Annotated in this window: 51 protein-coding genes (2 of these 51 cut by a window edge); 45 read left to right on the top strand and 6 right to left on the bottom strand. The window is 36.9% G+C overall.

Going from position 1 to position 57,671, the window contains the following annotated elements; all coding sequences use genetic code 11:
• The 7 genes from ABH968_RS01960 to ABH968_RS01990 all read left to right on the top strand — a co-directional run.
• Window positions 1–759, top strand: the 3' portion of a protein-coding gene (locus ABH968_RS01960) for a DEAD/DEAH box helicase (protein WP_370042052.1). It extends 687 nt beyond the left edge of the window; 759 of the gene's 1,446 nt are visible here — the last part of the coding sequence; the start codon falls outside the window, past its left edge; its stop codon occupies window positions 757–759.
• 434 nt (window positions 760–1,193) lie between these two features.
• Window positions 1,194–1,598: a hypothetical protein gene (locus tag ABH968_RS01965; protein WP_370042054.1), complete on the top strand. Its 405-nt coding sequence runs from the start codon at window positions 1,194–1,196 to the stop codon at window positions 1,596–1,598.
• A 720-nt stretch (window positions 1,599–2,318) separates the two neighbouring features.
• Complete coding sequence (locus ABH968_RS01970; RefSeq protein ID WP_370042056.1) at window positions 2,319–3,077, top strand: formate/nitrite transporter family protein; 759 nt, start codon at window positions 2,319–2,321, stop codon at window positions 3,075–3,077.
• Window positions 3,078–3,372: 295 nt separating this feature from the next.
• Window positions 3,373–3,675 carry a hypothetical protein gene (locus tag ABH968_RS01975; RefSeq protein ID WP_370042058.1) on the top strand — a complete coding sequence of 101 codons (303 nt, stop codon included), beginning with the start codon at window positions 3,373–3,375 and terminating at the stop codon, window positions 3,673–3,675.
• A 218-nt stretch (window positions 3,676–3,893) separates the two neighbouring features.
• Window positions 3,894–4,319: a GatB/YqeY domain-containing protein gene (locus tag ABH968_RS01980; protein WP_370042060.1), complete on the top strand. Its 426-nt coding sequence runs from the start codon at window positions 3,894–3,896 to the stop codon at window positions 4,317–4,319.
• A gap of 155 nt (window positions 4,320–4,474) precedes the next feature.
• Window positions 4,475–5,053: a TetR/AcrR family transcriptional regulator gene (locus tag ABH968_RS01985; RefSeq protein ID WP_370042062.1), complete on the top strand. Its 579-nt coding sequence runs from the start codon at window positions 4,475–4,477 to the stop codon at window positions 5,051–5,053.
• 74 nt (window positions 5,054–5,127) lie between these two features.
• Window positions 5,128–6,063, top strand: a complete 936-nt coding sequence (locus ABH968_RS01990) for an SDR family NAD(P)-dependent oxidoreductase (protein ID WP_370042064.1) — start codon at window positions 5,128–5,130, stop codon at window positions 6,061–6,063.
• Window positions 6,064–6,452: 389 nt separating this feature from the next.
• Here the strand turns inward: ABH968_RS01990 and ABH968_RS01995 are convergent, their stop codons facing one another.
• Window positions 6,453–8,150, bottom strand: a complete 1,698-nt coding sequence (locus tag ABH968_RS01995) for a methyl-accepting chemotaxis protein (protein ID WP_370042066.1) — start codon at window positions 8,148–8,150, stop codon at window positions 6,453–6,455.
• Window positions 8,128–9,777: a pyridoxal phosphate-dependent decarboxylase family protein gene (locus ABH968_RS02000; RefSeq protein ID WP_370042068.1), complete on the bottom strand. Its 1,650-nt coding sequence runs from the start codon at window positions 9,775–9,777 to the stop codon at window positions 8,128–8,130. The genes ABH968_RS01995 and ABH968_RS02000 overlap by 23 nt, the downstream gene beginning before the upstream one ends.
• Window positions 9,778–10,280: 503 nt before the next feature.
• Here ABH968_RS02000 and ABH968_RS02005 point away from each other — a divergent pair.
• The 20 genes from ABH968_RS02005 to ABH968_RS02100 all read left to right on the top strand — a co-directional run bounded on the left by ABH968_RS02005 (window position 10,281) and on the right by ABH968_RS02100 (window position 32,822).
• Complete coding sequence (locus tag ABH968_RS02005; RefSeq protein WP_370042070.1) at window positions 10,281–11,471, top strand: DHH family phosphoesterase; 1,191 nt, start codon at window positions 10,281–10,283, stop codon at window positions 11,469–11,471.
• Window positions 11,472–12,114: 643 nt separating this feature from the next.
• Window positions 12,115–12,960, top strand: a complete 846-nt coding sequence (locus tag ABH968_RS02010; RefSeq protein WP_370042072.1) for a DUF5643 domain-containing protein — start codon at window positions 12,115–12,117, stop codon at window positions 12,958–12,960.
• A gap of 103 nt (window positions 12,961–13,063) precedes the next feature.
• Entirely contained in the window at window positions 13,064–14,224 is a 1,161-nt protein-coding gene (chrA, locus tag ABH968_RS02015; protein ID WP_370042074.1) for a chromate efflux transporter, read from the top strand.
• A 260-nt stretch (window positions 14,225–14,484) separates the two neighbouring features.
• Entirely contained in the window at window positions 14,485–15,630 is a 1,146-nt protein-coding gene (gene hemW, locus ABH968_RS02020; RefSeq protein WP_370042076.1) for a radical SAM family heme chaperone HemW, read from the top strand.
• 89 nt (window positions 15,631–15,719) lie between these two features.
• Window positions 15,720–16,748, top strand: a complete 1,029-nt coding sequence (hrcA, locus tag ABH968_RS02025) for a heat-inducible transcriptional repressor HrcA (RefSeq protein ID WP_370042077.1) — start codon at window positions 15,720–15,722, stop codon at window positions 16,746–16,748.
• Between the two features lie 17 nt (window positions 16,749–16,765).
• Window positions 16,766–17,329: a nucleotide exchange factor GrpE gene (grpE, locus tag ABH968_RS02030; protein WP_370042079.1), complete on the top strand. Its 564-nt coding sequence runs from the start codon at window positions 16,766–16,768 to the stop codon at window positions 17,327–17,329.
• Window positions 17,330–17,404: 75 nt separating this feature from the next.
• Window positions 17,405–19,234, top strand: a complete 1,830-nt coding sequence (gene dnaK / locus ABH968_RS02035) for a molecular chaperone DnaK (protein WP_370042081.1) — start codon at window positions 17,405–17,407, stop codon at window positions 19,232–19,234.
• 235 nt (window positions 19,235–19,469) lie between these two features.
• Window positions 19,470–20,588: a molecular chaperone DnaJ gene (gene dnaJ / locus ABH968_RS02040; protein ID WP_370042082.1), complete on the top strand. Its 1,119-nt coding sequence runs from the start codon at window positions 19,470–19,472 to the stop codon at window positions 20,586–20,588.
• 21 nt (window positions 20,589–20,609) lie between these two features.
• On the top strand, window positions 20,610–21,551 hold the full coding sequence (gene prmA / locus ABH968_RS02045; RefSeq protein ID WP_370042084.1) for a 50S ribosomal protein L11 methyltransferase: 942 nt from the start codon (window positions 20,610–20,612) through the stop codon (window positions 21,549–21,551).
• 83 nt (window positions 21,552–21,634) lie between these two features.
• Window positions 21,635–22,372, top strand: a complete 738-nt coding sequence (locus ABH968_RS02050; protein WP_370042086.1) for a 16S rRNA (uracil(1498)-N(3))-methyltransferase — start codon at window positions 21,635–21,637, stop codon at window positions 22,370–22,372.
• A 539-nt stretch (window positions 22,373–22,911) separates the two neighbouring features.
• Window positions 22,912–23,124, top strand: coding sequence for a hypothetical protein (locus ABH968_RS02055; RefSeq protein WP_370042088.1), 213 nt, complete (start codon window positions 22,912–22,914; stop codon window positions 23,122–23,124).
• Between the two features lie 311 nt (window positions 23,125–23,435).
• A complete protein-coding gene (locus ABH968_RS02060; RefSeq protein WP_370042090.1) occupies window positions 23,436–24,251 on the top strand; it encodes a CsxC family protein in 816 nt (271 codons plus the stop codon).
• Window positions 24,252–24,784: 533 nt separating this feature from the next.
• Window positions 24,785–26,398, top strand: coding sequence for a BC_2427 family protein (locus tag ABH968_RS02065; protein ID WP_370042092.1), 1,614 nt, complete (start codon window positions 24,785–24,787; stop codon window positions 26,396–26,398).
• Between the two features lie 136 nt (window positions 26,399–26,534).
• A complete protein-coding gene (locus tag ABH968_RS02070; RefSeq protein ID WP_370042094.1) occupies window positions 26,535–27,320 on the top strand; it encodes a CsxC family protein in 786 nt (261 codons plus the stop codon).
• Between the two features lie 474 nt (window positions 27,321–27,794).
• On the top strand, window positions 27,795–29,147 hold the full coding sequence (mtaB, locus tag ABH968_RS02075; RefSeq protein ID WP_370042096.1) for a tRNA (N(6)-L-threonylcarbamoyladenosine(37)-C(2))-methylthiotransferase MtaB: 1,353 nt from the start codon (window positions 27,795–27,797) through the stop codon (window positions 29,145–29,147).
• 342 nt (window positions 29,148–29,489) lie between these two features.
• The gene (gene deoC, locus ABH968_RS02080) at window positions 29,490–30,161 is read left to right on the top strand and encodes a deoxyribose-phosphate aldolase (RefSeq protein WP_370042098.1); all 672 of its coding nucleotides are present in this window, start codon (window positions 29,490–29,492) and stop codon (window positions 30,159–30,161) included.
• A gap of 726 nt (window positions 30,162–30,887) precedes the next feature.
• The gene (locus ABH968_RS02085; protein ID WP_370042099.1) at window positions 30,888–31,373 is read left to right on the top strand and encodes a DedA family protein; all 486 of its coding nucleotides are present in this window, start codon (window positions 30,888–30,890) and stop codon (window positions 31,371–31,373) included.
• A 275-nt stretch (window positions 31,374–31,648) separates the two neighbouring features.
• On the top strand, window positions 31,649–31,876 hold the full coding sequence (locus tag ABH968_RS02090) for a spore coat associated protein CotJA (protein WP_370042101.1): 228 nt from the start codon (window positions 31,649–31,651) through the stop codon (window positions 31,874–31,876).
• The gene (locus ABH968_RS02095; RefSeq protein WP_134018446.1) at window positions 31,869–32,132 is read left to right on the top strand and encodes a spore coat protein CotJB; all 264 of its coding nucleotides are present in this window, start codon (window positions 31,869–31,871) and stop codon (window positions 32,130–32,132) included. Before ABH968_RS02090 ends, ABH968_RS02095 begins: the two co-directional genes overlap by 8 nt.
• A gap of 120 nt (window positions 32,133–32,252) precedes the next feature.
• Window positions 32,253–32,822 (top strand): manganese catalase family protein, encoded by a 570-nt coding sequence (locus ABH968_RS02100; RefSeq protein ID WP_370042103.1) that lies wholly within the window; start codon window positions 32,253–32,255, stop codon window positions 32,820–32,822.
• Between the two features lie 524 nt (window positions 32,823–33,346).
• On the opposite strand, the gene ABH968_RS02105 is transcribed toward ABH968_RS02100, so the two are convergent.
• Window positions 33,347–34,003, bottom strand: a complete 657-nt coding sequence (locus ABH968_RS02105) for a potassium channel family protein (RefSeq protein WP_370042105.1) — start codon at window positions 34,001–34,003, stop codon at window positions 33,347–33,349.
• Window positions 34,004–34,459: 456 nt separating this feature from the next.
• Window positions 34,460–35,797 carry a TrkH family potassium uptake protein gene (locus ABH968_RS02110; protein WP_370042107.1) on the bottom strand — a complete coding sequence of 446 codons (1,338 nt, stop codon included), beginning with the start codon at window positions 35,795–35,797 and terminating at the stop codon, window positions 34,460–34,462.
• A gap of 221 nt (window positions 35,798–36,018) precedes the next feature.
• On the opposite strand from ABH968_RS02110, the gene rpsU reads away from it, so the two are divergent.
• The 13 genes from rpsU (at window position 36,019) to recO (ending at window position 47,650) form a co-directional block, all read left to right on the top strand.
• The gene (gene rpsU / locus ABH968_RS02115) at window positions 36,019–36,192 is read left to right on the top strand and encodes a 30S ribosomal protein S21 (protein ID WP_004227078.1); all 174 of its coding nucleotides are present in this window, start codon (window positions 36,019–36,021) and stop codon (window positions 36,190–36,192) included.
• 333 nt (window positions 36,193–36,525) lie between these two features.
• Window positions 36,526–37,854 (top strand): NfeD family protein, encoded by a 1,329-nt coding sequence (locus ABH968_RS02120; RefSeq protein WP_370042109.1) that lies wholly within the window; start codon window positions 36,526–36,528, stop codon window positions 37,852–37,854.
• Window positions 37,855–37,857: 3 nt separating this feature from the next.
• Window positions 37,858–38,862: a flotillin-like protein FloA gene (gene floA / locus ABH968_RS02125; RefSeq protein WP_370042111.1), complete on the top strand. Its 1,005-nt coding sequence runs from the start codon at window positions 37,858–37,860 to the stop codon at window positions 38,860–38,862.
• 26 nt (window positions 38,863–38,888) lie between these two features.
• Window positions 38,889–39,377, top strand: a complete 489-nt coding sequence (locus ABH968_RS02130) for a hypothetical protein (protein ID WP_370042113.1) — start codon at window positions 38,889–38,891, stop codon at window positions 39,375–39,377.
• A gap of 55 nt (window positions 39,378–39,432) precedes the next feature.
• Complete coding sequence (locus ABH968_RS02135; RefSeq protein ID WP_370042115.1) at window positions 39,433–39,693, top strand: hypothetical protein; 261 nt, start codon at window positions 39,433–39,435, stop codon at window positions 39,691–39,693.
• On the top strand, window positions 39,683–40,801 hold the full coding sequence (locus ABH968_RS02140; protein WP_370042117.1) for a sporulation protein YqfD: 1,119 nt from the start codon (window positions 39,683–39,685) through the stop codon (window positions 40,799–40,801). Before ABH968_RS02135 ends, ABH968_RS02140 begins: the two co-directional genes overlap by 11 nt.
• 2 nt (window positions 40,802–40,803) lie before the next feature.
• Entirely contained in the window at window positions 40,804–41,760 is a 957-nt protein-coding gene (locus ABH968_RS02145) for a PhoH family protein (protein WP_053484657.1), read from the top strand.
• Between the two features lie 303 nt (window positions 41,761–42,063).
• A complete protein-coding gene (locus ABH968_RS02150; RefSeq protein WP_370042119.1) occupies window positions 42,064–44,184 on the top strand; it encodes an HD family phosphohydrolase in 2,121 nt (706 codons plus the stop codon).
• 8 nt (window positions 44,185–44,192) lie between these two features.
• Window positions 44,193–44,666, top strand: coding sequence for an rRNA maturation RNase YbeY (ybeY, locus tag ABH968_RS02155; RefSeq protein WP_370042121.1), 474 nt, complete (start codon window positions 44,193–44,195; stop codon window positions 44,664–44,666).
• Window positions 44,667–45,017 (top strand): diacylglycerol kinase family protein, encoded by a 351-nt coding sequence (locus tag ABH968_RS02160; RefSeq protein WP_370042123.1) that lies wholly within the window; start codon window positions 44,667–44,669, stop codon window positions 45,015–45,017. It abuts the gene before it with no gap.
• Between the two features lie 102 nt (window positions 45,018–45,119).
• A complete protein-coding gene (locus ABH968_RS02165) occupies window positions 45,120–45,533 on the top strand; it encodes a cytidine deaminase (protein ID WP_142509859.1) in 414 nt (137 codons plus the stop codon).
• Complete coding sequence (gene era / locus ABH968_RS02170) at window positions 45,520–46,437, top strand: GTPase Era (RefSeq protein ID WP_370042126.1); 918 nt, start codon at window positions 45,520–45,522, stop codon at window positions 46,435–46,437. Before ABH968_RS02165 ends, era begins: the two co-directional genes overlap by 14 nt.
• A 418-nt stretch (window positions 46,438–46,855) precedes the next feature.
• On the top strand, window positions 46,856–47,650 hold the full coding sequence (gene recO, locus ABH968_RS02175; RefSeq protein ID WP_370042128.1) for a DNA repair protein RecO: 795 nt from the start codon (window positions 46,856–46,858) through the stop codon (window positions 47,648–47,650).
• Window positions 47,651–47,677: 27 nt separating this feature from the next.
• On the opposite strand, the gene ABH968_RS02180 is transcribed toward recO, so the two are convergent.
• Complete coding sequence (locus tag ABH968_RS02180) at window positions 47,678–49,096, bottom strand: S-layer homology domain-containing protein (protein WP_370042129.1); 1,419 nt, start codon at window positions 49,094–49,096, stop codon at window positions 47,678–47,680.
• A gap of 1,344 nt (window positions 49,097–50,440) precedes the next feature.
• Here ABH968_RS02180 and ABH968_RS02185 point away from each other — a divergent pair.
• The gene (locus tag ABH968_RS02185) at window positions 50,441–52,186 is read left to right on the top strand and encodes an HD-GYP domain-containing protein (RefSeq protein WP_370042130.1); all 1,746 of its coding nucleotides are present in this window, start codon (window positions 50,441–50,443) and stop codon (window positions 52,184–52,186) included.
• Window positions 52,187–52,236: 50 nt separating this feature from the next.
• On the opposite strand, the gene ABH968_RS02190 is transcribed toward ABH968_RS02185, so the two are convergent.
• Window positions 52,237–53,622 carry a glycine--tRNA ligase gene (locus ABH968_RS02190; protein WP_370042131.1) on the bottom strand — a complete coding sequence of 462 codons (1,386 nt, stop codon included), beginning with the start codon at window positions 53,620–53,622 and terminating at the stop codon, window positions 52,237–52,239.
• A 461-nt stretch (window positions 53,623–54,083) separates the two neighbouring features.
• Here ABH968_RS02190 and ccpN point away from each other — a divergent pair, with 461 nt between their 5' ends.
• From ccpN to rpoD, 4 genes are all read left to right on the top strand, one after another.
• Window positions 54,084–54,716, top strand: a complete 633-nt coding sequence (ccpN, locus tag ABH968_RS02195; protein WP_370042133.1) for a transcriptional regulator CcpN — start codon at window positions 54,084–54,086, stop codon at window positions 54,714–54,716.
• A gap of 19 nt (window positions 54,717–54,735) precedes the next feature.
• Window positions 54,736–55,548, top strand: a complete 813-nt coding sequence (locus ABH968_RS02200; RefSeq protein WP_370042135.1) for a pyruvate, water dikinase regulatory protein — start codon at window positions 54,736–54,738, stop codon at window positions 55,546–55,548.
• 207 nt (window positions 55,549–55,755) lie between these two features.
• Window positions 55,756–57,588 (top strand): DNA primase, encoded by a 1,833-nt coding sequence (gene dnaG, locus ABH968_RS02205; RefSeq protein WP_370042137.1) that lies wholly within the window; start codon window positions 55,756–55,758, stop codon window positions 57,586–57,588.
• Between the two features lie 32 nt (window positions 57,589–57,620).
• Window positions 57,621–57,671: the 5' portion of an RNA polymerase sigma factor RpoD gene (rpoD, locus tag ABH968_RS02210; RefSeq protein ID WP_370042139.1), read on the top strand. The gene runs 1,077 nt beyond the window's last position; 51 of the gene's 1,128 nt are visible here — the first part of the coding sequence; the start codon lies at window positions 57,621–57,623; its stop codon lies beyond the right edge, outside the window.

Consider the following 57,671-nt stretch of genomic DNA (forward strand, 5'->3'; position numbering starts at 1 on the left):
CTATCCCTGCTGCGCAAAGTTACGATTGTTGAAAATCCAGATAGCTGTATCATTTTTTGCCGCACAAAGGATAGAGTCGATACGTTATGTGAGCAGTTAATCAATTTCGGATATAGCTGCGATAAAATTCATGGCGGTATGATACAGGATGTACGACTTGAAGTGATGAATGATTTTAAAAGAGGCGATTTTAGATATTTAGTTGCCACAGACGTAGCGGCTCGAGGGATTGATATTGATAATATCACACATGTCATTAACTATGATTTGCCATTAGAAAAAGAAAGTTACGTCCATCGTACGGGAAGAACTGGACGAGCAGGTTTAAAAGGGAAAGCAATTACGCTTGTAACGCCGTTTGAAGATCGTTTTTTAAGTGAAATTGAAGACTATATTGGTTTTAAAATTCCAAATAAAGTAGTGCCAACTGAAGAAGATGCTTTAAAAAAGAAAGCAGCTTTTGAAGCGAAAATGGATATTGAACCAACCTTGAAAAAGGCGAAAAGTGAAAAGCTGAACGAGCAAATCATGAAGCTATATTTTAATGGTGGTAAAAAAAAGAAGCTAAGAGCTGTAGATTTCGTCGGGACGATTGCCAAAATTGATGGTGTAACAGTCGATGATATAGGCATTATTACCATTACAGATGCTTTTACTTATGTAGAAATATTAAATGATAAAGGCCCGATTGTTTTAAAAAACATGAAGAAAACAACAATCAAAGGTAAGTTATTGAAAGTATATGAAGCCAATAAGTAGTAAGCGGTAAGCTTTGATAGAGTTGAGGGTCAAGTGGAAAAGGTGCTTGCCTTTATATTGAAGTTAGTATAAAAAAACAGCCAGTTCGCGGTATTTCACCGGGGACTGGCTGTTTATTTTGTTGAATATTAATTGGACGCAGAATCTCGAAGTATATACTTTTTACAATAAGTACTTAAATCCAATTTAACCTAATTGATGTAAAGTTTTATGTTTTTTAAAAAAATCATCTTGAAAATGGCTCTACACCAAAATCTGTTCTTGAATCAGTATATATTGATAACAAAACATGGTACGGAGGGCGGTGACTTCAGCGGGAAAAGCGTGAGAGCTGAGACCAACTGATGATGAAATCAGGGCAACACGCATATTCTTACGATTTTTGATTATTCGATAAAGAAACAACCGACAGTAAAATTCAACTTTCGTTAGACATGATGAACCAACTGCCACTATTAAAACAGCCGACGTATTTATTGTGCGATAGCTGGTATACATCACGTACGATCATTGAAGCCGCACTCTCAAAAGGCACGCATGTCATCGGCGCACTCAAAACGAACCGTATTTTGTATCCACAAGGCATCTGTATTCAAGCCAAACAATTCGCAACGCATATCAAAAAAGACGACACCGATCTCGTGACGATTGGTGGGAAAGTGTATCGCTATGAAGGTGCCTTAAATGATATTGAATACGGTGTCGTACTTCTATGTTGGCATCAAGCGGCATCGATAGAGCCAAAGAATATGCGCTGTTTTTTGATTAGAACAGTTAAAGGTTTTCTTTCAATCTATTTTGTTATTCATTTTGTAATCAGAATAAAAGGAGATAAGTGACAGCACAAGTAGGATTAGCGGAAGAAAGAAGAAGCCTGCATCATATTTCACTGAATGTTCCATTTTTAAACCAAATAAATAAATGAATAAAGTAAAAGAAAAACATAAAGCAATCGTTCCAGCTATGGTTTTCATTTAAATCTTCCTTTCTAATTTTTCTCGCAGTAGCGGCTCCAACCTCCTATCTTTTCAGTCATATTTCCTAACTTTCTTCAAAAAAGTTCCCCGATAACCCGATCTTTTAAAAGCTTATTCTAAGGCAATTATACGTCAGAGGATGACCTATTCACATTGAATTGTTTAACTTCTTTCAGAAGAAGTCACCCACCTCTATAGGTGGTGAGATGAATGTGGTTTTATGTCACTTTTCAGTGGGTGTCCAAACACTTGCTGAAATAGAGGAACTCAGACTAAGAACGCCACGTCCTGTGGCAATGACTGAGTGACCAACATCGTGTTGGCCTAAAGCCTCCGGCGGATGTCACGGAATCGGAAATAATACCAATGAACTAAACCTAAAGTAATCTTTAAAGTGCATGAAAATATGTATATTTGGAGGAATTTACTTTAAATTTGCTAAATAATGATATTTTGGAATAATATTTGTTAAAATGTAACTCTTGTATATAAGTTGGTTAGAGTGAAAATTGGATGATTACTTGAGATCAGCGTTAAAAATAAGTTATTAATTTAGCTTGATGTTGTTTAGGAGATGAAAGTATGAAAGAGGCAATTTCTTCAGTTTGTATAACAGCTGAAACAAAAATTAAAATGATGAAGCAAAAGCCTGCTAATTATTTATTGTTAGCTATTTTTGGCGGACTTTTTATCGGATTTGGTATTTTGCTCATCGTTACTATTGGCGGCTTATTCAGTCCAGCTGGGGTACCGAGTATGAAGGTCGTACAAGGATTAGCATTCGGTGTGGCACTTAGCATGGTCATGATGGCTGGAGCAAATTTATTTACTGGTGATAATCTAGTTTTAACGGTTAGTACACTATCAAAAAAATCATCACCATTAGAGATGTTAGGCATTTGGACGTTTAGTTACATAGGAAATTTCTTTGGTTCGCTTTTAGCAGCCACATTATTTTTTTACTCGGGGCTAGCAGTGGTAGACACAGCAGCTTACATTGAAAAACTGGCTACAGCTAAGATGAATGCTAGTTTCGTTGAACTTTTATGTCGAGGTATTTTATGTAATTTGCTAGTATGCTTGGGAGTATGGTGTACCTATAAATTAAAAACAGAGACGGCAAAATTAGCGATGATTTTTTGCTGTATTTTCCCTTTTGTCACAATTGGATTTGAGCATAGTATAGCAAATATGACATTGTTTTCCCTTGCTCTCTTAATACCTCATGGTGAACTCGTATCGTTTGCTGGAGCCATTTCAAATTTATTACCTGTTACACTAGGTAATATTATTGGGGGAGCGGTTATTGGTTTTGTCTATTGGGTAAATGGCAGAGAATAATAATTCACTAGATATTGTAATCAGTATCATTTCCTTGGTTGGAGGTAATGGCAATTTAAAAAGTGATTGTAAGGTCTCTTTACATATACAAACGATTTAAAGCCTTGCGATTAAATTAACGGATGAATACTTGACAAACCTCATCTATTAATATTTTGACTTTGGAATAAATGATAGATAGAATGACAGGTAGAGTTGCTTATGTAACTCTACCTTTTTTATTTATGTCAATGTAATTAATGCTGTGAAATTAATAGATAATGGAATGAATATAAAAGAGGGGAGGAAGTCAAAAATGGAACCAGAGGTAAACCAACATACGATTCTTCAAGCAATTTTAGAGCTTTCGAAGCAAATGCAAGACATGAAATCAGATCTTCAGCAACAAGTTGAAGCGGTCGAAAAGAGATTAGAAGCGAAAATCGAAGCGGTCGAAAAAAGATTGGATGAAAAAATTGAAGCAGTGGAAACAAGATTAGAAAAAGTTGAACAAAATTTAAGTAGAAAAATTGATCTTGTAGATGCAAAATTTGAAATATTATCACTGGATTTATTAACGACAAAAGCTGAAGTATCTATGCTTAAACAAGTAAGATAGTAGCAATTATATCTTGGCATAATTGCCGCTGTCGCTTCGCTTTCGCGCAGATAAACAATGCTTCAGGGGTTGGCTCTGTGTTAGCACAAAGAGTAGCTTAAACCAACATTCATCTCACCATATAGTAGAAGTAGGAGATTCCTAAATTGGCTTACCGTATCCCTTAAGGTTACGGTATTTTTTTGTGTTATAATAAATGTCACGAAGGAGTGAAAACATTGTTAAAAACAGAGGTATTTGAACAATTAAAACAGGCAATGAGAGAAAAGGATGTATTAGCCAAAGGTGTATTAACGCTTTTGAAATCTGCCCTAGATTTAGCTGAAAAAGAAAAGGGAGCAGCTTTATCGTCTGAAGAGGAAATGGCTATTATAAATCGTGAAGTGAAGCAAACAAATCAGGCTTTAGAGGGTGCTCAAAATGCAGGGCGAGCTGACTTAATTGAAAAAGAGGAAGCGAAATTAGCACTATTAAAATCATTTTTACCGAAGCAATTAACTGAAGAAGAAATTGCAGAAAAACTTGTGGTAGCTGGCGTTGTAAAAGGGATGAACATGGGGGAAGCTATGAAAATAGCAAAACCTTTGTTAACTGGTCAGGCTGAAGGCGCTGTTATTTCAAAAGTTGTGAAGGGTCTAATTTAATGTCGTTAGAAACAAACCTCCTACTCAAGTCTCAAGTAGTAGGAGGTTGCTTTTTGAGCTCCCACATTATTTTGTTCCATGATAGTATCACTATTGCCAGAAAATGAAAACGCCTATATACTAGTTGTTAACCACTGGTCAATAAGGAGGGCAATATGTCGCCACGTAAGCCGTCAACAAAAGATTTGACGAAAGAAATGATTATAAATGAAGCTCGTAAGCAATTTATCATGAAGGATTTTCACCAAGTATCAATGCGTAGTATTGCTAAAGAGCTTGGTTGTAGTCATGGGGCTATTTACTATCATTTTAAAAATAAAGCAGAAATATTTTATGCAATTTTAGGTGATTATTTTTCTGAGTTAAATAATACTTTAGATGAAAAAGTGAACGGTCCTGAAGATCATAACACTAAACTGCTAAATGTTTTTGTAGGTTATATGGCGTTTGGTTTAAATAATCAAAGCCAGTATGAATTAATGTTTATGATGAGGGATAGTGAAATTGACGGGCTTTCACAAGAGGCAGCGAATTTTAGTTATGAAAAATTTGCACAATCTGTACAGTCTTTATCAAAGACAGAGCTGTTAAATTCAGATATATATTCTACATTCATTGCTCTTCATGGATTTGTTGCACATTATCGTCATTATGTAAAAAATTATGAGGAAGCGAAAGATGCAGTGGATGTACATGCAAAATTTCTTATCAAGGCTTTAACATATAGAGAATAGCTCTAGTAAAAAATCTAGAGCTCTCTTTTAAAAGTTATTTGACCAGTGGTTAATTAATGAAGGGGGAATTAAGTTTGGAAACAGCATTAGTTATTGGGGCATCTGGTGGTATGGGTTATGCTCTAGTAAATGAACTAGTAAGTCGAAATATACAGGTGAAGGCATTTGCTAGAAATAAAGAAAAGTTAGTTGCACTTTTTCAGCATCACAAAAATGTCGAAATTATGTCGGGTGATGTATTTAATGAACAGGAAATAATGAGAGCTTCAAAAGGTGTGGATATTATTTTTCATGCTATTAGTTTTCCGTATCAGGATTGGGAAAAGCTGCATATGCAATGCTTAGATATGGTGATTAACATAGCCGAAAGGCGTGGAGCGAAAATTGCACTTGTAGATAATATTTATGCATATGGAAGACAATCAACAAACCCTGTAATAGAGCAAGCTAGAAAGGAACCACATACAAAAAAAGGGAAAATTCGTTTAACGATGGAAAATAAATTAAAAAACAGTAATGTACCCTCGCTAATTGTACATTTCCCTGATTTGTACGGACCGAATGCTGAGAATACAATATTCTATGAAACGTTAAAAAATGTAGCACAAGGTAAAAAAGCTAATTTTGTAGGAAATATGCAGGTGAGAAGGGAATTCCTTTATACAGTTGATGGTGCAAAGGCTATGGTTGAGCTTGCTTTACGAGACGACACATATAATCAGAATTGGAACGTGCCAGCCGTACATCCAATTGCAGGGGAAGAACTAGTAAAAATTTTACGTGAAATTACAGGCTACAAAAAAGGCATTCGTACAGTTTCTAAAGGGATGATCCGACTTATCGGAATATTTACGCCTTCTATGAAAGAAGTGGTTGAAATGTTGTATTTAACAGAAGAACCGGTCATTTTAAGTGGGGAAAAATACGAAAAGGGAATAGGCGCTTTACCACGTACTTCATATAGAGTAGGGCTAGAAGAAACAATTACATGGATGAACAAGAGAGCATAAAAATTGGAGAATCTTTAACTTATTTCAGCAGACATCCGCTGAAATAGAGGAACTCAGTCTAAGAACGCCACGTCCTGTGGCAACGACTGAGTGACCAACATCACGTTGGCCTAAAGCCTCCGGCGGATGTCACGGGAATTGGAAAGGAGTTCTTAGAGGATGTTAGCCTAAAATCATCGCATCCATGCGATAACGGCTAACTGACCTGCATCGGTGCCGCTGCCGCTACGCTTTCGCGCAAAAAACATCTGCAGGCCTAAGCACAAAGCCGATTCCGGACGCAATTATGCCGAGGCATAATTGATTAGTCAATAAAAAAATCCGCATAAACTTCTGTTGGTAGAAACTTACCTACAAAAAGTATAGCGGATTTTTGTTATTAGTTTTTCTTATAGCTGAAATTTTTGTATGATATTACGAAGTTGCTGTGCCATCTCAGCTAAATTATTTGAAGACGCAGTAATTTCCTCAATACTAGCTGATTGTTCTTCAGAAGCAGCAGCCACATTTTGAATGTTTCCAGATGATTGAACGGCTATTACACCAACTGTCTCTACAGAAATGGCAATGCTGCTAACCCCATCGTTAATATTTGAAATGATATTATTGACATAATCCATTTCTTGAGTTAGTGAAGTAACATGCGAATATATTTCTTTAAAAGCTTCACCTGATTCATTAAAGGTAGTAGAGCTTTCTGCAAGATTACTACTACTAATTTCCATAGATTTTACAGCTTGCACAGACTCTTCTTTAATTGTTTCAATACGTGTTCGAATACTATTCGTCGCTGCTAAAGATTGGTCTGCAAGTTTACGCACTTCTTCAGCTACAACTGCAAAGCCTTTACCATGCTCACCAGCACGTGCTGCTTCAATAGATGCATTTAAAGCGAGTAAATTTGTTTGATCCGTAATCTCATTAATTAAGGTTACAATGTCGCCGATCTCATTTGAGTATGTGCTTAAACGTTTCACAACTTCCGAAGTCTCTTGAATAGCATTAGATGTTATGGCCATCTTTTCTGTAGCACTTTGAATCGTTGTATTGCCTTTTTCTGAAATAGAAGATGCACTAGATGCTTTAGCAGTGACATCATTAACGCTCGATACAACTTCTGACATTTTTGTGGAGATTGTCGTAATATGATTTTCTACTTCTTCAATAGAGGAAGTTTGTTTTTCTGATCCTGAAGCTACTTCTTGCATTGAAGATGTAATTTGTTGAATAGATGCACTTGTTTGCTCAGAGCCTGCCGATAACTCTTCAGACATAGCAGCTACTTGCTCAGCATTCTCAGCAATTTGCTGAATAAGAGAGCGTAAATCTGCTGTCATATTTTCAATGCCTGAAGAGAGCTGTGCAATTTCATTAGAACCCTTTATTTGAAGTGGTTCAACAGCTAATTCTCCTTGTGCCACCTTACCAACATAGCTAGTCATATTTTTAATTGGTTTTATAATGCCTTTGCTAATGATATAAGCCACAATAATACCGAAAATCAAAAACATCACGGTCATGATAATACAAATCCAAAGAGTCTCTGTTTGAAGTTTAGAAATGAAGGAAGCGTCCATATCTAAACCAAAAAGAATATCAGTATCTTTAAATGGTATAAAAATCGATTTATGAATACCGTATTCATCTTTATAAATATCACTAGATTGAATGGTTCCAGTATTTAGCGCTTCATTCATGTCCTGACTAAAAACATAGTCCTCTTGATAATCGTCTTTATTACTTAATGCCACAATATGTTCTTTGCCATTTGCACGTGAAAGAACGTAAGCATTTTCAATGTTATACTCTTTAAGTGTATCATTTAATTCATTTAATATTTCATCATATTTATCCTTATCGCCATCATCTGCAGCTTTGACGTCATTTTTGTCTATATCACCAAAAATTGTATGAGATATAACCTCTAATGATGACTCAAATTGTGTAATAACATTATTATCGATAATCCGATAAGATGTAACAAATAATACGATACTAAATATTACTGAAATAATAGCAATTGGAATAGTAAAACTCGCAATATATTTATAGAGTAAAGAGCTCTTAAATTTTTTGACTATACTCAACTTTAGCAGCCTCCAATACTTTTACCTTTTGTTGTAAGAAATGAACCATATCACTAATATGTTCTGTCTCTGTATAAGGAGAAATTGAGAAGAATTTTGCAGCTGCGACTGGAATTTGTTGTGTTGTATCGCTAGTGCTGACAGTGCAAACACGTGTCGTATCACCGAAAAATACTTCATCTCGACCTTCTCCTATAATTTCAAATAAAGAAGCGTTAAGGCCATTAATATATTCAATCTGATCTTGTGTATAGCTACCTGACTGTTCAGATTTCCAATTAAAGCCTTCAGGATACAAACGAAAGGCTGTAACTGGTCCAATATTAGACTCATTGACTACTTGTAACATTGGAGTCTTCTCAGCTAACTGCGCACGGAACGCTAAATTTACACGCACATAATTTGCTAATATTTGTTGATAGCCTTCTTTACCAAACGCCTGTAAGGCAGCATAAATAGCAATTGAACTACCCATACGAGAGCACTCTAATGTATAGCCTGTATGATAAGAACCATAGCCTCGATTGCCAACATAAGGTGTGTCGAAGTCCTCAATGTCTAATAACTGTAGGTGTTTTCCTTCTTTTATTAAGAATAAGCTTGTTAAATACGGTGTTTGACCAAGCTTTTGGAAGTCGAAGCAAAGGCTATCTGCAATAGGTAGATATTGCATACGTTCTTTAATTTGTTCTAGTGCTTGTAAAACATCATTCTCTAACTGAAGTGGATTTGCCTTAAAATCATAATCGTTGAAAAATGCGTAAAAACCACCTAACGCTGAATCAGCGTGAATATGTATAGGTTTTAAGGAATGTTTTTGTTCAAGGTCAGTTGTAACTTTTTTGATTGCTTGTACATCATCAATGGCAAATTGATCTGTTGCGCCTGTTGTAGCAACTACATACACTGGAATACCACCATTTTCGATAACTTCCGTCATACGCACGCGTAAGTCTTCGATATCCATTGAATGGTCTTTTCCAGCTTTAATACGAATTAAATGCTTGCTACCGATGCCGACTGCTTCAATTGATTTTAATAAGCTGTAATGAGCATTTTCTGAAGCGAAGCAATATAAATTATTTGGTACGCCATCTTCCTTTGCGTTAGGGAATTGTTTAGCGACCGCAAGACGTAGCCCACTGAAAACAGCTCCTTGTCCACCCCAAGTTGTGTAACCAAAGCTTTGTGTATAGTCGTAGCCAACTAACTTCGACATCATTGCTACTACCTTTACCTCACATTCTGCAGCAGCTGGTCCGTATACATCCCATAAATTGTTACCATTAAGAAGAGCATTCGTAAATTGACCTAATATACCGGGAATGCTAGCCATTGGTAAAACATTTGTGACAAAGTTGCGTGTATGGTAAGGATGACCTTGCATCAATTGTGTTAAATCATTCACAACCTGATCAAGTCCGACACCTGAAGTTGGTACTTGATTTTCTTGCATTAACTCTTTATAGAAATTGTCAGAGCGCTCTTTCATTGGTCCAAGAGTTGTTGTTTTTGGATTTTTTAACTCATCTAATGATGAAACAATTTTCTCTAATAGGGATAAAAAATTCTCCCTTTGTTCGATATTTCCATCTTCACTTTGGAATAATTGCTGGATTTTTTTCATATTCATCTTCCTTTGTAGTTCGTTTTTCCTCTATTTTTTTATTTCATAAAAATAGGTCGTTTTACTAAAATAATAATAACATATTATAACAGAAAATGAATTTATATTTTACCAGAAAATTAATTTTGACATTTCTAAATAGTCCAACTCATTTCAGGGCAAAATAATTAGAAAAAATATTGTAGTAGATTATTTTTGTAAATGTTGATTTTAAAGGGTTTTCGAGACTCTTTTTTTATGAATTAATGCAAAGTTAGTGACGGGGAAGTGCTATGAGGAGGCGAAACTTTTTATGGAAATACTATGCAAATAATAATTTCGATTTAATTAAAAAGTGTGAATCTTTTAATACTTTGTGACTATTAATGGGGAGATATATAAATATTGATCTACGTTTAGTCAAAAAAGAATCTGCAAAGGAATTTTCTTTTTCAGCATAAACACTCCTAACAAATACCGATAATTTTTTCAATGATAAACCATACTAATTGGGAGGTGAAAAAATGTATAAATTGTTATCGCATAATGATTTAGATGGAATTGGTTGCGGAATTTTAGCCAAACTTGCCTTTCAAGATCAAGTGAAGGTAAGGTACAATTCGATTTCATCGCTGGATCGCGAAATTGAGTATTTTTTAGACACTAACGAACAAGGTACATTTTTATTTATTACAGACTTATCGCCAAACGAGGAAAATGAAAAGAGATTAAATGATTATTATACCGCAACTGGCAATGTTCAACTTCTTGATCATCATAAAACAGCTTATCATTTGAATGATTATGAATGGGGTAAAGTGTTAATAGAGGATGAAGATGGATATTTAACGTCGGCGACGTCCTTATTTTATCAGTACCTTGTTTCACATGGATTTTTAGAACAAACAACTTCCGTCACAGAATTTGTAGAATTAGTGAGACAGTATGATACATGGGAATGGGAAAAGAATGATAATCAACAAGCACGTCGGCTAAATACTCTCTTTTTTTTAGTATCAATCGATGAATTTGAAGAAAAAATGCTTGAACGTTTAAAGACAAGCGAACACTTTGATTTTGATGAATTTGAAAAGAAAATTTTGGCTATGGAAGAAGAGAAAATAGAACGTTACATTCGCCGAAAAAAAAGGGAGCTAGTACAAACGTCGATAGGAGAATACTTTACAGGTATAGTGTATGCAGAATCTTATCATTCAGAGCTTGGTAATGAATTGGGGAAAGAAAATGTACACCTAGATTTTATAGCTATATTAAATATGGGTGGTAAAAGAATTTCCTTTCGTACGATTCACGATCACATAGATGTTTCGGCTATTGCAGCAGAATTCGGAGGGGGAGGGCATCAAAAAGCAGCTGGTTGCTCTTTAACAGATGAAGCTTATGAGCAGTATGTGACCCAAACATTTCATATAGCTCCAATACCAGAGGACGCAAAACGAAATCGCTATAATTTAAGGTTTTCTTCTTTTGGGACAATGTATAAAAACCTTAAGGAAGAATTTTTCCTCCTATATTCAATAAGTGATTTTGATTGGATAATCGAAAAGAATAAACTTCCGTTAGATCAAATTTTTACAAGTTTTTATGAAGCGGAATGGTTTTTAAAAAGAAATTATCAATCATGGTTAGTGAAAGATGAGTTGTTTGTAGATTATTTAATGGAAGAGGCCAAAAAGGCTCGTCATCAAGAGTAAGGGGTATAGCTCTTCGGCAAAAAGAGGGGTTGATTTCCGTTCCGACTGGGTGCTTTGTTGTTGCTGTCGCTACGCTTTCGCACAGAGCAAAGCTTCCTGGGGGCGTCCGATGAGCCGCTTCGCTTCGCTGCAGGGTCTCGGGCCAACAGATGTTTTTTGCGCGAAAGCGTAGTGCTAACGTAGCGGCAGCAGCAGGATGTTGGTCACGAAGGCATTATCACAGGATGTGATGCTCTTAGCCTTCGTTCCTCTATCGCTGATCCCCAAGGAGTCACCCAGTCTCCACTCCAATCAACCACTTCACATAGCATATATCTTCAGGCATGAGAAATCACTAATTTAATGCGCTGCAACAATCACAAATATTATCTTGATCATTTTGTTCTTCAAGTTTTGCAACAACATTAAAGGAATATAAATTATTCCTTTAGATACATATTGAAATCAGCCAAACCAAGACATCGTTAGAGGTTATATAATGCTCAACTGAAAACTACAATAAATAAAAAGCATTTATCTTCATTCAGCAAAATGTTTTTGTAGCGGAAGCGAAGCGACAGTTACAGAAGACTTCCACCTCTGAAGGTGGTGAGATGCAAGGCGAAATTGATGCAGATAAACTTTCTTAAAATGAGGTGTACATATGTCCAATGATATGCTTCTTGTTGAGAGTCAGCCTAAAGAAAATCGAGGGAGGAAAATATGGTTTATTGTAGTATTGCTTTTATTGGTAGTTACTTGTGTAATTGTTTATTATTTTTTGTTTAAGAAGGATCTGAATTTTGAAACCTACAAAACAGTTGTCGATAAAACTACTGAAAATAGTCTCGGACGTTTAACGTTAAATGAAATAATAATTGACGATAACCAAATATTATTGAATGCTACTTTTAAGCCAGTAAAGGGAATAAATTTCGACCATCAAATTTTTTTCTTTCCACAGGTTTTTGTGAATGGAAATGAGTTCACAGTTAGAAATGGAGGACAGACAATCCAACAATCCGATAAAACCTATACAATCTATAGTAGTGTGAAATTAAGTGAACTACCAGAGGATAAAATATTAAATTTAGATATTCGTTATAACGACTGGAACGGGGAAAAAAAGATTGACGAGCCGTGGGAATTTCAAGTGGAAGCTTCACAAAAGCAATTACAAGATGATAGAAAGGTTTTCCCTGTTGAGAAAAAAATACAGCTGTTAGATGATCAGGAAATAACAATAGAAAAGGTTGTTTCTACTCCAATATCAACAACGATTTACTTTTATTCAGAGAAAAGTTTATTAAATGAAGCGATACATTTTAAAATTCAATCAGCATCAGGGGAAAATTGGCACTTTAACTCCGCTTATCCTTTAAATGAAGATTATACGAAATGGGGTGTCCGTCTCGATGCATTATATTTAACGGGAAAGAGTTATGAGCTAATTCCGGTTGCTGCTAATGGAAGTGAACTTGGTTCTGCTATTAAAATTGGAGATAAATAAAGAAACCTGATTTTTATAGTAAAAATTTTACAATATCTTAAACCAAAAGGATGGTTCCACCATGTAATATGAATATATATGGAATGGAAAGTAGTTGAAGATATTGCGAAGGTTATGGGAGATTTTTTTAGTTTCACTTAAATTAGGTTGTACATCTTTTGGGGGTCCAACGGCACATTTAGGGTATTTTCAAAATGAATATGTTCAAAAGCGAAAATGGGTATCTGATAATGACTACAGTCAGCTTGTTGCACTCAGTCAATTTTTACCCGGGCCAGCATCGAGCCAGGTAGGGATGGGTATTGGCTTATTAAGAGGCGGTTTGTTGGGGAGTATTGTGTCATTTCTTGGTTTTACATTACCGTCAGTTTTGCTGCTTATGGCATTTGCGTATTTTTCTGCACATACAGGGATGAGTATGGGTTGGATTCATGGCTTAAAATTGGTGGCTGTTGCGATTGTTGCGCAAGCTATTTTTGATATGTCAAAAAAATTAATCCCTAGTATTCGCCATTTTATAATCGCGTTGTTGGCACTTGTAGTAGTGCTTTTATGGGCCCATCCATTTGCTCAAGTAACTATTATTATCGTTGCTTCATTTATAGGCTATTATTTTTTTAAGAAGACTAATCAAAAAGATGACCCAAAAGAAACAGTTGTACCTATTTCAAAAACGACAGGTGTATGTTTTTTAGCGCTGTTTGTTATACTTCTCGTTGGATTACCCATTGTTAGTCCACTTATTCAATATGAATGGTTTACGATCATTGAAAAATTTTATCTATCAGGTGCATTAGTGTTTGGTGGAGGTCATGTCGTATTGCCTTTACTAGAGGCACAGTTTGTCCAAAGTGGATTAATGAGTTCTTCAGATTTTTTAGCGGGATATGGAATGACGCAGGCAGTCCCTGGCCCATTATTTACATTTGCTTCCTACATAGGTATGGTCATTGCTGGAGTACCTGGGGCCATTATAGCTACGATCGCCATTTTTTTACCGGCATTTTTGCTAATAGTAGGGGCAATGCCTTTTTGGTTAGCTCTTAACCGTTACGCAGGATTAAGAGGGGCGATGGCTGGTGCCAATGCAGCGGTTGTTGGAATATTAGCTGCAGCTTTTATTCATCCGATTGTTACACAGACAATACAAAATGGTCTAGACATAGTAATTGCGGCCGTTTTTTTATGGTGCTTGATACGTTGGAAAGTTCAACCTTATTTGCTCGTACTAATTGGCATTTGCGTAGGAATTGTATGTTATTAAGGACACATAAAAAAATCAAAACCATTATTGCTGTGGTTTTGATTTTTTTGTGCAATAAATTAGCTATGTAGATAAAGTGAGTACTGCTTTTTGCAACAATCCTCTTTATAAAAAAACATGTCCAACAGGTTCCCTCTATTAATATATATACCATTCAGTCTTGATATAGTTCTTTTTACTAGCTCGATTCATGGCGTTCCATGCCGCGATTGTTTATAATGAGGAAATGGAAAAAGACTAACGAGAAAGAAGGGATAGCTATGGCACGGGGTGTTTACATTCATATTCCTTTTTGTCATCAAATTTGTAACTATTGCGATTTCAATAAATTTTATTTTAAAAATCAACCAGTAGATGAATATATAGAAATGCTTGGCAAGGAGATGGAGCTTGCAACAAAAAAGTATCCTGAGAGTTTTAAACAAATCGAAACGATATTTCTAGGCGGCGGTACACCAACAGCCTTATCGCCTCAACAAATAGAGAGACTTCTTAAGCTTATTCGCACGTATATTCCAATGGACAGTGTGACAGAATTTACATCAGAGGCCAATCCGGACGAGCTATCAGAAGCAAAATTGCAAGCATTATTTGATGGTGGTGTAAATCGATTAAGTATGGGTGTACAATCCTTTGATCAAGAGTTGTTAAAGAAAATTGGCCGTACACATAGCAACAATCACGTCTATGAAACAATTGCCTTGGCGAAAAATGTAGGTTTCAGAAATATTAGTCTGGATTTAATGTACGGTTTGCCGGGTCAGACGATGGCACAATGGAAGGATACCTTAGAAAAAGCGTTCGCGCTTAATTTACCTCATTATTCTGCTTATTCACTAATAGTGGAGCCAAAAACGATTTTTTATAATCAATATACAAAAGGTAAGCTCCATCTACCAACTGAAGATCTTGAAGCGGATATGTACGATGTGTTAATGAACCAGATGGAGGCACATGCACATCAACAATACGAAATAAGCAACTTTGCACAATCAGGTTTCAGTTCTAGACATAATAAAATATATTGGGAAAACGATGAATATGCAGGCTTTGGTGCTGGTGCTCATGGGTATTTAGCTGGTGTGCGTTATTCAAATCATGGACCATTGAAAAAGTATATGGATACAGTAAATGCAGGGGAACTACCAATTGTATATGAACATGTTGTAACAGAGAATGAGAAACGAGAAGAGCAAATGTTTTTAGGTTTGCGTAAAATAGAAGGAATTACACACACTATATATGAAGAAAAATTTAATGAATCGATGCATAGGCATTACTCACATGTCGTTGAAAAGTTAGTTTCAGAAGGTCTATTGGAACAGGATACTATAGGAATTCGTCTTACGCGAAAAGGTCGTTTTGTAGGGAATGAAGTATTTCAACAATTTTTACTAGAAGATTGAGCGATATCGTTGACATAAAATGTAGGATTTGATAACTTAATAATAGTATTAGCACTCCTCTTAGTTGAGTGCTAACAGAGGTGATGATCATGCTAACAAATCGGCAATTACAAATATTGCAAGCTATTGTAGACGACTTTATTATGTTTGCACAGCCGGTAGGTTCTCGCCAAATCTCAAAAAAGCAAGAGATTACATTTAGTCCAGCCACAATTCGAAATGAAATGGCGGATTTAGAGGAATTAGGTTTCTTAGAAAAAACGCACACTTCCTCTGGTCGAGTGCCTTCGGAAAAGGGTTATAGATTTTATGTAGACCATTTGTTGAACCCACAAGGCATTAATTCAAGGGATATTCAGCAAATCCAATCAATTTTCAATGATCGTTTAGTAGAAGTAGAGCATATTATCCGAAAGTCAGCCAATATTTTATCAGAGCTGACATCGTATACATCGATTCTTTTAGGACCAGACGTTCAAAGACATCGTGTTAAACGATTTTCAATTGTGCCACTTTCTAGCGATACAGCAGTAGCGATTATCGTAACGAATAACGGACATGTTGAAAATCGCATGTTTAGTTTACCTCCTAATTTTACCGCTTCTGATTTAGAGAAAATGGTTAATATCTTGAATGAACGTCTAGTTGGTGTGTCATTAGAGGATATTCATAAAAAACTCGAAGCTGAAGTGCTCACAGTATTACAGCAGCATGTTCGATCAGCGGATGATTATATTCACGCTCTCGTTACAGCGACGATGCATAATTCGGAAAGTAAAATTTTCTATGGTGGTAAAACAAATATGTTCAACCAACCGGAATTCCACGATTTAAATAAAGTCCGTATGATTTTGGACTTAATGGAAACGACTAGCCAAGTGCAGTCGCTCTTCCAACCCAATGAATCGGGCATTCATATTCGTATTGGCTCGGAAAATAAACAACTAGAAATGGAAAACTGTAGTGTCATTACGACCACTTATTCTATTGGTGAAGATCAGCAAGGAGCAATAGCAATTATTGGTCCAACACGTATGGATTATAAGCGTGTTGTTGCTTTACTAGACGTAATGCGCATGGATTTAACACAAGCCTTTACGAAGAATCGTAGTGATTGATAATGAGGAGGATTCAAGTGACGGAAACAACTGAAAACAAAGACCTTGTACAGGATGTACAAGCTGAAAATGCAGTAGAAGCAGAAGTTAAAGAAGGACAAGAAGCAGAATTAACAATCGAAGAACAGTATGAAGCAAAGTTAGCTGAGTTACAAGCAAAGCTAGACGACGAGGAAAATCGTCATTTACGCTTACGTGCTGACTTCGATAATATCCGCCGCCGCAATCAACTTGATCGTGAGGCTGCTGAAAAGTATCGCGCTCAGAGCTTACTGTCAGATTTACTGCCAGTAATCGATAATTTTGAGCGTGCCTTACAAGTTGAAGCGACTTCAGAAGAAACTGCTTCCATCGTAAAAGGTATTGAAATGGTGTACCGTTCTCTGATAGAAGCTACTGAGAAGGAAGGCTTACAGATTATTAAAGCTGAAGGTGAGCAATTTGATCCGAATGTTCACCAAGCTGTTATGCAGGAGCAAGATAGTGAAAAAGAGACGGGTGTTGTCTTACGCGAGCTTCAAAAAGGCTATATGTTAAAGGATCGCGTATTACGCCCAACAATGGTATCTGTGAACGAATAGACTTAGTACTATTTAGTTAATTACATTTATTTAGAAAACGCATCATTTGCGTTTAAATATTAGGAGGAAATTTTTATGAGCAAAATTATCGGTATTGACTTAGGAACAACAAACTCTTGTGTTTCTATACTTGAAGGCGGAGAACCAAAAGTAATTCCAAATCCAGAAGGAAACCGTACAACACCATCTGTTGTTGCGTTTAAAAATGGCGAACGTCAAGTTGGTGAAGTAGCTAAACGTCAATCAGTAACAAACCCTAACACAATTATTTCTATTAAATCTAAAATGGGTACATCTGAAAAAGTTAAAGTGGAAGATAAAGAATATACGCCACAAGAAGTTTCTGCAATGATTCTTCAATACTTAAAAGGCTATGCTGAAGACTACTTAGGTGAAAAAGTAACAAAAGCAGTTATTACTGTACCTGCTTACTTCAACGACGCTCAACGTCAAGCTACTAAAGATGCTGGTAAAATCGCAGGTTTAGAAGTAGAGCGTATTATCAACGAACCAACGGCTGCTGCACTTGCTTATGGTTTAGACAAACAAGATACAGATCAAAAAGTATTAGTATTTGACCTTGGTGGCGGTACATTTGACGTATCTATTCTTGAATTAGGTGACGGTGTATTTGAAGTATTAGCAACAGCTGGTGATAACAAACTAGGTGGGGACGATTTCGACGACGCTATCATCGAGTATCTTGTAGCAGAATTTAAAAAAGAAAACGGCATTGACCTTTCTAAAGATAAAATGGCTATGCAACGTCTAAAAGATGCAGCTGAAAAAGCGAAAAAAGACTTATCAGGTGTAACATCTACTCAAATTTCTTTACCATTCATCACTGCTGGTGAAGCGGGTCCATTGCACTTAGAAATTTCTTTAACTCGTGCAAAATTTGACGAAATTACATTACCATTAGTAAACCGTACAGTAGGTCCAGTACGTCAAGCATTATCTGATGCAGGTCTTTCTACATCTGAAATTGACCAAGTAATCTTAGTTGGTGGTTCTACTCGTATTCCAGCTGTACAAGAAGCTGTACGTAAAGAAACTGCTAAAGAGCCACACCGTGGTGTAAACCCTGACGAAGTTGTAGCAATGGGTGCTGCTGTTCAAGGTGGCGTATTAACTGGTGATGTAAAAGACGTAGTGCTACTTGACGTAACTCCACTTTCATTAGGTATCGAAACTATGGGTGGCGTATTCACAAAATTAATTGACCGTAACACTACGATCCCAACATCTAAATCACAAGTATTCTCAACTGCAGCTGACAACCAACCAGCAGTAGATATTCACGTACTACAAGGTGAACGCTCAATGGCAGCAGACAACAAAACATTAGGTCGCTTCCAACTATCGGATATTCCACCAGCACCACGTGGTGTACCACAAATCGAAGTAACATTCGATATTGATAAAAATGGTATCGTATCTGTTAAAGCGAAAGACCTTGGTACAAACAAAGAACAAACAATTGTTATCCAATCTGATTCTGGTTTATCAGAGGAAGAAATCGAACGTATGGTAAAAGATGCTGAGGCAAATGCTGATGCAGATACTAAACGTAAAGAAGAAGCAGATCTTCGCAACGAAGCTGACCAATTAGTGTTCCAAGTTGACAAAACAATTGCTGACTTAGGCGAACAAATTACAGAAGACGAGAAAAAATCTGTTGAAGATGCTCGTGATGAACTGAAAAAAGCGCTTGAAGCTGGCGAATTAGAAGGCATTAAATCTGCTAAAGAAAAACTAGAAGGCGTATTACAGCCATTAGTAATGAAAGTATATGAACAAGCTGCAGCAGCTGCTCAAGGTGGCGAAGCAGGTGCAGAAGCTGGCGATGGTAAAAAAGACGACATCGTAGACGCTGACTTTGAAGAAGTAAAAGAAGATAAATAATAGCAAGTAACACAGTTAAGTGAAGAAGCCAAAGACCGCTTGCGGCTTTGGCTTTTCTCTTTATTTTTAGCTATATCCTACGCACATTAAATCGTCTACTGCATAGGTTATGTGCGAGAAAAGCAAAAAAGCATGTGGTACAACATTTTTAATGAATAATTAATAATAAAATAGAGGCAGTTTTTTTAACTGCATGATACAATAGATTTTATGCAAAAAGAGCGGAGTGTGAATCATGGAGAAACGCGATTATTACGAGGTGCTTGGTTTAACGAAATCGGCTTCTAAGGATGAAATTAAAAAAGCATACCGTAAATTATCAAAGCAATACCATCCTGACCTTAATAAAGAGCCAGGTGCAGATGAAAAATTCAAAGAAATCGCTGAAGCTTATGAAGTATTAAGTGACGATCAGAAAAAAGCACGCTATGATCAATTTGGCCACGAGGATCCAAATGCAGGCTTTGGTGGTGGCTTCGGCGGCGGCGGCTTTGGCGGCTTCGAGGATATTTTCAGCTCATTCTTTGGTGGTGGCGGTCGCCGTCAGGATCCGAATGCACCACACAAAGGTGATGACCTTCAATATCGTATGAATATTTCATTTGAGGAAGCGATTTTCGGGAAAGAAACAGAAATCGAAATTCCAAAAGATGAATTATGTGATACTTGCCACGGTTCAGGTGCAAAATCAGGTACCAACCCCGAAATATGTGCAACATGTCAAGGTGCAGGTCAAGTAAATCAAGCTGTAGATACACCTTTCGGCCGTGTGATGAATCGTCGTACTTGTTCTACATGTCATGGTACAGGTAAAATCATTAAAGAAAAATGTTCAACTTGTCGTGGCGAAGGAAAAGTTCAAAAACGTAAGAAAATCAAAGTAAACATTCCAGCAGGTGTTGATGATGGTCAGCAAATTCGTGTGTCTGGTCAAGGTGAGCCAGGTATAAATGGAGGACCAGCGGGGGATTTATATATTATGTTCCGCGTTCAAGGACATAATGAGTTTGAACGTGATGGCGATGATATTTATTACGAACTAAAACTGACATTCCCACAAGCAGCTCTTGGTGATGAAATTGAAGTTCCGACTGTTCATGGAAAAGTAAAACTACGTATTCCAGCGGGCACACAGTCAGGTGCGCAATTCCGTCTAAAAGACAAAGGTGTCAAAAATGTACATGGCTATGGCACAGGGAATCAATATGTAACAGTAAAAGTTGTAACGCCAGAAAAATTAACAGAAAAACAAAAACAATTACTACGTGAATTTGCGGAAATCAGTGGTGATATTCCTGAAGAGCAAGGAAGCTCGCTATTCGATAAAATTAAGAAAAAATTCCAAGGTGAATAACTAGAGGAGCTGAAGAGCTACGTGAAGTGGTCAGAATTATCCATTCATACAAAAAATGAAGCGGTAGAAGCAATTTCGAATATTTTGCATGAAGCAGGGGCAAGTGGTGTGGTTATTGAAGATTCTGCAGAATTTGCGAAGCCACGTGAGGATCAGTATGGTGAAATTTATGCACTAAATGAAGCGGATTTTCCGAAAGATGGTGTTATTGTTAAGGCTTACTTATCGGAGTCTAGTTTTTTAAATGAAACAGTCGAAGAAATTAAGGCGGCTATAACAAATCTAACGAACTTCAACATCGATATTGGTGAAAATGTTGTATCGATTGTGGAAGTGAATGAGGAAGACTGGGCAACAGCATGGAAGCAATACTATCATCCTGTAAAAATTTCTGAACGCTTTACAATTGTACCAACATGGGAAGAATATGTACCAGTATCAACAGATGAATTAATTATTGAATTAGATCCTGGCATGGCTTTTGGTACAGGAACACACCCTACAACTGTTATGTGTTTACAAGGGCTTGAGAAGGTTGTAAAAGAGGGAAATACGGTTATCGATATCGGAACGGGTTCAGGCGTTCTATCAATTGGTGCAGCCTTACTAGGAGCTAAGAGCGTCCATGCGCTTGATTTAGACGAAGTAGCTGTGCGTTCAGCACAAGAAAATGCTGCGTTAAACAAAGTAGACGATAAAGTATCTGTATTCCATGGAAATCTATTGGATACAGTTAAGGAACCAGCTGATGTCGTTGTGGCTAATATTTTAGCAGAAATTATTATGTCCTTTACTGACGATGCATTTTCAGTTGTTAAACCGGGTGGATTATATGTCACTTCAGGCATCATTGGCGCGAAACGTGATGATGTAAAAGTGGCGTTGGAAGCTTCAGGGTTTGTCATCGAAGAAGTATTACTAATGGAAGATTGGGTAGCGATCATTGCCCGTCGACCACAATAAATTGATTGAGGATGCGCCAAATCGTGAGCCGAGTGCTGGTGATTTGGCGTTTTTCTCTTCTTGCTATAAAGGAGTATGGTAACATGCAACGTTATTTTATTGAGACGACCATTGAGGAAGCAAGTATTAGGGGAGAGGATGCGCGACACATTGAACGAGTAATGCGTATGAAAGAGGGCGACAAAATCGTTGTAGTTGCACAAAATACTGCCCATATTTGTGAAATTGTAGCATTTGAAGCAGATGAGGTACACATTCAAACTACAGGTGACATTGTTCTTTCTCCGGAGTTACCTGTTCATGTCACAGTGGCATGTGGTTTGCCGAAGGGCGATAAACTAGAACTTATTACACAAAAGGCAACAGAGCTTGGAATGTTTGCCTTATTGCCTTTTGAAGCAGAGCGTTCCATCGTTAAATGGGATAAAAAGAAAGGTGCCAAAAAGCAAGAGCGTCTACAAAAAATTGCAAAAGAAGCAGCTGAGCAATCCCATCGTACACATATCCCGGAAATCTATGAACCAATCTCTTTTAAACAGCTATTAGAACAAGTTGGCAATTTCGACGCCGTTTTTATAGCAGATGAAGAGGATGCAAAAGCAGAAAAACGCACAAGATTTGCGGAGAAGCTAAAAAACGTGAATGACAAGAAGTTGAAATCAATTCTTTTGATCTTTGGTCCAGAAGGCGGCATTGCTAGAAAAGAAGCCGATGCCCTGCTTCAAGCCGGCGCCCAAACGATGTCTTTAGGACCACGAATTTTACGAGCAGAAACAGCGCCACTCTATGCACTGTCTGCAATATCTTATGAATTTGAATGAGATAGGCGTTTAAACTTGTCAAAAGAGGCTTATTACACATCTGGCTGTGCATGAGTAAATTGCATTTTGATTGCGTATAAATGCAGTCGTGGCAGGGTTTAAAGGGGTAGAAAGCCACCTTAATGACTGCTTATATTAGTAATCCTAACAATAAGAGCCGATTCAAAAAACTTTGAATCGGCTTTATTACATTGTAATTCGAATGTAGAATAGATTCAAATCTTCATTAAACTGTATGAGGGAAATTTAAGGGGTCATTTTATTTATTGTTAGTTTTTTTCAAACAGGACTCCACATAAGGTTGCACAATAAGAGTGGGGAAAATCGCATCAAAACGATGTGAACTTTCCATTTCAAATAAGGCAGCACCAATAAAATTAGCGTTCGTGTGGTATCTACATAACTAAATCACTTAAGATTATTGTCATTCTACCGCTAAAAGAAGGTTTTAAATGATGGCGAGAATATGTTATTATATTCCATGTTTTACATAGCAACCTCTTTTTATAGGGGATCTCAACTTCGGAGGGTGAAAGCAAGTGAATAAATTAATTATCTCATTAACTTTTTTTATAATTGCTGCTATGATCTATTCTGCTACTTTAATTGCTACAGGTTTATATACCATTTCATTGCCAGAATTATTTAATATTCGTTTACTTGAAATAGGTAAAATACCAATTACAATTTCAATATTAGCTTTATGTATTGGGTTTGGATTCGGTATTTTACACTTACGAGAAAATAAATAAAAGCGTAAAATGGGAAAAAATAAGCGAGTAATTCAGTTATCTAACTGTCTAAGCGTTCAGGCAAGGACCAGGTATTGGAAAGCTTTAAAACACAAGTGAAAAATTATTTTCTAGTGATATTAACAATTAGACCAGGTGCTCAAAACGGTGAATACCTGGTATTTGTGTTCATTCGTTTCCTCAGCTCAAAAATCCTTTTTTAAAATGAGTAAAAAACTAGTATACACGTCCATACATAGATTTAATCACTACATATTCTAGCAATATAGAGAGCGCTCTCTAATACTAAAAAAATGAAAAGAGGGAATTTTTTGAGTGATCAATTAGATAATCAAGTTAATCAAGTCGAACCTTGTCCAGTAACATCAACTGAACAAATCCCATTAACTAGTGAAATTACTCAAGTAGTCGTTACACCGGTTACGACTCCAACTATTAAAGTTCCAGTTGTACTTGCAGAACCAACACTACAAATAGTTGTAGAGGCGGATATTCCGCTTAGTCCTGCAGCAACTGAAATCAAAAGAGTGAAAAAAAATGTATTCCTGAATCAAGTGAAACTAGTACCGGTTGCTTTTGCACGTATTGCCGGCACTGACTTTTTTAGAGTAACAAGAGCTAAATTATTTGTAGCGGGACATATTCGCAAAAATATAGAATATGCTTCAGCAGCATGTAACGGGGCACTCCAAGATAGAATTGCTGATGTTGACTTTTCTGGTTTTACAGACCTTACTTTCCCACAAACAGTTGGAGGCCCTTCTCCGATTTTAGGAATTTCCGAGTTTGCCGAAGCGAACTTCCTTAATGAAACTACGCAAATGGATGCTCGATTGGATAAAGCTTTCTTCCAAAATCTAGTTAAATACAATGAACAACCATTTGGCGAGTTAGTAGCTGCAAACTTCTTTGAACTTGATTTTTCACCGGTTATGGCAGCACCAGAAGGCACTTTCGACACATTACGTGAAAAAATCGTGCTAGAGCTTACTGTAAAAGTACTGCAAGTTCAACAAATTCGCCTTGGAGCTGGTAGTACTGTAATAACTCCTGTTCTTACAGGGCTTACTCCTCCTGCTGTAGACCCTCCTGTTATTCATCCTACTAATCCTTCTAATTCTTGTTAATCTCTAATTTTTAGAGGAGCAAATTAGATGTAAAAGGATATTCGAGGGTACTGAAAAAATCCAATATTTTAGTTGGCAGTTGAAAGTTTGATTAAATTGATTTTTCAACTGCCTTTTTGCTATATAATATCGATCGTTTAATGTACTAATAACTACTATCAAAATAATCGAGTTGAAAAAATAATGTAAAGATAAAACTTTAGATTTTATTAAGCAATCGTCTCTCAAACGCATTAGTTCTCAATTGCTACTGAGATTTTTGAAGTACTCGGTGACAAAAGTAAAAGTAAAGCATAAAATGGATTGTAATTATAAGTGCAACACTTAGATCAAAATAATAGTAGCTCATAATGATGTCGTTTAACTTCATTCAGAAGGTGCCCAAACACCCTCTGAAAGAAAGAAGAACTCATAAAATCTTATCATAAAAAAATAAATCGCCCAAAAAGACGTCTTGGCTGGAAAAATGCGTAGGAGTTTCGCGGATTAACTGTTGCACTTTTTTTGTTAAAACATTATTTGGGAGTGAACTAATGAAAACTCCATGGATTAACTATAGAGAGATGAAGGAAATAAGTTCCAAGAAAAAAGTTTTCATCAATTTTAATTATCAAACTAAACCCAGAAAAAAAATAGATCATGCATCTCAACTAAATTCTACATTTGAAATTTTAGATTCCCCATATTCTGATTTTGTAAATAATCCCCTTGATATAGAAAAAGAAGATGAGACCAACGGCTTTGCAGAGGAACAGAAACTTGCAGCGCTTCTAGATTCTAATCACGAGTTACTCATTCTTCCTGAAATTGATGTTGAGGATGAAATAAATGTTCTCCTTGATATAGAAGAAGCGGAGGAAATCAATCCTATAGCGGAACAGGAACTTACAGAACATTTAGATTCCAATCATGAATTACTCATGCCTTCTGAAATTGATGTTGAGGATGAAATGAATGATCTTCTTGATATAGAAGAGTCGGATAAAACCAATCCTGTAGAGGAACGGGAACTTGCAGAGCATTTAGATTCTGATCATGAGTTACTCACTCCTTCTGAAATTGATGCTGAGGATGAAATGAATATTCCTCTTGATATAGAAGAGTCGGATAAAACCAATCCTGTAGAGGAACGGGAATTTGTAGCGCGTCTAGATTCCAATTGTGAGTTATTTATTCCTTCTGAAATTGATGTTGAGGATGAAATAAATGATCCGCTTGATATAGAAGAGGCAGACAAAACCAATCCTGTGGAAGAACAAGATTTTACATCTCAGCTAGACTCTAATCGTGAATTTTTAAGTCCTTCTGAATCCGACAGGGAGGATAAAATTAGGAGTACTATTGATACAGAAGAGATGGAGAAAAACAATCCTGCAGGTCATGATAGTGCATCTACTGAATCAGTTCAAGGAGAAATATATTCTAGAACCCAAAAAATTCCAATTTCTACTCACGTGGAAATTGATGATTTTCTTCATGCTCCTATCTGTGGTGAGGTTGTTAAAAATACATTTAATTTTCTTGATCCAGACAATCATCTTACTCCGCAATTTGAAACCAAACTATTTAGTACTACAACGGATTATCCTGAACAGCCTGATTGTCGGTTGGTTCATTCAAAAATGAATGAAATTATATTTTTAATGAAAACTGATACTTATGATAAAAATAATCAGAAGAGTAATCCGTCTAAATCAGTTGTAGTTCCCTTACATAACACACAATCAATTAAAAAAGGAGAAACCAATTATCACTCTTACAGTTCCGATGACTTTATGCACATTAGAGCTCCAGTTGTAGTAGGGGAATATAAAATAGAAATATGCCTTGAAGAGAATATCGTATTTGAAAAAGGAATTGTGGGAGTTAAAGATATCTCCAATGAGGTAGTATTAACCAATTGTAGCTTCGTTCCTAATCAGTTTTCCCAATCATTAGGTAATGGGACATGTTCAGCATTAAAGGGGAGTTTATTTATTGAAGGTTACATTCAACAGAATATAGAGTATACTTCATCTCACACAAGGAATGCAGTACCTGCACAAAATGAGTCATTAATTCATTCAAATCAAATGTGTCAAAACTTAGTATTAGAAATAATCATTCATTTGCTACAAGCACAGAAAATTCGAGTGCCAAAGATCTAAAGGATACTTGAACTTATATCTCTGCTCAAAAAACTCTTTTTAAAAAAACTAGTGTATATGTCCATGTATGGATTAAATCCCTACATATTCTAGCGATATGAGTAACCTCATAAAAAAAATGAAAAGAGGGAACATTTTGAGTGATCAATTAGATAGTCAAGTTAATCACGTTAGTAAAGTCGAACCTTGTCCAGTGGCATCAACTGAACAAATACCATTAACTAGTGAAATTACTCCACTAGTCGCTACACCGGTTACGGCTCCAACTATTAAAGTTCCAGTTGTACTTGCAGAACCAACACTTCAAATCGTTGTGGAGTCGGATATTACGCTCACTCCTGCAGCAACTGAAATCAAAAGAGTGAAAAAAAATGTATTCTTAAATCAAGTTAAATTAGTACCGGTTGCTTTTGCACGTATTGACAACACTGACTTTTTTAGAGTAACAAGAGCTAAATTATTTGTAGCGGGACATATTCGCAAAAATATAGAATATGCTTCATCAGCATGTAATGGGGCACTTCGTGATAGAATTGCCGATGTTCAGTTTTCTGGTTTTACAGACCTTACTTTCCCACAAACACCTGGAGGCCCTACTCCGATCTTAGGAATTTCAGAGTTTGCTGAAGCGAACTTCCTTAATGAAAAAACGCAAATGGATGCTCGATTGGATAAGGCTTTCTTTCAAAATTTGGTTAAATACAATGAACAACCATTTGGCGAGTTAGTAGCTGCAAACTTCTTTGAACTTGATTTCTCACCAATTATGGCAGCACCAGAAGGTACTTTCAGCACATTGCGTGAAAAAATTGTGCTGGAGCTTACTGTAAAAGTACTGCAAGTTCAACAAGTCCGCCTTGGAGCTGGCACTAATGTAATAACTCCTAATCTTTTCGGACTTACTCCTCCTATGAATCCTTGATAAACTCTAGTTTTTAGAGGAACAGAACAAGTAAAGGTAGTTCTCTGTAAAAAATGTATTTGGAAAAACAACAACTTTGTAATATTTAATGAGCACTGATAAAAATCCAATATTTGAGTAGGCAGTTGAAAGTTAGGTTGAATCTAATTTTCAACTGCCTTTTTACAATTTTATAACCAAAGGAATTGATTTCTTACAAAAGTGTATTGGGAGGAGCTAGAGGGTTGTAAAATGATGTGGGGAATAGCAGGTGTCTTAATTAAAATAAATGGAGCAAGAAGGATAAAATAGCTGTTTTTGGTTTTAGTGGAACAGCCTATTAACAAGCAGGTACTCAATACTATGGTGCCTGTTTTTTTATTCAAAAAATAAGCTTAGCCAAAAAGCTAGGCTCATTATCTTTATTTGTGCTATTATAAGACACGTTAATAATTTTATTTATTGTAGTGTACTCTTGAAAGGATGATATATATTATGAGTAACGAGCGACCAAAAATCGTGAGTTTCCATACTCTAGGTTGTAAAGTAAATCATTATGAAACAGAAGCAATTTGGCAGCTATTTAAAGAAGAAGGCTATGAACGTACAGAGTTTGATCGTAAAGCAGACGTATATGTCATTAATACATGTACTGTAACGAATACAGGGGATAAAAAATCACGTCAAGTTATCCGTCGAGCTATTCGTCAAAATCCAGACGCTGTCATTTGTGTTACAGGATGTTACGCTCAAACATCTCCAGCAGAAATTATGGCGATTCCTGGTGTTGACATTGTAGTAGGAACGCAAGATCGTACAAAATTACTTGGCTACATAGACCAATATCTTACTGAACGCCAACCAATTAATGCTGTACGCAACATTATGAAAAATCGTGTTTATGAAGAATTAGATGTGCCTGCATTTACAGACCGTACACGCGCATCGTTAAAAATACAAGAAGGCTGTAATAACTTCTGTACGTTTTGTATTATTCCATGGGCACGTGGGTTAATGCGCTCTCGTGATCCTCAAGAAGTATTGAGCCAAGCACAACAACTAGTGGATGCGGGGTATCTTGAAATTGTTCTAACTGGTATTCATACAGGTGGCTATGGACAAGACTTAAAAGATTACAACTTAGCGCAATTACTACGTGATTTAGAGGCGAATGTGAAAGGCTTAAAACGTCTTCGTATTTCTTCAATTGAGGCAAGTCAATTAACAGATGAAGTGATTGAAGTTTTACGTGAATCAAATATCGTTGTCAACCACTTACACATTCCAATCCAATCTGGCTCTGACACAGTTTTAAAACGTATGCGTCGTAAGTATACAATGGAGTTCTTCAGTGAACGCTTAACTAAACTACATGAAGCTTTACCAGACTTGGCTGTCACTTCTGACGTAATCGTTGGTTTCCCAGGAGAAACCGAGGAAGAGTTCATGGAAACATATAACTTTATTCGTGATCATAAGTTTTCTGAATTACACGTATTTCCGTTCTCTCCACGTACAGGCACACCAGCTGCGCGCATGGAGGATCAAATTGCCGAGGACATTAAAAACGAACGTGTCCATCGATTAATCGCTTTAAATGACCAATTAGCGAAGGAGTATGCTTCTCGCTTTGAAGATCAAGTACTAGAGGTAATTCCTGAAGAATTCGTGCATGATGGAGGCTCAGAGGATGGGCTTTTAACCGGTTATACAGATAATTACTTAAAAGTAGTCTTTGAAGGTCCTGAAAGCCTAATCGGTCAACTTGTAAAGGTGAAAATTACCCAAGCTGGATATCCTCATTCTAAAGGACAATTTGTTCGTGTATTAGAAACTGTAAAAAAATAAAATTGGGTAACTATGAATAGAAACACCGTTCAAACTTTGGACGGTGTTTTACTATATTTTATATTATGTATTTTTCCTACGAGTACAGTTGTTTTTTTTTCGGTCCACACCTATATGAACTGCCAAAAGAAAATTAGGTGCAGATAAAAAACATGAAGTTCCCATTGAGAAACATAGATCAATTTTAATGATAAAACTTGTACTTCCAACTGGTTTTCTACAATCAGCAAATGGTTTTAGAATTCATCTACCTTTAGAAAGAAATTAGACGGCAACGTGAAAAAATGTTATGATGCCAGAGAGGTACGTACAACTTGTTGATAGAAGGAGAGTCTAATAAAAATGGAACAAAATTTCGCACGTATGATTGATCACACATTATTAAAAGCTGAAGCTACAAAAGAGCAAATCGAAAAATTGTGTGCAGAGGCAAAACAATTTAACTTTGCTTCTGTTTGTGTAAATCCAACTTGGGTGAAATATGGCAGCGAGCTTTTACAAGGCTCAGATGTTTTAGTTTGTACTGTAATTGGCTTCCCTTTAGGTGCTAACACGTCAGCTGTTAAAGCGTTCGAAGCGAAAGATGCGATTGCTAACGGTGCAAAAGAGGTAGACATGGTTATCAATATCGGTGCATTAAAGGATAAAAACTATGACCTTGTGCAAGCAGATATTGCTGCAGTTGTTGAAGCGGCAAAAGATGGCGCACTTGTAAAAGTAATTATTGAATCTTGCCTTCTAACTGAGGAAGAAAAAGTAAAAGCATGTGAACTAGCTGTGGCAGCAGGTACTGACTATGTGAAAACATCAACGGGTTTTTCTACTGGAGGCGCAACAGCAGAAGATATTGCTTTAATGCGTAAAACAGTAGGTCCAGATTTAGGTGTAAAAGCTTCTGGTGGTGTACGAAGCCTAGAGGATATGAAAAAGATGATTGAGTCTGGGGCAACTCGTATCGGAGCAAGCTCTGGTGTAGCTATTATGAACGGATTAATTGCAGATTCTAATTATTAATAGTAATAAAAAATACTTATAGTAAATATTACGGGGCTGTTCAATATGGACTAGCCCCATGTACATGTTTACAATTTTTTATTGTACAATACGTGTGTAGTAACTTCTTTAATCCCCACAATTGAAATCCCTCAACAATCAATTATGCCTCGGCATAATTGCATCTGGAATCGGTCCTTTTGCATGCACAAAGAATTCCTATCCGATTTCCGTGACATCCGCTGAAAGAAGTTAAAATTTGAGCAAGTTGATATATTCCCTTAATTAGTGATGATTTATATCAAAAATTATAACCAATTGATTTATTGTAATTGTTTCATCCATAAATCCCCCTCTTTTTAACTCATAGTAGTTGATGTATTATGGAGAGTAATTGCAAAAATGATAGGGAGGAATTTTATAATTTTTATGGTTTTATAAATATAATATCTATACTATTTAAAAAGTGCTAAATTGATTATTGGACTGATTAATTTTTTCTTTATAAGAACATTGTATAGATACGAACCAAATTCTTACATAACCTAGTAACATCGATAACATAGAAAGATTGAATGCGTAGAATTAATGGGTCGATAATCATCCGTTATTACTATTATTAAATCTTAATTGCCTCTCCGTTATTAATAATCATTCAAGGGTTTTAATTCTTTAGCAAAAAATGGAGAAATATATGATGTTTGATGATAAAGGTAACGAATTGTACTAAAAAAGGAGAAACTATCCGTGGAATTCATAAGCAGTTTTATAAGTCAATATGGATATCTTGCTATATTTTTACTATTATCTTTAGGGATAATTGGCTTACCCGTTCCCGATGAGATCTTGATGACGTTTGTGGGATTTATGTGCCAAGAGGGGCATTTAAGTTTTCTATTGAGTGTACTTTTAAGCTTTCTTGGCTCAACTACTGGTATGATCATTAGCTATTTAATTGGAAATAAATTAGGGAAACCCATAATATTAAAATATGGAAAATGGATTGGTCTCAATGATAAACGGTTTACTAAAGTTGAACGATGGTTTCATCGATTTGGACCATGGACAATAATTATAGGATATTATGTTCCAGGTATTAGACATGTAACAAGTTACATGTCTGGAATAACCCAGATGAAGTTTAGGACTTATCTTGCTTTCGCTTGTTTTGGAGCTTTGACGTGGGTAATTATTTTTATTTCTATAGGATATTTTGTAGGTGTAACTATATAAATATTTCGGATAAATTTTTCTTTAAGAACTAAAATGCATAATAGGTACAAAATACAGCTCGCGTTTTTCAAAATGCGAGCTGTATTTTGTTTTCGCATTGAACTTGTTAAGGTAGTTATTACATACGACGTGCGATCGTTTGCTTTTAGTTTGAACAAGATATTAACAGCTTCCAACTGGTTAGTGACTTCCCGGATCATAACACTAGTCTGAATAATAATTTAATCTACCTCATATACTCCACTGATGTAATTGATTACAGAAGGGAGGATACAATGTTTACGCAATATAAATATTGGAAGCCTTTTATTAGCCCATACGATCCATGTCCACCTATAAGGGTTAAAAGTTTTTCTACACCGCCTCAATTATATATTGGTTTTCAACCGCCTGGGCTACCACAATATCAATCCCCTAGAGAAGCTCTCAGATCTGGCACATTATGGCCTCAATTATTTAGCCCCTATCCAAATCCTCAAGAAGGAGGGGTAAAGAATGAGTAAAGAGATGCCACCCGAATTTTATAAGCTCCTTGAAGAAATACAAGCCATTGATTTTGTAATAGTGGAATTAAATCTTTATTTAGATACTCATCCTCACGATTATGATGCTATTCAGCAATTTAATGAGAACACTGAAATAAGTATGCGACTTAAGGTTGAATTTGAGCAAAAATTTGGTCCGCTTATGAATTTTGGGAGAAGTTATTCAAATTATCCTTTTAATTGGGTAGATACACCTTGGCCATGGCAAGTCTAACTTCTTTCAGCAAATGTTTTTGGTAGCGAAAGCGAAGCGACAGCTACAAATGTTTATGTAGCGTTCTGGAAGCAATTATGTCTCGGCATAATTGATTTTGAGTAACTAGGAGGAATTTTTTTGTGGTATTACGAAAAGAAGCTCCAGTATCCAGTAAGGGTGAGTACGTGTAACCCAATGCTAGCTAAGTATTTAATTGAGCAGTATGGTGGTGCAGATGGAGAATTAGCAGCAGCACTTCGATATATGAATCAGCGCTATACTATTCCTGATAAAGTGGTTGGTTTGTTAACAGATATAGCTACAGAGGAATTTTCTCACTTAGAAATGATTGCCACGATGGTTTATAAACTTACGAAGGATGCCACTCCAGAGATGCTTAAAGAGGCAGGTCTTGGAGAACATTATGCCAATCATGACAGGGCATTATTTTATCAGAATGCAGCTGGATCACCGTTTACGGCAACTTATATTCAGGCTAAAGGGGATCCGATTGCTGATTTGTATGAGGATATTGCAGCCGAAGAAAAAGCACGAGCGACGTATCAGTGGATTATTGATTTATCAGATGACACTGATTTGAATGATAGCTTGAAATTTTTACGCGAACGAGAAATCGTCCATTCTCTACGTTTCAGAGAGGCTGTAGAGATTTTAAAAGACGATAGGGATAGTCAGAAAATCTTTTAACTTCTTTCAGCAATTATTTTCTGTAGCGAAAGCAAAGCGTCAGCAATTAGGTTTTATCTGTGCGAAAGCGAAGCGTCAGCAACAGGGTTTTATCTGTGCGAAAGCGAAGCGTCAGCAACAACAACGACACACGACTGAGTACTTTGGGCAAGCCCAAAGCCGATTCCAGACGCAATTATGCCCAGGCATAATTGATAAAAAGTAGCAGGCTGTTTCAAGGGAAAATACCTTTGACGCAGCCTATTTTACCTTCTTTCAGCGGGTGTACAAACATCTGTACCTGTCGCTACGCTTTCGGTACAAAAGACATCCGCTGAAAGAAGGTAATGCCTCCGGCGGATGTCACGGAAATCGGAAAGGAGTTCAATAAAGGATTTTAGGCTAACTGACCTGCATCGGTAAAAACGCCACGTCCTGTGGCATTACCGAAATGATCGACATCGTGTCGGCCCTCGTGCAGGCCTAAGCACAAAGCCGATTCCGGACGCAATTATGCCGAGGCATAATTGATTTTAATCTTTTTTCTATTCAACATTTGAAAATACAGTAAGATCTTTTCTATGGCCAATCATAACTAATATATCTCTTTCTTCAATAATCTGATCTGGAGAGGGTAAGATGGTTATATTACCATCTCGAACTATGGCAATAACACTGACATTATATTTCGCTCGAATGTCTAAATCCCGTAAATTTTGGCCAGCCATTTTAGAAGGAATCATAATTTCTTCTATACTGTAATCTTTTGACAATTCAATATAATTTAGCATATTAGGTGAAAGTAGCTGATTGGCTACTCGCTCCCCCATATCGCGCTCAGGGTAAATAATCCAATCGGCACCAACTTTGTCTAAAACTTGTCCATGTCTTTTTCCAAGAGCCTTTGCAATTATTTTTTTGATACCTAGCTCCTTTAATAATGAGACAGTTAAAATACTTGATTGCATATCTATACCTATAGCGACAATGACACTATCGAAATTTCTTATCCCTATGGAGTTAAGTGCTTTTTCTTCTGTCGTATCAGCAACTACAGCGTGTGTAACATAAGGTTCGGCATCTTCGACTCTTTCCTCATTTATATCAATTCCTAAAACTTCATGCCCAGCTTCATACAATTTGCGGGCTACGCTTACTCCAAACCTACCTAGACCGATGACAGCATATTGTTTGATAGTCATTTGTACTCTTTGCTCCTTTATCATGGTTACAGATTTTCCGAACGAGAAAGCCCATGCAGGGTGTAGCCCGGGGATGAAAGTGAGGTCAGACAAGAGCTGCTTTCGCTATCTCAATTGTCTGAAAGGGTGTTATACTCCATGTATAGACAAGTAAAAGTCTTTAAAACACGCTCGTTCATTGAAAATTGGATATTGTATAAGGTTCGATAGCCTAATTCATGCTATCGGTAAAACAATATGTGTCGTCAAGAAAAAGACGCTAAAACACATCGAACGAAACCAACTATACGCTATGGTAACAGTAGCGTAGCCCTATCTGCTATATGCACTGGATAGGGAGGGGTAATGGGATACCCCAACCTTTAGAGCTGTTCAAAACAGAAATGGACTGCGAACGCTTAGTTACTCAGGAATCCCACTGACATTAGTCAACTTGTCCCTTTAGGGGTGGGAGTCTCAACCAATCATAATATTTCCTTTTGGATGACGGAAAGCTTCTGTTTTCCGACGTTTTGTGATGGCAAAAGCAATTGTTAAGGGGCCCAATCTTCCTGCAAACATTGTTAATATGATTAGAAGACGACCACCACTTGATAGCTCGGGAGTTAGCCCCATTGAAAGTCCAGTGGTGCTGAATGCAGAGGTAGCCTCAAACAAATACATCATAAAACTATGACGTTGTTCAATAATACTTAAGACAATGGTAACAAGTACGACAATCATCATTCCACACATTGTGACAGTTAAAGCTTTTAAAATCGTTTCATGTACAATTCTACGTCTAAAAAGCACAACATCTTCTTTCCCTTTTAGTTGAGACCACATCGTAGCAATTAAAATTGCGAAAGTCGTTATTTTAATACCTCCAGCAGTTGATCCAGAACCCGCTCCGATGAACATTAGCCAAATTATTAAAAATAGTGTTGAATGTGTTAAATCACCAATAGGAAGGGTATTAGAACCAGCAGTTCTAGATGTAACAGCTTGGTATAATGGACCAAGAATTTTACCCGATTCAGATAACGATGCAATAGTTTTACTATTTCCGTATTCAAAGAAGAAAATTAAAAGAGTCGAGCCAACTGTTAAAATAAACGTTGTAGTTAATACAATTTTTGTATGCACTGAAAGTCGTTTCGTTCCGCGGTATTCATATAGTTCATTGATAACAATAAACCCTAAGCCCCCAATCGTAATAAGTGCACAAATAGTTAATACTACGAAAGGATCGTCCACGTACACTGTTAAGCTCTTAAAGTCACCCATTAAATCAAATCCGGCATTATTAAAATTCGATATGGCATGGAAAAAGCCGAAATAAAAGGCTTTACCTACAGGCATATCGAACGAAAATCGAATAGATAAAATTAAGCCACCTATTAATTCAATTAGTGCTGTAAATAACAAAATCCTTTTAACTAATTTAACTAGACCAGCAATTGTAACGTTATTAAATGCCTCCTTTAACAAAAGCCTTTCTTTTAAAGAAATCTTTTTTCCTAATAGCAAAAATAATAACGTCGCGAATGTCATAAAACCCAATCCACCAATTTGAATAAGAAAAAGAATAACTAATTCTCCAAATATCGAAAATGTAGTACCAGTATCTACAACAACCAGTCCAGTTACACAGGTAGCAGAGGTAGCAGTAAATAAAGCATCTAAAAATGAAAGGCTTATACCATCGGCGGTTGCAATAGGAAGTGTTAACAAAAATGCTCCGACTAAAATGATGACAGCAAAGCCCAATACAAGTATTTTTGGAGGATTTAATTTATTATTAAATGTTTTCATTTTATTCTCCTCATAAACCTAAAGTTAAAAACTATGTTTGTTTATTGTTGTCCAAAAGTAAGTTGGAAATTCTTAAGGTAATAAAACCAAAAATTCATCAGATTAATTCGTACACTTTCTATTGACCATTTTTAGACAATACGTTATAATTCTTTAGTACACAGCAGTTGGTTATTTGCCTATTTGTGTATTGACGTGTGTTCGGAGGGAGGGAAAGAGAGATGTCAAAAACTGTCGTTCGCAAAAACGAATCGCTTGAAGATGCTCTTCGCCGCTTCAAACGTACTGTATCAAAAAGTGGTACAATTCAAGAAGTTAGAAAGCGCGAGTTCTACGAAAAACCTAGCGTAAAACGTAAAAAGAAATCAGAAGCTGCACGTAAACGTAAGTGGTAATTTAATTTCCCATTAAAAATCCCTACGTTCATAACACGCAATTGTATGATTCACTGAGCAGACAAAGATATACCTGGAATTAATCGCATGTCGATTAATTTCAGGTATTTTACTTTAAGCTCTCAAATTTACGTACATATTGGAAAAGCCGAATGTGATCCTTGAGATTCATTCGGCTTTTATGTTATATACTGATTGTATAAACTATAGACGATTATTAAAGCACTACATATTAAAAATTCACTGTATAATAAAATTATTAGGATTTATGAAACTTTTCGCATAGTCAGTCGTATATACAGGAGAGAAGCATGTTAGAAGGGAGGGAAAAAGGTGCGGAGACGAAGAGTCCTCAGCTATTTATTAGTTATTTGGATGACATTTTTGTTAGCGTTTCCATTAACGTCGGCTTTTGCAAGTAGTAAGGTCTACCACATACCTATTCATAATGAAGTAGAACGAGGACTTCACGCATTTTTAGAACGAGCTTTTAAAGAGGCGGAAGAAAACTATGCAGAGGCGATTATTTTAGACATTCATACGCCTGGTGGTTTCGTGAATGCGGCAGGTGATATTGCTATGCTTATGGATGCAACGGATATCCGTACGATTGCGTATATTAACAAAGACGCGCATTCTGCAGGTGCCTTTTTAGCCTTACATGCGGATGAAATCTATATGGTGCCAAATGGAACGATCGGGGCGGCTGCAGTTATTGACTCAGCAGGAAATGCAGCAGACTTAAAGGCTCATAGTGCATGGCTTGCTCAAATGGAGGCAGCTGCAGAATCGAAAAAGCGCGATCCAATATATGCACGAGCAATGGCTGATGCATCTGTTGATTTACCAGAATTTCGAGCAGGAAAAGGAAATTTATTAACTTTATCTGCCTCGGAGGCAAAAAAGGTTGGTTATTCTAAAGGGACGGTTTCGAATTTCCAAGATCTCTTAAAAGAAACTCAATTAAAAGGCAGTGATATCGTTCCAGTTGAACCTACTTTTGCTGAAAAACTTGCTCGTTTTATTACGAATCCGATTATCGTTCCAATTTTATTGTCGATTGCAAGCTTGGGACTTGTAGTTGAGCTATATTCGCCAGGTTTTGGTGTACCAGGTATAATGGGATTGTCAGCACTTGGATTATTTTTCTTCGGTCATATGGTGGCGGGCTTGGCAGGTTATGAAGCATTACTTTTATTTATTGTAGGTTTAGCGCTTGTTGTAGCGGAATTTTTTGTCCCCGGAGGTATTGTTGGTATTTTCGGCGGTGTGCTAATATTACTAAGTCTAATACTGGCAGGTGCAAACATGATGCAAATGATTATAGCGATTTTCATTGCGCTTGTTGTAGCGATAATAGGAATGGTGATCCTTATGAAATTTTTCGGTAAAAAATTGCATGTTTTAAACAAGCTAGTCTTGATGGATGCGACAACGACGGAAGAGGGCTATGTATCTAACGTGAATCGCACAGAGCTGCTTGGAAAAGTGGGTACAGCAATTACACCACTTCGTCCGGCAGGTACAATGCTATTTGGTAGTGAACGCATTGATGTAGTATCGGAAGGTGGCTATGTTGATGCTGGGAAACATGTAGAAGTTATTAAAGTAGAGGGCTCACGTATTGTCGTGAGACAAACAGAAAAAGATTTGGAGGAATAGCAAATGGGATTTGATTTAGCTTTAATAGGTCCAATTGTAGGGCTTGTCTTATTATTTATTGTTCTCGCGGTATTCTTTACCTTTGTACCAGTGGCGCTGTGGATTTCTGCACTTGCTGCGGGGGTACGAGTTAGTATTTTCACATTAATCGGTATGCGTTTACGTCGTGTAATTCCATCACGAATTGTGAACCCATTAATTAAAGCACATAAAGCAGGGTTACCTGTGACGATTAATCAACTTGAAAGTCACTATTTAGCAGGTGGTAATGTTGACCGAGTTGTCAATGCATTAATCGCAGCCCATCGTGCGAATATTGAATTATCATTTGAACGCTGTGCAGCCATTGATCTAGCAGGTCGTGATGTATTAGAAGCAGTACAAATGTCTGTTAACCCGAAAGTCATTGAAACACCATTTATTGCAGGTGTTGCCATGAACGGGATTGAAGTAAAAGCGAAGGCACGTATTACTGTGCGTGCAAACATCGAGCGTTTAGTCGGTGGTGCGGGTGAAGAAACAGTTATTGCCCGTGTAGGTGAGGGGATCGTTTCTACTATTGGTAGTGCTGGTAGTCATACGGAAGTTCTTGAACATCCAGATATGATTTCTCAAACTGTATTAGCAAAGGGCTTAGATTCTGGAACAGCATTTGAAATCTTATCGATCGATATTGCAGACGTTGATATCGGCAAAAACATCGGTGCAGAATTACAAATTGAACAAGCGCAGGCAGATAAAAACATTGCCCAAGCGAAGGCTGAAGAGCGTCGAGCAATGGCTGTAGCGAACGAGCAAGAAATGATTGCACGCGTACAAGAGATGAAGGCAAAAGTAGTAGAAGCAGAAGCAGAAGTACCACAGGCAATGGCAGAAGCGCTACGTTCGGGTAATCTTGGTATTATGGATTACATGAACTACCGTAACATTCAAGCAGATACAGCTATGCGAGACTCCATTTCTAAAGTAAGCTCAGATAAATCAGAAACAAATGAACCTAATGAATAAAAAACTGAAAGGAGCGGTACTAATAAATGGAACAATTAATTATATTAGCGATAATTGCCATAGTCAGCTCTATTTTCGGTAAATCAAAAAAGAAAGAACAAAAACCAATGCCACCTTTCAATAAGGATTCACATGTTGAGCCTCCTGTTATAAATAAAGCAGAGATGACTCCAGCGCAACGTCCTACTTCTAAACCTCAGAGCTTTGAGGATTTTGCGCGTGAATTTATAGGTGAATGGAAAAATGAACAGCCTAAAGTTGAAGAGCCGAAAAAAAATGTCGAAGAAACAGTAAATAAAGGAGTACAAAGCTATGTAGCACCACCGTTAATCCCAACTGAGAAAATGAGTCGTACTACGAATAGAGAAAGTATCGGTCGTTTGGCAGCCGGGAAAAAAGTTGTGGGAGTAGCTGAATCACAATCGGCTTTTAAATTACCAAGATCAAAAAAATCATTAATGCAGGCTGTTGTAATGGCAGAAGTTTTAGGTCCTCCAAAAGCAAAAAGAAAATAACTAGCATGTCCTCCTTTTTCGATGCATATATTGCCGAAGAAGGAGGCATTTTTTTATGAGAAAACTATTTCAATTAACGCCACTACTTGAATTATTACAATATGAAACAATAAAAATCATTGGGCCATATCGTTTTCTACATGCTGATGCTTCATCATGCTCTTTTATCTATGCAGATTACCATATTACTGTGCGTGGAAAATCAGTGGAAATTAATGCTCTTAAAGAAGAAATGCTTCATCTTTCTGTAGAGGATTTACAGGAGCTTCATATGAAAATGACAAAGGATATGGGTGTGAGCGATAATGTGGAATAATCGGCCAATTATCATACGTATAAAGCGCCATGAAAATGTTCATCCTTTTATTCAAGCATTGCATGCACAACATGTGCCATTAAAGCGTGTTGTCTTTCGTGAGCAAGAGGTTGCCTTTGAAACGACTATGCACTATCTACCGAAAATCCGCAGTGTACGAAGACGTTACCGACTTAAAATGGCTGTTTATTATGCTGATGAACTTCAAGTTTTTCGAACACAGCTTTGGACTTTGCTTGGTCTAGCGTTGATGATATTAATTCCATTGCTATGTGCACAGATTATTTGGCGTATTGATATTGAAGCGGCAACACCAGAGTTAGAGGAACGTCTGGGAAAGACCTTTGAAGATACATTTCAATTAGAAACACCCATTTCTCAAAAAGACTTACCCTCAGATGCTGTCATTCGTCAGAAGCTACTAGAAGGGCATCGAGATCTTTCATGGGTGCATATTGAAAAGCATGGTGGACGTGTAATTTTACGACCTCAGGAGTCCCCGAAACAAACAAAACAAACGAATGAAAAATTAGCGACACATTTAGTGGCAACAAAAAGTGGTGTTATTACTCACTTTAATATTCAAAATGGTGAACGGAAAATTTCAGTCAACGATACTGCTTATGAAGGTGATGTTCTCGTAAGTGGCGTAATTGAAAGTGGTGAAGATCAAGTCTTTGTTGGGGCAAAGGGAGAGGTATACGCTGATTATTGGCTCGAATGTTCATTTAAAATTCCAAGAAAGTTAACGATGGAAACGCTACAACAGAAGCAGTGGCGTGTATTAGTGAAAGGTATTCATCAAGAAAAAGAAAAAGTTGACTATGTGCAAAAGAGAGATTTACCTAATTGGCTCGATCCATATGTTTCAATTGTTGAGGAGCAGTACACTAAAAAAATGCAAGTAGAGCTTGATGAATCTAAAATAGATTCATTGCTTATACCATTGCTTCATGAAAAGGTACTACGTTCATTACCTGCGAAAACGGTTATAAAAAAAGAAAACCTTTTACAGGTAAAGTGGGGGAATGGTACAGTTGAAGGGAAAGTTCTATTTTTAGTCAATGAAAACATAGCCAGTCCAATACAAGGCCCACAAGGAGAATGATTATGTCAGAACATTTAACTGTATTACAAGTGGATAATCCAAACGAAGCGGTTATGCTACTCGGAATTTCCGATGCAAATATGAAATTAATCGAAGAGGCTCTACACGTCCACATCATTACACGTGGTGAACAAATTCAGCTTGCTGGTGAAGAGGATGCAAAGGAACAAGCGACATTCCTTTTACATGCTCTTTTAAAGGTCATTCGTAAAGGAATTAATATTGATCAGCGTGATGTTGCAACAGCTATTGAAATGACACAAAAAGGAACTATTGAATATTTTGCAGAACTTTATGATGAAGAAATAGCTCGCACGACGAAAGGAAAGCCTATTCGTGCAAAAACAATTGGTCAACGAGAATACATACAAGCAATCCGTCATAAAGACGTTGTTTTTGGTATCGGACCAGCTGGTACTGGGAAAACGTATTTAGCGGTAGTCATGGCAACACAGGCGCTAAAAAACGGGCACGTTAAGCGTATTATTTTAACACGCCCTGCAGTAGAGGCAGGCGAGTCTCTAGGCTTTCTTCCGGGGGATTTGAAGGAAAAGGTAGATCCATATTTACGCCCTCTTTATGACGCTTTAAACGATATATACGGGTCAGAACAAACTCAAAGACTTATTGAACGAGGCACAATCGAAATTGCACCTTTAGCATATATGCGTGGCCGTACATTAGACGATGCCTTTGTCATTTTAGATGAAGCTCAAAATACGTCACATCAACAAATGAAGATGTTTTTAACGCGACTAGGCTTTGGCTCAAAAATGGTCATTACAGGCGACAAAACACAAATTGACCTACCGAAAAATACGGAATCTGGGTTAATTGTAGCAGAACGTACACTAAAGTATGTAAAATCAATACATTTCCAAATTTTAGAACAAGGCGATGTAGTACGCCACCCAATCGTAGCAAAAATCATCAAAGCCTACGAAGAACAGCAACTTTAATATGACCGCATAAGCGGTCATATTAAAGTCTGCACCGAAAGCGTAGTGAAACGTAGCGGCAGGTGCAACGGTTTTTAGAAGTCTGCACCGAAAGCGAAGCGGCAGGTGCAACAAGGTTTGAAAAGTCTGCACCGAGAGTAATGTGCCTGATATAAAATTTAACAAACATGAAAATGGTTGGAAAATGGAAAAATTTGTGACAGCTATACAAATTGTATAGCTGTTTTTTTGCTTTCTTATACATTTTTCGGGAAAAATGTTTTTTGAATTGGTATGATAGTAGATAGATAGAGGAGGTGCCAGATGGAGAATCAATTAAAAAAATTTACAGAACTGATTGGCTTCCGCTACTTTTTAATTGTCGTTCTCATCTTAACAGGAGCCCTACAATTTGCTTTTATGTATGGCAATGTTAAAGGTGTTACATATGATTTTAAACCATTACAACTAGCGCCTGAAACAGTACGATCTACTAAAACGATAGAAGATACTTATAAAACACAACAGGAACGAGAAAAAGCAAGAAATGCGGTTGAACCAGTCTATCAATTTTCTGCGGATGTTGCTAAACAGCGAGCTGCGATTGTAACCTCTTTATTTGATTATGTTCTTGACGTAAAGGCGGATGTTGAGAGTAGCAAAGAACCTGTTCCGATTGCTGACCAAGTGGCGCAGCTCCGCAAAAAGTTTGAATCAATAGATTCAGATCAAATGCCAATTATTTTTACTGATTCACAGCTAGAGGGTTTGTTAGTACAAAGTGAAGCAGATTTAAAAAGAACGAGTACGCAACTATCAAAATCTGTGCAGGAATATTTGCAAAAATCCATTCGATCAGAAAATGTATTTGCGGGTCAAAATGATTTTGAGACAAAAATTCGTGGACAACGAGGCTATCCAGATAAAATATTTAATACGGTAGTTTTAATTGGACGTACGAGTATTATCGAAAATGAGACGATAAACGAAGAACAAACGAAAATTCGAAAGGAACAAGCGAAGGAATCGGTTGAACCAACTCGAATTCTTCAAGGTCAAATCATCGTACAGGAAGGTCAAATTATTGATAATGAGGCGTTTCGTCAATTAGAGCTTCTAGGTATGGTGAGTAATAAGGCATCGATGAAACCGATTGCAGGGCTGATTATTTTAATCCTTCTAGAAATGACGTTCATGTTTGTTTTATTTGAACGTTGGGATACAGATGAGCACAAGAAACGTAATGCCTTGTTGGTTACAGTAATTGTTTATAGTTTATCCATCCTGCTGATGAAATTTATAAGCCTAGTCTCAGGTGGCTTCGATGTTACGGTTGCTTTCCTTTTCCCAACAGCTTTGGCAACAATGCTTGTACGGTTATTAGCGGATGATCGTGCTGCGGTTCTTATTACGGTTATGACAGCGGCATCTGCGGGTGTTATTTTTCAAGAGGGTTATTCATCTGTTATGCAGATGGAAATTACTCTGTATATAATTTTTGGAGGCTTTGCGAGCTTATTCTTTTTGGGGAGTGTAGAAAAGCGTTCACATATTCTACATGCTGTAGGTGTCATAGGGCTAGTAAATATGTCGTTTATCGCATTTTATTTACTGATGACACAATCTTCCTATGGCATGTCAGAGTTAGTGTTTTACTTTACCGCAGCAATGATATCGGCTCTATTATCAGGGGCTCTTACAATGGGTCTTTTACCATTTTTTGAATCAGCCTTTAGTTTATTGTCGTCGTTGCGTTTAATTGAATTATCGAACCCAAACCATCCGTTGCTGAAAAAATTACTAATGGAGGCTCCGGGAACATATCATCATAGTGTAATGGTGGCGAACTTAGCAGAGGCAGCATGTGAGGAAATTGGAGCGGATGGATTACTGGCTCGTGTAGGATGCTATTATCATGATATTGGCAAAACGAAGCGTCCTGCCTTTTTCATCGAGAATCAAATGTCTGGTATTAACCCACATGATTCATTGTCCCCAGAAAAAAGCGCGGAAATTATAATCGCGCATACAACTGACGGGGCTGAAATGCTAAAACGTTATAAGATGCCACAGGAAATTATCGATATTGCCTTACAGCATCACGGATCCAGTCTATTAAAATTCTTCTACTTTAAAGCGAAGGAAGAAGGAAAATGTTTAGATGATACAAAGTACAGATATCCAGGTCCGAAGCCACAAACGAAGGAAGCGGCAGTTATTAGCGTTGCTGATAGCGTTGAGGCAGCGGTTCGATCGATGAAGGAACCGAATGCAGAGAAAATTCAAAAGTTGGTACGAGCAATTATTGATGATCGAGTACAAGACAATCAATTTGATGAATGCGATATTTCAATAAAAGAGTTAAAATGTATAGAGCGAGTACTTTGTGAAACGTTGAATGGAATTTTCCACTCACGAATTGAATATCCAAAGGCAGATAAGTAGGAGGATCTATGATTTTAACAATTGATTTTACAGATGAAACAAATGAAGTGGCTGCTGAGCATATGGAGCTTGTTGAAAAGCTTTTACAGCATGCTGCGAAACAAGAGAATATTGAACCGGAAACAGAAGTGTCAGTGACGTTTGTTACAAATGAAGCGATTCAAGAAATAAACCGAGAATATCGTGACAAGGATCAACCGACAGATGTTATCTCGTTTGCCCTAGAGGAATTAGGTGAGGGAGAAATGGAAGTAACATTTGAAGGGATGCCTCGTGTCTTAGGAGATATTATTATTTCAACGGATCGTACAAAAGAACAAGCAGAGGAATATGGGCATACATTTGAGCGAGAATTAGGCTTTTTAGCGGTTCACGGTTTCTTACATCTACTTGGCTATGATCATATGGAGCCAGAAGATGAAAAGGTGATGTTCGGTAAGCAGGATGAGATTTTACAATCTTTCGGCTTAGGACGAGAATAAATGAATGTTCGCAAATTCGTACGCTCTTTTGGGTATGCCTTTAAAGGTATCATTACAGCCTGTACTGAGCAAAATTTCAAGTCCCATTTGCTAAGTACAGGAATAGTATTGATTGCTGGCTATTTTACGGATTTATCACATATAGAATGGTATATTGTGTTGCTATTAATAGCACTAATGTTAGTACTTGAAATGATTAATACTGCAATTGAACGAGTAGTGGATTTAGCTTCACCTAACATCCATCCACTTGCTAAGCAGGCTAAAGATCTTGCAGCAGGCGCAGTACTTGTATTTGCGATATTCAGTGCTATAATCGGATTACTCATATTTATACCGAAATGGTTTTGATATAATTAAAATTATTCGGTCATGAAATAATAGCAGTTGTGCTGGAGAAAGCAACATCGGCAATTATCCGAGGCGAAATTGATGATGTAGAGGAGAACATTGATGACAATTGATATGCATGCATTACTAGAGGAATCAAAAAAAGCGCGTGAAAAGGCTTATGTACCTTATTCAAAATTTAAAGTTGGCGCAGCGATTTTAACGAAAAATGGAGAGGTTATTCATGGCTGCAATATTGAAAATGCTGGCTATAGTATGACCAATTGTGCTGAACGTACAGCCTTTTTCAAAGCCGTGTCAGAAGGTATTTATGATTTTGAGGCGATCGCTATTGTAGCTGATACGGATGGACCATGTGCGCCATGCGGAGCTTGTCGTCAAGTGATGATGGAATTTTGCAAACCATCTATGCCTGTATATTTAACAAACTTAAAAGGTGATGTCACGGTAACGTCTGTAGGCGAATTACTACCGTTTGCATTTACAACGGAGGATTTAGAGAATGCTGGAAAATAACAATGGCTATAAGTCAGGTTTTATCTCCATAATCGGGCGACCAAATGTAGGGAAATCAACATTTTTAAACCGTGTCATTGGTCAAAAAATTGCGATTATGAGTGATAAACCACAAACAACACGAAATAAAGTACAAGGTGTACTAACAACAAATGATAGCCAAATGATTTTTATTGATACACCAGGAATCCACAAGCCGAAACATAAGCTAGGGGATTTTATGCTTAAGGTTTCTAAAAATACATTGCGTGAAGTGGATGTTATTATGTTCATGGTAAATGCAGAGCAGAAACTTGGAAAGGGTGACGAATTCATCCTTGAAATGCTGGCAGGTAATCCAACGCCTGTCTTCCTAGTGATTAATAAAATCGATCAAATTCATCCTGATGAATTAATAGGAATTATTGAAAGCTACAAAGAGCGTTATGACTTTGCGGAAATAGTTCCGATTTCAGCATTGCAAGGGAATAATGTAGAAAATTTATTAACAACATTAACGAAATATTTACCAGAGGGTCCACAATATTATCCAGCTGATCAAGTAACAGATCATCCTGAGCGTTTTATTATTTCAGAGTTAATTCGTGAAAAAGTGTTACATTTAACACGTGAAGAAATACCTCATTCCATTGCTGTTGTTATTGATAAAATTCGCCGTGATGAAGAAAATGAAGGTAAAATTCGTGTAGCAGCAACGATTATCGTGGAAAGAGATTCTCAAAAAGGGATTGTCATTGGTAAACGTGGAGCGCTATTGAAAGAAGTAGGGATACGTGCAAGAAAAGATATTGAAATGCTTCTTGGTTCAAAAGTGTATTTAGAGCTTTGGGTAAAGGTACAAAAGGATTGGCGAAATAAATCAACACATTTACGTGACTTCGGTTTCCGTGATGATGAATATTAATAGGATATACTGACGAAGCAACTTTACAACATCCTATTTGTCGCTGTAGTTTTAAATGGAGCTGTCCAATAATTTATTGGAGAGCTCTATTTTCACTTCTTTCAGCAGATGTTTTTTGTACCGAAAGCGTAGCGGACAGGTACAGGTGTTTTTTGTAGCGAAAGCAAAGCGTCAGCTACAGGTGTTTGGACACCCGCTGAAATAGAGGAACTCAGTCTAAGATCGCCACGTCCTGTGGCAATTTATCTGTGCGAAAGCGAAGCGACAGCAACACGGTTTTATCTGTGCGAAAGCGAAGCGACAGCAACAACACACGACTGAGTGACCAACATCATGCTGGCCCAAAGCCTCCGGCGGATGTCACGCAATTATGCCGAGCCATAATTGATTGCGAAGCTTGTAGAAAGGAGGGGGACCGATGCTTCATAAATGGGAAGGAATTGTCCTAAAGGTACGTGCCTACGGAGAATCAAATAAAATTGTAACATTACTAACGAGAGAAGCAGGAAAGGTTGCCACGATGGCTCGAGGAGCGAAGAAGCCTTCCAGTAGATTAGCATCTGTTACACAGCCATTTACGTATGGCATGTTTATGGTACAGCATCATACTGGTATAGGGACATTGCAACAAGGTGAGCACCTCAATTCTATGCGTCATATTCGCGAGGATATAATGGCAACGGCCTATGCAAGTTATGTAATGGAACTTGTCGAGCGTGTAGTAGAAGAGGGGAAACCTGAGCCACTTGCATTTGATGTGCTCCTTCAAGCATTACAAGCAATTGAGGAAGGTTATGACCCGGAGGCCATTACATTGTTCGTAGAATGGAAAATGCTACCCTATACAGGCGTGCAACCTATATTACATGCTTGTGCTGCTTGTGGTGCAGTAGATGGTGAATTTGCGTTTTCTTTTGTTCAGGGAGGTTTTTTGTGTCATCGTTGTTATCAGCATGATCCTTATATCATTCGATTAACACCGACCCAGCTTAAGCTTATCCGAATGTTCTATACAGTTCCGATTGACCAGATTGGGAAATTAGAATTGAAAAAGGAAACAAAATATTTTATAAAAAAAATAATTACTACAATTTATGAGGAACAAACAGGAATTCGTTTTAAGACTAAAAAATTTATCGAACAGCTTGAGAGAACGCCTGAATTTCAGTTAAGAACAAGTGCTGATCAAGAAAAAACGCCAGAAGATCATTGACATTGATCTTCTGGCATTTTTACTTATTTAATATTCTTCGGGATCATCCATAAAATCGTAACGAGCAACCCATTTATTAGCGATTTTTAGAAATTCAATATACAGGTAAGCAGTTTCACCATTTTTACCTGTAATATGTAAAATTGCGGGACCTTCTGTTAATGGTGTAACATTTACTTTCTTTTCTTTTATTGAAGCTCTCACAGCTGCTGGTTCAGAATTAAATTTTTCCAAGGCAACTTGTGTTGGCTCGAACGATAGATCACTACTCGAAAACGTTAACTCATCTGTAACTTGATACAAATCAATACTACGCACGAAATCATACGTATCAACATCAGCAGCCATCGTTTGTTGTTGAGTACCATTAGTGAAAGTCAGAATATATTGCCCATTTTTAAAGATAGAAAGTGTAGCTGAATTATTCGTTGATTTAAAACTATATAAATTAGGAGATAGGGCTTGACCATCCGCAGTTTGAATACTTACTTCTTTAGGGACAAATTTTAAATCGCTTTCCATTAAGTTGAGCGGTAAGTCTTCTACATAATCCTCTTCTTTCACTTTTTCAAGTGTTGTTTGTAGCTTTCCATTTACGTTTTTCACATGTACTAAGTAAAAGAAATCCATAAATTCTTCGGAATCTTCCTTAAAGCCCGTAATAACTAATTTCCCTGTACCTTCTTTTAGCGGTTTAATTGTAATGGACTCTGTCATATAATCTTCTTCATCTTCACCCCATGTAAAGATATCCTCTGAAGGGTTAATGCCGCCATAAGAAGCAAAGATATAGTCTTGCTTAAATTGACTAGCCAAAACTGTAGTGTTGCCTTGAGCTTTTTCAGCACGAACAACAAAAAGTGCTAACTGGGAGCGTTTTACATTGTTTTGTGGTCCAAAGGTAGTAGGGGTTGTACCTTTTGTGATGCTATTGGCAAATAGCGTTTTTATATATGGTTCGTATTCACTGCCTTCATTGACATCATCGAAAGGAATGTAAATGCCGTTTGTAATTGGTAATTTAAAGCCTTTCACAATCATTTTTGACATTTGTCCACGTGTAATATTTTTAGTTGGGTAGAAATAGCCATTGGATCCGCTAATAATACCTGCATTTGCTAAAGCAGCAATCGCACCATAATTTGCATCGCCAGGTTTTATATCCTTAAAATTAGGATTTTTTACATGGACCGTATCTAGCTTTAAAATACCAGCTAATATTTTCGCGGCTTGTGTACGAGTAATTGAATTCGCGGGTTTAAATGTGCCATCTGGGTAGCCTGATATAATGCCACGTTGGGCTAAGTTAATAACAGCTTGGCCTTCCTCAGTTGACGCATTTATGTCGGGGAACACCGATGCAGCATTTGCTTGTGGGGCAATTACAATCGCACTTGTTGCTAGTGCTGATGCCATTGCGATGTGATAAAAACGATTGGTCTTCAAATAAATTCCTCCAAAGTACATAAAAAAATTTTATAGCTAGGACCAACCTATTACCATTGGGCTGAATGTAATAGGTTGGAACCTCTATGAATTGTTAAATTATTGTTATTTAACATTTAAGATTAACTATAATACTTTATTTATATCAAAACGATCAAGCTGAGAATAGAGGGAATTTTATACTGCTAAAAATTAACATGGAAAAATGGCTTGTTCATCAACATGGAGTAGATATTATTTACGTTCCAACTAGGGTGCTTTCGTGGTCGAACGATAATCTGTTTAGGGACAGGGGGCTTATCTCTGACCCAATATAGCAATCAATAAAATACGTATTAACAAATGTCATCTCCAACTTTTGGCGGTGAGACAAAAGTTGGGTAAAATACATAAAAATGATCAATTGCTATTGTTTTCCCAATGTAAAAATGAGTAGTTATTTTTCTGAAATGGTAATGCTTGTATATTAGTATTGAATTTTTGCTAATAGTATTAGGACAAATTGATTAATCTTTTATAATTTACAGAAATATTGTTTATGAGATAAATTTAACAATAAATTATAAATATACGCTTTTAAGTTCTTTTTATAGGACCTTATATCTTTTTAATTTCAAATTAATAGCTGTTGTTAAAGGAATGCATTAGATATAAATCACTAATTCTGGAATAGTTTTTAACATAAACATAGTAGTAACTGTTCATTCAAGTACCATAAACTAGTTGAAAAGGCATTTTAATCTATGATATTGTAAATGATATAGATGATGATATTAAACTTCTTTCAGCGGGACTCCGCTGAAAGAAGTTTAAGCCTCCGGCGGATGTCACGGAATCGGAAAGGATTTAATAAAGGATGTTAGCCTAAAATCATCACATTCATGCGATAATGGCTAACTGACCTGCATCGTGTTGTTGCTGACGCTACGCTTTCGCACAGACAAAACCTTTTGCTGTCGCTACGTTAGCACTGCGCTTTCGCACAAAAAACATCTGCAGGCCTAAGCACAAAGCCGAGTCCGGACGCAATTATGCCGAGGCATAATTGATACTATTCTTGTATTACTTATACGTTTCGTACCCATTGAAACTAGGCCAATTTATATAAACCTGACATGCATATAAAATGTAAAACAAGCCTCTATCAGCAAAAGCGTTTTAACTTCTTTTAGCAATTATTTTCTGTAGCGAAAGCAAAGCGTCAGCTACAAATGTTTTTGTAACGTAAGTGAAACGTCAGTTACATATGTGAAAGAAGTTAAAGCCGATTCGGGACGCAATTATGCCGAGGCATAATTGATGAACAACGCAGTCTTATCGAAGAAGGAGGGAGTCACATAATGCTTGAACATTGCGTATGTGGCAGAAAATATGCTAAGAAAAGTGACGTTAAGTATTGATGAAGTTGAAGCAAATGATATTTTAGCTGAAGATATTTTTTCTGATTATCGTTTACTAGCTAAAAAAGATCTAGTTTTAACGGAACGAATTATTGCCTTACTTAAACTTAGAAAAGTAGACGAATTATCTGTTTATTTACCAACTGATTCAGTCCGAATTGTGCATGATCTAAGTGTTCAGCGTACAAGGGATTTCGAGGATGTATTTGCACCACTAATGGATAAAAATGATGAGGTAGATGAATATAAAGATACAGTAAGTAACCTTTTTATGACTACATTAGAGAATGTTGTGCATGAATTACGCTATGGTCAAATTTTAAAAAGCATCCAAGATACTGCTTATGTACGAGGTGTTTTTGAAAAAATTTTAGAAAAAAAACATCGCTATGAATTACTCATGCGATTAAAAGAATGGGATGAGTATTCTTTTGTTCATTCATTTGATGTTTTCGTTTTAGGTACAATTTTTGCACGTTATTTAGGTTTAACGGATATTGAAACGCTAGCAAGAGGCTATTTGTTCCACGATATTGGGAAGGTATTTATTCCACAAGAAATTTTAAATTTGAAACGGAAATTATCGGAAGATGAGTTTGACATTGTCAAAACTCACACGACTAAAGGTTATGAATTGCTCATAGAAAATGGGGAAGACGATATTGCCTATTTTGCACGTGATCATCATGAGCGCTTTGCTGGTCAAGGTTATCCGAATCAGCTTTGTGAGGATGAAATGTGTGAAGGAGTTCAATTACTGCAAATTATTGATGTTTATTCAGCAATGACATCAAAGCGAGTATATCATTCGGGATATGCTGCAACAGATGCATTAGCTGTTTTATATCGTGATCGACATTTATATAACGAGAAATTTATGCACAAATTTGTAGAGTGCTTAGGGATTTATCCTGTCAACTCAGTCGTTCAATTATCTGATAATCGAAGTGCGCAAGTAGAACTGGTCTATGATTTATTCCCAACGTTACCTAAAGTTAAGCTGTTGGATGAACAAAAGTCTATGATTTTACCTTTGAATTATAGTGTGAAAATTTCGAAAATGATTGATTATCGTGCTAACAGCTTTGAAGAAATTTTTAACTTATTTATAGAACAATTAATTCGCTGTGATGAAAACAGCTTAAGAGTCTACTTTAATAAATTAATAGATCATTTACATCCTAAAGAAATTGTTTTAAAAATATTTTTACCTGCCTTTCGAATTCTACGTTTATTAACGAGAGAAATTCAAACGGATATGACAAAATATAGGAACTCTATTAATATTCTAAAGAAATTATTAGAAGAGCAATTAAATGTATTGTATATGGATTATCAACATGAACAAACGACTATATTAGTTGTGGAAACGTCACTTCGTGAAAATTTCTTCATAAAACTTGTGCAAAGTATTTTGTATATTGACAAAATTGTGCCGTTTTTTATTAATCCAGATGATGACCAGCGCATTACTCAATTAATGGAACATTGTAATGTAAATATAGCTTACTTTATTGAGGATGAATTAACCGTCGATAAGAGAGTTCGCCCAATGCGAGAAGGAACGTTCCTTTTCTATTCGCTTGTAGATATAGAGGAATTACTTATTAGCTTAGTAGGCATGAATATGAAAAGGTTTTCATTTGAGGAGAAGATGCAAGAGCGCTTGTTTTCATTATTAAAGACATAACAAGAGGGAGTCGCATTTTAAGCGACTCCCTCTTTACATACTGATGAATTTTAGAATTGAAGATGTTTTTCGATGTATGCTTTAACATCTGTAATTGGCATACGAACTTGAGACATTGAATCGCGATGACGCACTGTTACTTGACCATCCTCTTTTGAGTCAAAATCGTATGTGATACAGAATGGTGTACCAATTTCATCTTGACGACGGTAACGTTTACCGATTGATTGTGACTCGTCAAAGTCAACTGGGAATGCTTTGCGAAGCTCTGCCCAAACATCAGTAGCCTCATCCGAAAGCTTTTTAGAAAGTGGTAGGACCGCAGCTTTAAATGGCGCTAGAGCAGGGTGGAAGCGTAAAACTGTACGCTTATCATCGCCTTCAAGCTCTTCCTCGTCATAAGCATCGCAAAGGAATGCTAATGTTACACGGTCTGCACCTAAAGAAGGCTCGATACAATATGGAACATAACGTTCGTTTGATACTGGATCGATGTAAGTGAAATCTTCACCAGAATGCTCCATATGTTGTTTTAAATCGAAATCTGTGCGATCCGCTACGCCCCATAGCTCGCCCCAACCGAATGGGAATTTAAATTCGATATCAGTTGTAGCATTTGAGTAGTGAGACAATTCGTCGTCTTCATGATCACGAAGACGCATAGACTCTTCTTTCATGCCTAAATTTAATAACCAATTTTTACAAAATTCTTTCCAGTATGCATGCCATTCAAGGTCCTCGCCTGGCTTACAGAAAAATTCCAGTTCCATTTGTTCAAATTCACGTGTACGGAAAGTGAAGTTACCTGGAGTAATTTCGTTACGGAATGATTTACCGATTTGTGCAATACCGAATGGTGTACGTTTACGCATAGAACGTTGTACGTTTTTAAAGTTTACGAAAATACCTTGTGCTGTTTCTGGGCGTAAATAAATTTCATTAGTAGAAGATTCTGTTACACCTTGGAATGTTTTAAACATTAAATTAAATTGACGAATATCTGTAAAATCAGATTTACCACAATCTGGGCACACTACGTCATACTTAATCATCGTTTCTTTCATTTGATCAAATGTCATACCATCGACAATGATTTCATCGCCTTTTGCTAGCGCAGCGTCCTCGATGATTTTATCAGCACGATGGCGCGCTTTACATGCCTTACAATCAATCATTGGGTCATTAAAGTTACCAACGTGACCAGAAGCAACCCAAGCTTTTGGGTTCATTAAAATTGCAGCATCTATCCCAACATTATGCTCTGATTCTTGGACAAATTTTTGCCACCATGCTTTTTTAACATTGTTTTTTAATTCAACACCTAGTGGACCGTAATCCCAAGTGTTTGCTAAGCCTCCATAGATTTCAGATCCAGGGAAGACAAAGCCGCGATGCTTCGCTAATGATACAATTGTTTCCATTGATTTGTTAGCCATAAAAATAGCCTCCTTCATAGTTTTCACAGAGTGAACATTGATTTTGTTTTAGCGAATTTATACAAATGATAAAATTCACTAGAGATATTTTTTAATTTAGTAAGGACTAAATTAAAAATAGCACCCGTCTCCGGGCACAATGAATGCCCAGGGACGAGTGCTATAACCCGCGGTTCCACCCTGATTGTTTTAAACGTGTTGTTTAAAACCTCTTTTCAAAAAGTTAGCTCAAGGAGTGCCTTTTCTCTGTTGTTATGTAGACTTTCACCATCTTCTACTCGCTTTAATATTGGAACAGATACTTTTTTCCCATCATCGCCTGTATAACGCAAATCGCTCGAAAATACATCTAGAGCAAGCGTATGTGTCAATATTGTAGCATGTAGTTCTTTTCTTCGCAATAATTATTAAAATAGTATATAATAATTGAGCATAAGTATAACACTATTAGATTTGAGGCGGTGAGTCCAATCGAACTCAATAAACGTCAGGAAGAGATTTTACAAATTGTGAAAGAAAACGGCCCAATTACAGGCGAACATATTGCAGAACGTCTTAATCTGACAAGGGCAACTTTAAGACCAGATTTAGCAATCCTCACAATGGCGGGCTTTTTAGATGCTAGACCTCGTGTTGGCTATTTCTATTCAGGTAAAAAAGCATCCGTTACATTGATGGATAGTATTAACAATTTAAAGGTGAAAGATTTTCATTCAGGACCAGTTGTTGTACCGGAAACAATGACTGTTTATGATGCGATTTGCTTCATGTTTTCAGAGGATGTTGGAACACTCTTTGTCGTAGATAAGAATGAATTTTTGACAGGGGTACTTTCTCGTAAGGATTTACTACGTACAAGTATTGGTACGCAGGATTTAAACAAAATTCCTGTACATATAATTATGACACGTATGCCAAATATTTCGTACTGTGAGAGATCAGATTCTTTAGTTGTCGCTGCGAATAAACTAATTGAACGAGAAGTTGATTCGCTACCAGTAGTAGAGCCACAAGAAGGTGGATTAAAAATCGTTGGTCGTCTTACAAAAACGACGATTACACGAGCTTTCTTATCACTAGCACAGAATGTCTAAATATTTGAAGGAGAGCAGCATGAAAAGACTACGGGTTTTTGTAGTATCTGATTCAGTTGGTGAAACTGGTGATCAAGTAGCGAAAGCAGTTATTAGCCAGTTTCGACCTGGTTTGGAAAACACGGTAATTCGTCGTTTTCCTCATATACAATCAGAGGAGCTCATTCGGAAAATTGTAAGCCTTGCAGCGAAACAAAAGGCATTTATTGTGTATACGCTTGTTCGCCAGGAAATGCGATCGATATTACAGGAACTGTGTGAGCAAGAAAAGATATATGCTGTCGATATTTTAGGGCCTGCTTTAAAAACAATGGCAACTTTTGTGGAAGAGTTTCCTTTAGAAGCACCAGGGATTGTTCACCAGCTAGATGATGATTATTTTAAAAAAATTGAAGCTATTGAATTTGCAGTAAAATATGATGATGGTAGAGATCCACGTGGTCTATTACAGGCTGATATTGTGCTAGTCGGTGTTTCACGTACCTCTAAAACACCGTTATCACAATATTTAGCACATAAACGCTATAAGGTAGCGAACGTACCTTTAGTACCGGAAGTGGAGCCACCAGAAGAACTATTAATAATTGATCCGAAAAAATGTTTTGGTTTAATTATTTCTCCTGATAAATTAAACTCAATTAGAAAAGAGAGATTAATATCTCTTGGATTGAATGATGATGCTATCTATGCGCAGCATAATCGAATATTCGAAGAAATCCAGCATTTTGAAAAAATTGTCGCTAAAATCGGTTGTAAGGTTATTGATGTGACAAACAAAGCTGTTGAGGAAACAGCGAACGTCATTATTGAGCATATCTCGAACTGTAAATAAGAAACGAATGATGATAAACCACCTCGGTTGTAAGAGGCGGTTTTTTTGAGTCGGTTGTGAAAATAGTATAGATAAAAACTGATTTTTGTTTTATAATAATAAAATTGTGGTAAAAATATTTATTAAGAGAAAAATCCTATTTTTTTGTCGAGAAATAAAGGATTTTTAAATCGGATAGCGAATTGTGTTTTATAACGTAATTTAAAGATGGTGATGGATTTGGCAGGGAAGATTCCTGAAGAAGTGATTGAACAGATTCGCACACAATCGGAAATTGTTGATGTCATAAGCGAATACATGCAGCTTACAAAGCGTGGGCGAAATTGGTTTGGCCTCTGTCCATTTCATGGAGAACAAACGCCATCTTTTTCTGTGTCGTCAGACAAACAAATTTTTCATTGCTTTGGTTGTGGTGCAGGCGGTAATGCCGTTACTTTTGTGATGGATATAGAGGGTATTTCTTTTCCTGACGCAGTCGTGAAACTTGGTGAACGTGTTGGCATACATTTAGATATTGGGCCAAGTTTACCTGAAGTAGCGAAAAAGGTATCTAAAGCGGAAGAAAGGATGAAAGAAGCACACGCTTTTGCAGCAGATTTTTTTCATCATTTACTGTTAAATACTGAAGATGGTGAAGAACCTTTAAATTATTTGCTAGAAAGAGGATTTACAAGGGAACTTATAGAATCTAATAGCATTGGATGGTCTCTTCCTAGCTTTGATGCATTAACGATATTGCTTGAAAGAAAAGGTTATAACTTACAAGAAATCGCGGAAAGTGGTTTAGTTATCAAGCGTGAAGGAGAAGAACGCTATTTTGATCGTTTTAGAGGGCGTATTATGTTTCCTATTCGTGATGAGAACGGTAAGATTATAGCATTTTCAGGACGAATCCTTGCATCGACTGGTGAAGAGGCAAAATATTTAAATAGTCCAGAAACACCAATTTTTCAAAAGAGTGAAGTGCTATATAACCTAGATAAAGCACGAACCTCAATTAGAAAAAATCGTCAAGTAGTATTGATGGAAGGATTTATGGATGTTTTAGCAGCAACCTCTGTTGGCGTAACGAATGCTGTAGCAACAATGGGCACCTCGCTTACGAATCAGCATATCACAAAGCTAAAGCGCTTAGTAGAGCAGATTACGATTTGCTATGACGGTGATAATGCAGGTTTTGATGCGGCAAAAAGAGCGGCACAGTTACTTCAAACGGAACGTATGAAAGTCAATATTGCGGTGTTACCAGATAAGCTAGATCCCGATGAATACATTCGTAGTTTAGGTGGACAAGCATTTAAAGAACAAATTTTGGAAAACCCTCATGCGTATATTGCTTTTATGATGATGCATGCTAGACGAAATAAGAACTTTCAGTTTGAAAATGATACGCTTCAATATATTCAAGAAGTTCTTGAACAACTGGTAGGTAGATCATCACCAGTTGAACGAGATCTGTATATAAGACAGCTATCGAATGAAACAAACATCTCGGAAGAAGCGATTTATGCTCAATTCCGAAAGCTAGAGGCAAATCAGGTGCGTTCTACAAAAGTAGAAATGCCTGTTCCAACGCCTTCGATGCCGGTCACTCAGCAACACAAGCCTATGGACGCAGGTGAACGTGCCGAACGTTTATTACTGGCTCATATGCTTCATAATATAGATGTAGTGGACAGGGTATTACGTAGTGAGCAAAAAGATCCATTTGCACGAGATGCCTATATGGCAGTTTTTGTTCGCTTAGTAGGATTTTATGAAGAATATGGTCATCCTGATTATCAGCGTTTTGTTGAGATATTGGATGACTCTGAATTACGTAAGATTGTAATGGAAGCGGCTTTAGCGGAACGGGATCCCGACCAAGCAGAGGCAGAGGTCACAGACTCAATACGTCAGCTGCAAAAATATAGAATTGAGCAAGAAATTCAACAAAAGATGCATGAGTCAAAGGAAGCGGAGAAGATGCATGAGTATGCGCGTGCACTTGAAATCGCCCAACAGATTATTCATTTAAGAAAATCGTTATCGGCGATTTAATCCGATTCGGTTGTTTAGAAGGAGGAAGGTTTATGGCGGACAAGTCAGAACGTTCAAAAGAGGTAGAAGTAGAAATTACATTA

This window comes from Lysinibacillus sp. RC79, assembly GCF_041262405.1.
Taxonomy (GTDB): Bacteria; Bacillota; Bacilli; order Bacillales_A; family Planococcaceae; genus Lysinibacillus.

Coding starts and splice junctions, on each gene's coding strand:
- ABH968_RS01965 (WP_370042054.1), top strand. CDS start 1,194: ATGATGAACCAACTGCCACTATTAAAACAGCCGACGTATTTATTGTGC.
- ABH968_RS01970 (WP_370042056.1), top strand. CDS start 2,319: ATGAAAGAGGCAATTTCTTCAGTTTGTATAACAGCTGAAACAAAAATT.
- ABH968_RS01975 (WP_370042058.1), top strand. CDS start 3,373: ATGGAACCAGAGGTAAACCAACATACGATTCTTCAAGCAATTTTAGAG.
- ABH968_RS01985 (WP_370042062.1), top strand. CDS start 4,475: ATGTCGCCACGTAAGCCGTCAACAAAAGATTTGACGAAAGAAATGATT.
- ABH968_RS02000 (WP_370042068.1), bottom strand. CDS start 9,777: ATGAAAAAAATCCAGCAATTATTCCAAAGTGAAGATGGAAATATCGAA.
- ABH968_RS02005 (WP_370042070.1), top strand. CDS start 10,281: ATGTATAAATTGTTATCGCATAATGATTTAGATGGAATTGGTTGCGGA.
- ABH968_RS02010 (WP_370042072.1), top strand. CDS start 12,115: ATGTCCAATGATATGCTTCTTGTTGAGAGTCAGCCTAAAGAAAATCGA.
- hemW (WP_370042076.1), top strand. CDS start 14,485: ATGGCACGGGGTGTTTACATTCATATTCCTTTTTGTCATCAAATTTGT.
- hrcA (WP_370042077.1), top strand. CDS start 15,720: ATGCTAACAAATCGGCAATTACAAATATTGCAAGCTATTGTAGACGAC.
- dnaK (WP_370042081.1), top strand. CDS start 17,405: ATGAGCAAAATTATCGGTATTGACTTAGGAACAACAAACTCTTGTGTT.
- dnaJ (WP_370042082.1), top strand. CDS start 19,470: ATGGAGAAACGCGATTATTACGAGGTGCTTGGTTTAACGAAATCGGCT.
- ABH968_RS02050 (WP_370042086.1), top strand. CDS start 21,635: ATGCAACGTTATTTTATTGAGACGACCATTGAGGAAGCAAGTATTAGG.
- ABH968_RS02065 (WP_370042092.1), top strand. CDS start 24,785: ATGAAAACTCCATGGATTAACTATAGAGAGATGAAGGAAATAAGTTCC.
- mtaB (WP_370042096.1), top strand. CDS start 27,795: ATGAGTAACGAGCGACCAAAAATCGTGAGTTTCCATACTCTAGGTTGT.
- deoC (WP_370042098.1), top strand. CDS start 29,490: ATGGAACAAAATTTCGCACGTATGATTGATCACACATTATTAAAAGCT.
- ABH968_RS02090 (WP_370042101.1), top strand. CDS start 31,649: ATGTTTACGCAATATAAATATTGGAAGCCTTTTATTAGCCCATACGAT.
- ABH968_RS02095 (WP_134018446.1), top strand. CDS start 31,869: ATGAGTAAAGAGATGCCACCCGAATTTTATAAGCTCCTTGAAGAAATA.
- ABH968_RS02105 (WP_370042105.1), bottom strand. CDS start 34,003: ATGACTATCAAACAATATGCTGTCATCGGTCTAGGTAGGTTTGGAGTA.
- ABH968_RS02110 (WP_370042107.1), bottom strand. CDS start 35,797: ATGAAAACATTTAATAATAAATTAAATCCTCCAAAAATACTTGTATTG.
- rpsU (WP_004227078.1), top strand. CDS start 36,019: ATGTCAAAAACTGTCGTTCGCAAAAACGAATCGCTTGAAGATGCTCTT.
- floA (WP_370042111.1), top strand. CDS start 37,858: ATGGGATTTGATTTAGCTTTAATAGGTCCAATTGTAGGGCTTGTCTTA.
- ABH968_RS02130 (WP_370042113.1), top strand. CDS start 38,889: ATGGAACAATTAATTATATTAGCGATAATTGCCATAGTCAGCTCTATT.
- ABH968_RS02135 (WP_370042115.1), top strand. CDS start 39,433: ATGAGAAAACTATTTCAATTAACGCCACTACTTGAATTATTACAATAT.
- ABH968_RS02140 (WP_370042117.1), top strand. CDS start 39,683: ATGTGGAATAATCGGCCAATTATCATACGTATAAAGCGCCATGAAAAT.
- ABH968_RS02145 (WP_053484657.1), top strand. CDS start 40,804: ATGTCAGAACATTTAACTGTATTACAAGTGGATAATCCAAACGAAGCG.
- ABH968_RS02150 (WP_370042119.1), top strand. CDS start 42,064: ATGGAGAATCAATTAAAAAAATTTACAGAACTGATTGGCTTCCGCTAC.
- ybeY (WP_370042121.1), top strand. CDS start 44,193: ATGATTTTAACAATTGATTTTACAGATGAAACAAATGAAGTGGCTGCT.
- ABH968_RS02160 (WP_370042123.1), top strand. CDS start 44,667: ATGAATGTTCGCAAATTCGTACGCTCTTTTGGGTATGCCTTTAAAGGT.
- ABH968_RS02165 (WP_142509859.1), top strand. CDS start 45,120: ATGACAATTGATATGCATGCATTACTAGAGGAATCAAAAAAAGCGCGT.
- era (WP_370042126.1), top strand. CDS start 45,520: ATGCTGGAAAATAACAATGGCTATAAGTCAGGTTTTATCTCCATAATC.
- recO (WP_370042128.1), top strand. CDS start 46,856: ATGCTTCATAAATGGGAAGGAATTGTCCTAAAGGTACGTGCCTACGGA.
- ABH968_RS02190 (WP_370042131.1), bottom strand. CDS start 53,622: ATGGCTAACAAATCAATGGAAACAATTGTATCATTAGCGAAGCATCGC.
- ABH968_RS02200 (WP_370042135.1), top strand. CDS start 54,736: ATGAAAAGACTACGGGTTTTTGTAGTATCTGATTCAGTTGGTGAAACT.
- dnaG (WP_370042137.1), top strand. CDS start 55,756: ATGGTGATGGATTTGGCAGGGAAGATTCCTGAAGAAGTGATTGAACAG.